Source organism: Candidatus Colwellia aromaticivorans (assembly GCF_003333305.1).
GTDB classification, from domain to species: Bacteria; Pseudomonadota; Gammaproteobacteria; order Enterobacterales; family Alteromonadaceae; genus Colwellia; species Colwellia aromaticivorans.
The window spans coordinates 1-57,671 of sequence record NZ_QOLD01000028.1 but is presented as its reverse complement, the minus strand read 5'-3'; the positions used below and the strand labels follow the sequence as shown (position 1 = coordinate 57,671).

The window sequence follows — 57,671 nt, the reverse complement described above, 5'->3', positions numbered from 1 at the left end:
CTTGGCTACCTGCTGCATAAGCTTCTTGAAAATGTAAAACATTGCCGAGTAACGAAGTTGATTTTATTTGACAACGTTTCCAACGTAAATCTTCACTACTAATCAACGCATAACCTTTGCCTACTGTGGCTAAATCTGGTGTTTTAGGGACAGGAATTTCAAAAGCCATTGCAAATACCGTCGGAGTAATATTTTTTGGAAAAGCATGAAAACGTTTAGTATCTGTACCGCGACTCACATGTAAATAAATGCCTAATGGGCCAGCACCATTTTTTTTACTTAAGGTGTCACACAATTCTTGCCATTGTGCATCACTCCAATTTAACTCAATTCCAATCGCATTAAGTCCATCATTAATACGGTTTATATGACCTTGAAAACCAACCATTTTACCAAAATATGACGGGATCAATTCATATATGCCGTCGCCAAATAAAAAACCACGATCTAGGGGGGAAATTTTGGCTTCTTCAATAGGCATATAGTTGCCATTTAAAAACACTGTGCTCATTCTAAGTTTCCTATAATTCTACTATAACCGTTCCACTTGAAGATGCTCGTGCATCTTCAAGTGGAACGGGTATACATATATTAACATGCCTATGTAGTTAACTCAGGAGCTTGCAGTAAACGTCAGGACAATATGCTCCTGCATTGTCTAATAAACTACATCCATGTAGCGTATCTTCGAAGTCTTTGATCGAAGATCCATCACTTTTTAGAAACTGGAACCCCGATTCAGCTTTGTGGTTCCAGACCAAAGCTAAGTACCTACGTCCTGTAGGCAAAAACACCACGGGGATGACGTCCTGAGCCATGTACATAGGCAAGTATATTAATAACCAATTAATGTTCTAATTCGCTTAATCAAAGCAATACCTTCCGCTACAGGTAGGCTATCTTCTGTTAATTCATTTTTACGGGTAACACCATCTACGCTGCCTAAATTTGAAATATATTTTAATATTTTCTCTGGGCTAGTCTCATTTAATAAATCATGATTAGACCAAATACTTAAGAACGCTAAAATGCCATAAACGCCCCAATTTGAAACGTCACTAATGATCAATTCATCACACTCAGTTACCGCAGGAATGATATCTAGCTCAGCTAAAAACGCTTTAACATTACCCATACCAATTTCATTACCACCATCACCAATTGCAATGGTTGGACAATTTGCTTCATCCATAAAAAAATCAAAGCAGGCAGCTCGGGCACTAATATCTTCAGCCCGCATATTATGATAACAACCATTTTCAGCTAAACCAGGGCACTCTATTGAAATAATAGCTTGTGGTTGAAAATGTGCTAAGGCACGTTTTGCTTCCAATAAGCCAATATCTTTATTACCCACACTGATCATACAAGTTCGGTAATCATGCTGAAAAGCCGTTGCCATCTGAGTGCCGCAAACCAGTACAGGCGTTGCTCCTAAAAATTCCAGCGCGCGATATAAAATTAATGCGCCAACCGGCCCATCCGTTTCAAACGTGTCTTCTACAGGAAAACCCGTACCAATAAGTACCGTACCTTTGATGTCACGCATTACTTGAGCGGCACGTAAGCAATAACCTGCACTAAGCTGAGTTTGTAAGTTTTTCATACCTCGTAAATTACGCTCAACAAGCATATTTTCTATTTGTTCGCTAAGCGATTGTTCATGTAAAGCTTGTTTATTCATTAAAATAGTCTCAATTTATTCCAGACTTAATCACAAACAACTAATTCTGTACGATTAAAACGACTTAAATTTAAATGAAATAGGTTGTGAGCCTGTTCCATACTAATGGGTTCAAAGCGTACTTTTCCACCTTGGTTTAATTGCCCTAATTTAGCCGTATCGATCGAAGAAACTGCGCCAATTTTGGGATAACCGCCAATGGTTTGTCTATCATTTAGCAAAACAATGGGTTGACCATCAGCGGGAATTTGGACTGCACCATGGCAAATACCTTCCGATAAAATACCATCAATATCACACGCTATTGCCTGCCCTTCTAATCTATATCCCATACGATCAAAGCTTTTACTCACGGTATATTCATTAGAAAAGAACAACCGTTGTTGGTGTGAGCTAAAGTATTTTTGTTGATAGCTTGGTATTGTGTGTAATATTACTTCATCAGTATAAGTAGGGATTAATTTATCTTCTAATGACAAGTTTTTCTTTAGGTTATTATGTATGTTACGTCTAGCACAAACTAACACATCTCCTGCCTCTAGCTTGCCGCCATGTAAACCGCCAATACCTTCACGACAAACGGTAGCTGTGCTACCAAAACTTGGCGCAAGACTAAAGCCACCTGCAACCGCTAAATAGCAACGCACACCTTGAGCTGCAAAACCTAAAGCAATTACATCACCCGCTTTTACGTGATAACTACGCCATAACGATTTCTTTTCCCCATTAATGGTTAGCGGCATGTTAGCCCCCGTAACCGCAAGGGTGGTATCAATTTGTGCCGTTAAGGTTAAACCGCCTATATTTATTTCAATTGCTGTTGAGTTTAACTTGTTGCCACATAGACGATTTGCCCATTTAAATGCTGGTAAATCTACAGGGCCGCCATTTGTTAAACCAATATTAAAAGCACCAAAACGACCGGCATCTTGAATAAGACTTAACACACCTGCTTGTTCAACTAAAAAACCCTGTGTTAATGATGGCTTACTCATAACTCACCTCTAACACTCCGCCTAAAGTTAGAAATTCATCTTTAGAAATAGCTTTAAATTTCACCCTGTCACCAACTTTGACTGGCATAGTTGGGCTTGCTTTCGCATCAAACATATTAATAGGACAAAGACCGATAATATTCCAACCACCGGGAGAAACACTCGGATAAACTGCCGTTTGTCTATCGGCAATAGCAACAGCCCCTTTAGGTACTTTCATTCTAGGTGTGCTCAACCTTGGCGCCGCAATACGTTCATCTACTTCACCTAAGTAAGCAAAACCGGGGGCAAAACCTATGGCATAAACGCGATACTCTTGCACTTGATGAATTTCGATAACCTGTTCAACGGTTAATTGAGCACGCTGAGCAATAACAGATAAATCAGGACCAGATTCATGACTATAATAAACGGGCAATTCAACTATAGTAGCTTCATCCGCAGCACATTGATCTTTCGAGTTATCATTAAGGCTTTGTAACAGTGTACGTAGTTTATTTCGTATTTGATGGTGATCTGTACTCATCATATTAAACATCACCATCAAGGATGCGTATGATGCTACTAAATCAATAATATCATGGGCTAATTCTTGTTCCATAGCTTTACGTATAAGCTGTTCTGCTTGCTGAACTTTAGCTGAAACATTTGCATTAACTTCGCCACCACCTTGCTCACTAAAATAGACAATTAAGGCGTTTTCACCGGCGATATGAATATTAATATTTTCGAGCATTAACCTATCAGCTCCCTAATTGCCTCAATAGCCTGAACACCTTCAATATTATCACCATGAACACATAAACTATCAGCATTTAACACTAAAACATTACCATTAACCGTCGTAACGCAACCTTGCTCTTTTAACTGTTTAACTTGGGCAAGCATCATGTCTTTATTATGCACTGCTCCTACTTTGCTACGTGATAATAACTTGCCATCATCGGCATAACATCGGTCTGCAAACGCTTCACTTAAAATATCAATACCAAAGGTTTTAGCTTCTGTTTTATGCTGTTCAATTTGTGGCGTTGCTTGTAACATTAACTTAAGCGGTTTGTGGTACTTTGATAGTGCGTTAAGTATCGCCTCACGCACATTTTTATTTACCATCATGTCATTGTATAAAGCGCCATGAGGTTTAACATATTCAAGCTCAAGTCCTAACGATTTAGCAACACCGTCAATAGCGGCAACTTGATAAGTAACGAGCGCAATAATTTCATCGGTAGAGCAATTCATAGAACGGCGACCAAAACCAACAAGATCAGGATAACCCGGATGAGCACCAACAGTTACATGGTGAGCTTTCGCTAATTCGAGGGTTTTTTGCATCACTAAGGGATCGCCAGCATGAAATCCACAGGCAATATTGGCTTGATCTATGTGAGGCATTACCTGTTCGTCTAATCCCATAGACCAACTACCAAAGCTTTCACCTAAATCACAATTTAATTTCATCTTCTTTCCTATATATACTCATGATACTTCAAAATGTCTGTTTCAGGTCGCCTGAGCAATTCATGATCAAGGCGCTTATTTTTATTAATGGTTGTTCCCTTAAAAAAAGGAGCAACGACGAGCATGATTTACTCAGGCGTCCCCGAAGGGCGAGTTTTAAAGGCTTATATACGGCGTTATTGATTTTAACAAGGAATAACCATTATCTTCAATCAATGCCTTGCCTATAAGCCTTTAAATTCTCGCTGAAACGAGTATTTCGAGGTAACATGAGTATAAAGTCTTACAGTACCGCTAGTGTTGAGTTTACAATATCAGTCACTAACATTTTTCCCGGACTATGGGTAATACAAAATGGCGGTTTAGTTTGCTCTAATGCCAGTTGAGGTGTAACCCCACAAGCCCAAAAAACAGGTACTTCATGTTCGTTAATCGTTACCGCATCACCATAGTCGGGGGTATTGATATCATCAATACCAATCAATTTAGGATCACCAAAATGTATTGGTGCGCCATGCACTGACGGAAAACGACTACAAATTTGTATCGCACGTATCGCATCTTTGGCCAACATAGGGCGCATGCTTACGACTGTTTCACCACTAAAGCGCCCTGCCGATTTACAGGCTATATTAGTACGATACATGGGCACATTTTTACTTTCGCTAATGTTACGAATTTCAAGTCCGTCAGCAATAAGCGCTTCTTCAAAAGAAAAGGAACACCCTAAAACAAAAGTCACTAAATCATCACGCCACAGGTGTTTTATATCGGTTAACTCTTGCTTTAACACTCCATTATCAAACAAACGATAACCAGGTACATCACTACGAATATCAATATCTTGACCAAGCTCAGGTAATAGAAAATCACCCGCATTGGTTGACATGCCAATTAACGGGCAAGGTTTTGGATTAAATTGACAAAATTGTAAAAAATCGCCAGCCCAATCTTTAGGTAAGATAACGATATTACCCTGCACGCAACCTTGGGCAAATCCAGAGGTATTACGGGTAAAGTCTCCCATACGGATCAGCTGTCGTAATGCATAGGCGCTAAGTGGTGAAGCTACATTATTGGTATCACTGGTTATCATGAAAACTCCACTTTATAAATAGATAGTTGTTGATAATATCGAGAGCACTAAAACAAATAATATTGCGAAAAATATTTCAACAACCAATGAAAAACCGTTGAAAAACAACAAATAACCGGCATTAGAAATAAAATCGATTAAGTATACAAAAACAAAGAATAAAATAACAATACAATTATTAATGTTAACGTTTTTTTGAACGTGTTTTTCATGTTGAAATCAAAAATACGAGCGATTAGATTAAGTATAAAAATTAATGGGGTGTACCTGTAGTTATAATTATAGTTGTCGTAATAAAAAAGGCGAATCATTTCTGATTCGCCTTAAATAACATATGCTTTCCAACTCACTATTTAAAAATACTTACTAATCTATTTCATTCGCTTCGGCTATACGTTGTAGGCGATCTTGCTCTTCCATAAAGGCGGCTTTGATTTCTTCAATCACGTTATCAACATCTGCAGAAATAGTGTTTTCTTTAAATAACCCTGTCAGTTGTGTTTCGAAAGTTAATTCGCCACTTTCATACAAGGCCCACATTTCTTGAGCATATTTACTTAATAGCAACTCAGGTGCAAATTGGCCATAGTAATGAGTGATATTCTCTACATCACGCATTAGCATCGCTTTAGCATTATTATTTGCTGAGGCATCTACGGCTTGAGGTAAATCAATGATAACAGGGCCATATTCATCAACGAGTACATTAAACTCTGATAAATCACCATGAACAATACCGGCACATAGCATACGCAAAACATAGTTCATCACTAATTGGTGATCTTCAATGGCTTGCTCTTTTGACATAACCACGTCATTTAATCGCGGCGCAACATCTCCGGCTTCGTCGGTGATTAGCTCCATTAGCAAAACGCCTTCAAAACAGCCAAAAGGGTGAGGCACTCGAACGCCAGCTTCTGCCACTGTATACAGCGCATCCACTTCAGCATTTTGCCATGCTTCCTCTTGTTGATTACGACCATACTTAGAGCCTTTTTCCATGGCTCGAGCACGTCGGCTATTTCGACTTTTTCTACCTTCTTGGTATTGAGCCGCTTTTTTAAAGCTACGCTTATTGGCTTCTTTATAAACTTTGGCACAGCGAATTTCTCCGCCACAGCGAACCATAAAAACAGTGGCTTCTTTGCCACTCATTAGTTGACTAATGACTTCATCAACTAAGCCGTCATCGACGAGTGGTTGGATACGTTTTGGTATTTTCATAACAACGTTATACTGTAAAATTGATAAATAATAAGCTCTCTATTTCTCATTTTATTAAAAGAGTTAAGCAACTTTCTGCGTATTAATTTGACTCGCAAGATACTCATCTAACGAACCTTCAAAGCTAACTAATTTTTTATCTTTAATATCGATAATACGAGTTGCCAAACTTGAAACGAACTCACGGTCATGGCTAACAAAAATTAAGGTACCTTCAAAGTCTTTTAACGCATTATTTAGTGCATCAATCGCTTCGATATCCATGTGGTTAGTTGGTTCATCCATAATCAAAACATTGATATCAGCCATCATCAACTTACCAAATAACAAACGGTTTTTCTCTCCACCAGAACAATTACGTGCTTTTTTATTAGCGTCGTCATCGGTAAACAATAAACGGCCTAACATACCACGAACACTTAAATCGTTATGACACGGTCTACGCCATTGTGACATCCAATCCATTAGTGTTAAGTCATTATCAAAAAATATGCCGCTGTCTTGTGGGCAATAACCAACTGATGCATTTTCTGACCATTTTATCACGCCTTCATTGTGCGATAACTCGCTCATTAAACAGCGTAATAACGTCGTTTTTCCTACACCGTTTTCGCCGATAATAGCTAATTTGGCACCAGCTTTTAGCAATAAGTCACCCTTTTCAAATAACACTCTGCCATCAAAGCCATGACCAAGTTTTTCAAGTTCTAATGCTTGACGGTGCATTTTTTTACCCGGTGCAAAAGCAATTTTAGGGGTGATACGACTTGATGATTTCACATCATCAAGTTTAATTTTATCCATTTTTTTAGCACGAGAACTTGCTTGTTTTGCTTTTGAAGCATTCGCTCCAAAACGGTTAACAAAGTCTTGTAGCTCTGCAATTTCTTCAGCTTTTTTAACATTACCCGATAATAACTGCTCACGTAATAAACCTGACTGTTCTAGGAAGAATTCATAATTACCTGGGTAAACACGTAATTCACCGTAATCAATATCGGCCATATGGGTACAAACAGAATTAAGAAAATGTCTATCATGCGAAATGATAATCATGGTGCATTTACGTTTGTTTAGCTCACCTTCTAACCAACTGATGGTATGAATATCCAAGTTATTGGTTGGCTCATCAAGTAATAAAATATCAGGATTAGCAAACAGCGCTTGGGCAAGAAGAACACGTAATTTCCAACCCGGAGCTACTTGTTGCATTGAACCATAATGAAATGATTCGTCAATACCCGCTTCCAATAATATTTCACCCGCACGACTTTCAGCAGTGTAACCGTCCATTTCAGCAAACTCGCTTTCTAGTTCACCTGCGCGCATACCATCAGCTTCACTCATTTCAGCTTGTGCATATATTGCGTCACGTTCTTGTTTAACTTTCCATAACGGCATATCACCCATGATCACAGTATCAATAACACTGTATTCTTCAAACGCGAACTGATCTTGGCCTAAAGTACTTACCTTGTTACCCGTACTAACCGATACATTGCCTGAGCTAGGTGTTAACTCGCCACTGAGTATCTTCATAAATGTAGACTTACCACAGCCATTTGCGCCGATTAAACCATAGCGGTGACCGTTGCCAAATTTAGCAGAGATGTTTTCAAATAACGGTTCAGCGCCAAATTGCATTGTAATGTTCGATGTAGTGATCAAAGGGTATTCCTAAATTTTTGCTAACAAATACTGAATAATTGATTATTAAATGGTGCTGATTATCATTTTTAACAGATAAAATATCCCAGCAATCCACAAAAAATACTCAAAATAATAAGGTCGCGCATTATACAGTAAGAGTGAGGAGAACAATATCAAATATTTATTATAATGGCTGTTTTTTTCATCAATACCCTTTTTGGTTTGGCTTGGTTTAGCTTCATAGGGCTAACGATATTAAAGGAGTTTAGTCTCAGCTAGGGTTTATGGCTTAGAGTTAGTATAATTAGCAGGTTCAATTCCATTGACTTTCCCTCCTTCACATAACCCCAAAATGCAGTGCGCAGACAGCTATTTTTCTGGAATTTAACTGAGTAGTAAAACCGTAACAGCAGTGTAACTCCATGCGTAACAGGGATCATTTTATTGTGTGATATTAAGCTTATTCACGACGTTTAAAGTAACTACTCCATATTTACCATCATTATCCATATTTTTCCATTTCAGCATAATAAGCAATGATAACCTCAAAACTATAAGGTATATTTTGATCAGCAAAAGATAACATGGGCATTTAAAAAGTAAACTATAGCTCGTGTAAACCTCAAGCAGAGCCCTAAACAGTATGAAAGATACGCAAGAAAATACCACTTGGCTAACCAGTAAAGAAACACAGAAATTTCTGGGAGTTTCTAGGAGTTTCTGGCTGTGAATTAATGCATCTTAGAGCCAACGCTATTGTCTGAATGGAGTATTTCTACATCGTCCCCCTCTTTGCACCCGATACCTGATATATGACTATCAATTAACATCTCAGTAGCCAAAAGAGTAACCACATAATCTTGAAAGTAGAAGCCTTTTTTGCAGCTACACCACCTCTGTTGCTTTCATTCATTTGATACTCATAACCTACTGATTTAGTTTCCGCAGTGGTTTTATTAACATGAGTTTTTTAAGTACCCATAAAATCCTCTTTCAAATACATAGAGCCGATCAAAATTTAACATTCACCACTCCCTCAACTGCTGCATTTCTTTCAATCGCCCACGTTGCATAATCAAAGCTTCAAATAAATCATCTACTGACGAGTTATCAGAACTTAACCCCGGTAATGCCAAATTTGCCTCAGCGAAAAACCGTTGACTTTGGCTCTGCTCATTTTTGACGATAGCTGAGGGATCTTTTATAAGTGAGGATGATGGTTCTAAGACTGAAGGAGCAAGCCAAGCAGTTTGCCACCAATGTTGAATTCTTTCTTTTGCCTGTTTCAGTTTCTGCTCTGTTGGTAGTCGATCACTTTTTTGATTATTTATTTGGCTATCGGTTGGTAGTAAGTTCCATAAATCATTATTAGGCCAACGAGCAAAAGGCAAGCTGTGATCAATATCGTACTTGTGTTTTAATGATTTTGCCGACCATACACATTGCATGTGTTCTTGCTGCTCTTTTTGCGACAAGTTCTCCCTGATCTGCTCAAAACGTTTACGCACTTCGGTTGTTGTGCGTTTAGGCTCTTCCCAATTTAAGGATTGGTACAAATGGTATTGATTTTCAGGCGATTTATATTGAGCATTGCCTGAATAACTCGCCATAGTTTTTACCCATTCGCTTACTAATACAGGTTCAATCCAGCAAGCGTAACGATTGAACGCTAACCAAGTAGACTCTGGCAATGAAAATTCGCCCCACTGCTCAAGGGTTTGTAAATCAAGAAAAATGCTGTCTTTAGCTTTTACTGTTTTGCTCGACACTTCAAATACGGTGTTATCACTATTGGGCAATTTGATATAACGACATGGCATTGTTTTGATATTGCTTACTGCCGCTGAAATTGTTTTATGTAGCGCAACTGCAGCATCGCCCTTAAATAAATTACCAATACGATAATCAGCAGATTTAAACTTGGTTAATTTATGCCAGCCGTCAGCTTTCATAAAACCCATATTGGGGTTTTTATTCGGTGTTTGAAAAATTTTGCGGTCATCAATTAAGTCTTTATATTGGTGACACCAATAAAGCGCAACTAAGCCGACCGGTAAAATAACCCGCTCACCAAATGGTGATGACTCTCTGCGTAAAACTGCACCGGGATGTCCATCCGCAATGCGTAATAATACTCTTAACAAGGCCAGTTTATGAGTGGCAGATTTACCATCATTAATTGCTACATGGCGTATAAATGGGAAAGCACCGGTGCCATCATCGGGTAGCTGTAATACCACTGTTTGCCAAGAAACGTGTTCTCTACCCAGTTTATCGTCTTCTTTTTGGGTTTCTAATATAGTGAATAGACCTACATCGGTTGCTAAGCGTTTTAATTCATCAGCGCATACCGTATGCATTTTACGTTCTTTACGCTCTTCATCTGTTTGTCCATGACGAAGCGTAATAACCAATTTACCGCCGGGTTTAAGTAGGTTAGCTAATTTACGAATTGAACGAGCACGCTCGCTTACAGGAATATGCATCCAAACTGCGCTTAATAGGATTAAATCAAAGCTCACTTCTTGCTTGGTTATAGTGTTTAATACGGGTAAAGAATCAGACAGCCACTTTACTTTAAGGCCTGTGGTTTGGCCTGCGCCAAGCTCTGCAAGTATGCTTGCTGGTTCAACTGCATATATTTGAGTGTTGTTTTTATCACCGTGAGTTTGCGCGGCAAGTTGCGCTATATGTTTAGCATCACGGCCGGCTCCTGCACCTATATCGAGAATACGTGTATTAGGGTTCTCGATAATAGCAGGCAGAAGTTGACACCAGCTTTGATGTACCTCTTTAAATGATTTTGACAGGTATTGCTGGGCTAGTTCATTAGCATTGTCGTTATAAAACTGTCGTGTCAATTAACCCATCCTTGTGTTTTACTTTATAGAATCAAAATATTACTCATAAATAGATACATTCTGAAACACCAAGATTGCTTTAGGTGTAATAGATTGTCAACGAATTTCTATATAAGTGATTAACTTATTTAACATTAATTAGTACAGTTTATCACCCTCAATAATGGTGTAAATACAGGTCAATACAAGGAAGTTCATTGGCACAGCTGCTATAGGAGTGATTGCTTTAGCTTTAGCCGACTCTAGTGCCCATGTAATTCCAATATATTCATCTAATTATATGTCCCCAGTAAGCTAACTATTGGATTGACTGATAGTGAAGTTACTATAATGAGCAGACAAAAAACATTAGAGTTGAGTTGATTAAATTATGGTTGGCAATGTTGAAAAGTATGGCTTAATATACAATGACTTGAGGTCAAACATCTTCGGTACTGCTTTAAATAAAGGGTTATTTGAATTCATGACTAAAAAATCAGATGATTATAGCTTCGCTTACAGAGATAAATACAATATTCATTACCATGTAAAAGCAGGCTATTTTGCTGGAAAAGCTTGCGCTCTAAAAGACTCTTTATTTAACAATGACATTAACAACCATACATTTTAATACTGAGTTTGTTGTTATTTTTTATAATCACCAAACCTTATAACATTGTCAGGTAAAGTTACCGCTGAATTGGGCTCAGGCACTTCATTACCCGTTAATGCAGTAATTTGTTGGCAATACTCAAAAAGCCTAGATAAAGGTACAAACTTTTCTTTGCGCTGTTTAATACGCTTAACCTGACCATTAAGGTATATGGCTAAATCTTCTGCGAGTGCTAATGGCATCGTATCTAGTCTTTGCTCTGCTAACGTTTGTGTTACCCATAAGGCGGCGTCGGTTATATGGCCATTAATGCTTAAGTCGGTATTTTTAGTCCAACGAATATCAAATTTCAGCTCATCTAACTGACTTAATAATAAAACAGCATCACTATTGGCTAATAGTTGTTGGGCTCTGATCATCTCGATGAACATCGCTTGCCATTGCATTGTTAGTTGTTGATGTAATTCAGCTAACGTAAGTGGCATGAGTACCGGCAAAAAGCAGGTAAAGCGACTATACGCTTCGGTTGCTATAATCGTTTTCTCAGCGGATCTATAGCGGTTGTCAATAATATGTAGCTGCCAACTAAAGGTATTGGCATCAGATGTAATAGTATTTCTGCCCTTCTGGATCCCCGCTAAAGTCGGTAATTCAGTTTTTAACCATTTGTCTAGCGCTTTGCTTGTTGAGTAAAGTAATTGCATTAATCATCTCTAATATTTATCGTTATTTATTCAACCAATGCTGGCCAATTCATTTTTGATTCATCAATACCATTTTTACAGCTCATTGGTTCATTGCCTTTATAGTTTCTACATCCCCAAAATTCGCCATTTTTACTTGATCGCAATACCATTTCTGCATTACATTTTTCACAAGTCGGTATCAAGTTTTGACATGAATCATTTAAATAAAGCTTAAAGCCTAGATGGCGCTTTCGTGTCATTGGGCTTTCACACTTGGTACAAGGCTTTTCTTTATGCTCGCAGCGGGGAAAATGAGAACATGAATAAAAAGCACCAAATTGGCCAGTGCGTTTTTTTAGTACACCTGTTTCACAAATTAAACAGTTTATGTCGTCTATAAATAATTGACTGGCTGTACTACCAAACTCATCAAGTTCAATTTGATGTTCATCCACAAGCTCTTTAACAAAGCTACTTGCATCGGTCATATCGGCAATAATGTAGGCTCTATCTTTAGCTCTTGTTAACGCAACATAAAATAATCGTCGTTCTTCGGCATGAGAAAAAGCTTCTTTTTTCGCGAGTAATGCATCAAGTAGTGCGGGGGTTACTTTTTCGGAAGGAAAACCATGAACGCCTTTTTTCATGCCAACAATAATAACAAAGTCGGCCTCTTTTCCTTTTGATGCATGAAATGATTGAGCCTCAATACTGAGTAACGGGTATTGATTATTTAATCTATTAATGTCAGTTTTATTGGGTAAAAGAAACCAAAAACGCGCTAATAAATAGACGGTAACAGGTTTACAAACTTTAGCTGAAATAGCGGCTAAAACATCATCAATAGCGCCATTGGCCATTTCATCAATAATATTTTTGTTTGAAGAGTTGAAAGGAGCATTTTCTCGTTTTAGCAGTGACACCGCAGGCGCGTTAACTTGCTTTAATGATTTAATTGTTTTATTAATTTGTGCTGGGTTTTTACTGATAAAATCGCTAGCGACTTTGCCAATTTGGTTATTAAATCGAAAGGTTAAGTCTAATTCTGCATGAGTAGTTGCGCCAAAATATTTTGCAAACTCAGTCGTTAAGGTAAAATCAGCACCACTAAATCGATAAATAGCCTGCCAATCATCACCCACGGCAAAAACAGAGCATGCTTTATTATTATCGCGTAACGCTTTCACTAACCGTGCCCTTGGCTCTGATATATCTTGAAACTCATCTACCATGATATAACGCCATGGCGATTGAAACTTACCTGCTTGAACATAGGCTATTGCTTTATTGATCATATCTTCAAAATCAATTTCATCGCGTGATGTTAAGTATTGTTCATAGAGCGTTAAAATGGGTTTAAGTAACGCCAATGCTTTTGCTGTCTGCTTTGGATCAGCAGAATTAGCGATGATCTTATCTTTTAAAGTGCTCTCTAGCGTTGAATCTAAACAAGCTGCTTTATATAACCCTACTAACTGACAAAACATTTCAGCAAGTACTGTTATTCGTCCTGTTTCTTTTAAGCTTGCCAGTATTACGTCATCTGGTAGTAATTCAACTTCAACTTGTTGGGTGTTGAAAAACGTTTCTAAATTGCTAAGTAACTCTCCTTTTTTATGCTGTGCATAAGTAACTTCAAGACAATGAGTTCCATATTCATTATGAATATTTCGTTTCCATTGAATTCCTGCATGGTATTCGTTTTTATCGATAAAAGGCGCTGTATCTCCATTCTCATCTACCCCATAATATTCAATATAAACATTTAACTCAGAAAGGAAAAAGTCTGGTTGGTATTGTCTACGCTCTATTGTTTTCACATCATGAATATAACTAGCCTCATATTGGTATTCTATACCATGGTTAAATAGCCAATTGGCAATATAAAGCTCGCCAAAGCTTTTAACCTTATCCCCTTTTAAGCTACGAATATCATTGTCGGTTAAATACTGGTAATACTCGCCAAGGCTATTAAAGTCAAAATCGTTTCGTTCAACATAATAATACTTGCTGAAATATTCGATGATAAGATGACGATATTGCTTATGCTCATTAATCAGCTTTTCAAAGCATGTTTGGATCCACTTAGATTTTGCTTTTGCATCTTCTGCCAATACCGATAAGCTAGGTTTACCGCCCTCAACTTGGGCAATAATATTTAGCCCTAAACTATGAAAGGTGCTGGCGCTAATTTTATCCGTTGATAACTTATCTTTGATTCGTTCATCCATTTCATCAGCCGCTTTACGGCCATAAGCTAATAGTAAAATCTCGTTACTCTTAGCTTGTAAGCTAGTTAGTAAATAACCTGCTCGGCCAACCATAACACTGGTTTTTCCTGTGCCTGCCCCCGCTAGCAATAAGTTATTATCATTATCGATAATACAGGCTCTGCGCTGATGTTGTGTTAAAGGGTTAGACTCGACCTTATCAAAAAACACTTTATACGCTTGAAGTTGTCTGTTGATATAGTTTTCACGACAATTCGCTATTTCCTGCGTTTGCCAACGTTGGTAATTCGATAACAGTTGTAGCTGTTCAGTAACCTTTGGTAGTGTTTTACCTATGTCGCTTGATTTAATCCATGGGAGCCAACGTTTAATCTCTTGATTCGCGCCCAATTTAATATGGTCAATGGTTGATTGTCGTAAATAGCGGTTAGTGGTGTTATTTTTTATCGTTGTTAAAAAAGTTTCAACACGTTTAATGTTGGCCAATGCCCAAAGTCGCTCGCAATTATTTTTATGCAGTCGCTTAGCGTTATAAGCAAGCATGGTAATAGTATAGGTATGCTTTACTGTTTTAAATGAAATTATTTGTCCAAAAAAACTCAGATGAAATGTAGGCGGAACAATAAGTTCTTCCCATTTTATGTTGATCAAACGACTTTCAATTACAATAGCTACACCATTATCACTGATTTTTATTTCTGTTGGGATACCAATAAACCGGCAAAAAAAACTTGAAGATATACATTCCATTTACAACACAAACCTAGAGATTAAAAAGCAAAAAACACGAGAATGAATATTCTATCATTAGTGCTGTATGAAGGTAAAAATGATAATACACGTGCGATACCAATATCACTCACTATGTGATGGTTTTTACTTGTTAAAATGAGCAACTACTTCGTTATTTATTTAGTAATTCAAAATGTCAGGACTTAATTAACATCAGACAGGTAGCTCCAAATTAACATCAGACAGGTATCTCCAAGCTCATAACTGTACGTGGCGACTCACCTTAATTACCTTGAGTAAATGATATTATTTACTTTAGGTGTGCTTAAGTACGTACCGTGCTACACTTTACCTATAGTAAACGAAAAGGTGTACTCAATATGAATCCTTTCAGAATAGATAAAATCGTCTCACCTGATGACTTTTGTGGCCGCGTAGGAGAAATCAAGAGACTATCCACCTTAATCGAAGGCAAAGCGAACGTCATCATTTATGGCGACCGGAGATACGGCAAAACCAGCTTAATTCAAAAGGTATTCGCTGAGATGCCCAGTACAATCTTACCCATTTACCTTGATATCTATTCAGCAGTTGATGAGATGGACTTCGCTGCCCTGCTGTATAAAGCCGTAGAAGAAGCCACACCGACTACCTTACGCAAGCAATCAGGAAAGCTAATGAAGCTTTTCACGAGTATTGATGGTGTATCCTTCTCACCGACCAAATCGGGTGAGTCTTTTGCCATGAAGCCAAGCTTTCAAACGCAGGATTTTAAGCAGTTGCTCGCCTCTGCATTTAATTTAATCGATCAATACTGTCAGTTCAGCAAATGCACCCATGCGGTTATTGCCTTTGATGAATTCCAGCAAGTGGCTGATATCAAAAACGTTAAGATAGACGCTATGCTTCGCGCTATCTCGCAGTCAAACCAAAACGTCAGCTTCATCTTCTCAGGTTCTAAGAAGAGCATGCTTAAATCGCTGCTCAATGCGCCAAAGCAGCCTTGGTATGGAATGACAACACCGATTTCAGTAGAGGGCATTGACCCTACATTGCTGCAAGCGTATTGCGAAGAAAAACTCAATGGCAAGTTTGGTGACTATGCTTTCACTTGGCTGTATGAAACCCTTAGAGGCCAAACCCGACTAATACTACAAACCTGTTTTGATTTCTATGCAAACAAAGTCTTCAGCCCCTCTATGGACGATGCCATTGACGTAATTAATCGCATGGTAAATGAGCATAAAGCCGACTTTACAGAAAAGTTTCTCATGTTCAGAGGGCAACAAAAGAAAGGGCTTAGAGCGATTGCTAGCGCAGTAGAAGGCAAAGTGTATGCGCAAGAAAATCTTGATAAACATCATGTCACTAAGCAAAGGCTTAATCAGGCAATATCATCTTTAATGAAATCGGATGAAATACAGAAGTTGGATGAAGGAACCTACCAATTTAACAATGTCCTGTTCGGGTTATGGATGATAAAAGAGCAGAATTAGACCACTTACTCGTTACTGTGGTGATTTTGGCGTTAAATTTCTATCAATGACCGGCTGGTAATTCTAATAAGGAGATTAAAATATGAAGCATGATAAATGGTCTTGCCCTAAATGTAATAATAGGGAGTTAGTTGCTCCTCAATGTTCGGTGACGTTATGGTGCTATGATGTTGTTATTGAATCAATGGGCTATTACCATGAGTAACTTATCTAAACGTTCGACTGTTTATTTTGAACCTGACATACATCAAGCTTTAAAAATGCGCGCAGCCTCTGCACACTTATCTATTTCTGAGCTGATCGATGAAGCTGTTCGATTATTAATGCGTGAAGACCAAGAAGATTTAGCTGCGGTATCACAAAGAGCTAACGAGCCTGAGATATCTTATGAGGATCTGCTAAACGATTTGAAGTCACATGGCAAAATATAAAATCACCTTTAAAAAGTCTGTAACTAAAGATTTACGAGTTATACCGAAAAGCGATATACAAAAAATTTTAAGTAAAATTGATTCTTTAGCTGAGAATCCGCGCGGTGAAGGGTGTATAAGGTTATCAAGCAAAGAAAGCTATAGAGTTCGACAAGGTTTATATCGCATAATATATGAGATTAAAGATAGTCTGCTTGTTGTAAATGTCGTTAAAGTAGCTAACAGAACACATGTTTATAAGAGCAGCTAACACCTTTTATGGCTGCTTGTTTACTTTAATTATAGAGTGATTTGTATAATAGTTTGCTAATGAAATTATTTCTTTCACTTACGTATGTTCATTAAGAATTTTTTTAACGGTACCCAAAATTGAGGATGAACACCATCACTACCAACGTGTTTCTCAGCTTTTAATGGGATGAAATTTTTCAAACTATTTCGCCCATTAAAATTTATTGGTGTAATGTGATGGATATGTGTACTTTTACCCCATCTTTCTTTCCATTTTTGTTCCAGTTCATCTTTAATAGACTTGTCTTTAATTGAATTAATTAGCCTAATCATATTTTCTTTATTAACAGTCTCATTAAAATTAACTTTATATTTGTCATCTAATTTTGAATGAATGTACTTCCACTTATATGCTCCCCTAGTAAGACTGTCGTCTGTATCAAGTAACCCCTTGTCTTTTAAAGTTTGAATTCTAGGTGCATCTCTAAGGGGTTGATCGGTCCACCAACTTTGCATATTTTTAGGAAAAGCAGATCGACGTTTAGCGTATTTTTCATCTTCATCTGGCTCTTTTCTGTCGAGCGCTTTAAATTTTGATGGCGCACCATATAAGTCGTTAGCCGCAGCGATGGTGTAATTTAAATTCACTTTATTTGCACCTAAATCATCTTTCTTCTCGCCTGAAGTTGTTGACGTATAATGCAGCTGGGCAAGTGTTGATTGCCCTGAGAATATTGCTCGCTCAAATGTGCCTTTTCGGCTTTTTCTCGAGTAATTGGTTATTAATATTTCTCCAGAAGGTGACGCTATATTTACCTTATTCGGCATATTAGTCACCATTACCGCTAAACTCGGATTTATTTTTCCTTCAATCCACCATACTCCCTCTTTTTTATAGGCTTTAAGCTGCTGAAAACCATATCGTATTTTTATTGCTTTTAATGCTAACAAAATTACATTTTCACTTAACGAGTTGGTTGGCAATTTCCCCGCTATTTTTTGAGCATGTTTCATACCGAGTTTAAGCCTTGTGTTTGCATCTTTCGGCACACCTTTTTGAGCAACAAAACGCCCTAGTTTTCTTGCCTTATCTACCACCCAATCGGCAAGTTTTTCCATTGTTGCTTCTATGGGTTTCCGTATACTTTCAATAATTTCTTTCACTTTATCAGCAACATCGCCTAACCCAGCAAATCGAGCGAGAAAACTTATCACTAACGTCAACATACCCGCCATTGTATTTTCAATGCGTTTGGCCGCTGGTTTGATTTTACCAATAGCAATAGATGCAATAGAGTTTACAAACGAACGCACAACCAGAATAATAGCTTTTAAGCGTTTAATCAAAAACATAATCGTATTGTAAATAGCCAATATGGCTTGTATAAAAGCGCCTGCAGGCGTCAACAGTGACGCAATTTTTCCAATAGCAACTTGTACAACCTTGGTTTTAATGTAGCGTTGAATTTGCGCCATAATTGATTCTTTAAGATTGCCAACGCTTTCGACGATTTTTTGCCATAAAGCACCCGGTCCTTCTTTAATTAATGTGTGTACTAATTCAAATCCTTTTTCCATTGCAGACACGGCGGCAGGCCCAACACGTTTTACTAATTTTGTTTTTATGTTTTCCCAAGTAATACCTAAAACACTTAGGATAAATTTAACAATTTCTTTTAAGTTAAATGCTTTAGGAATATAAATATTCGCACCTGACATCGCGCCAGTAAGCCATTGTATTAAGGAACTACTTAAATGTTTGACAAAGTTTTTTGCAAAAAGCCAAAAACCTCTTTTACCTGCTTTAATAAGATTCATTAAAAATCTAATTGGATTTTTTACAATAGACAGAAATGACTTACCTGCTTTTTTCAGAAATGGCATAATCCCCGGAGCAACGGTAGAAATAATAATTAGCAATAGTTCTTTTACTTGCTTACCCGCCCACATAATGAAGTTAATAGCGAAGCGACCAAATACACCAATGACTCGTTTGATAACTGCAGGAATATTCAATATATCTTTAAATTCAAGTGACGATAGTACTTTAAAGAAGGTTACTGGAATGAGCGTAACGAAACGTACAACACCAGACAATGTGCCTTTGAACCATGTCCATGCGCGTGGAACGGCTTTAGCCTTTTTCAAGTTTTCCCATACTGCTTGCTGACCGATGAATTTCATAAATCCACCAATGAGTATGTCAGCCGTACCAATGACACTTTTACCTGTAACAGGATTCTTCCCAAGGACAGCTGTTAATAGTGACCAACCTTTTATTTTAGACAATACTTTGGAAACCGGATTTAAAATAGCGGCTTTAACAATTCTGATAATACCTGCGACTAAAGCTCTTATAAAAGCTTTGACTCTAGCGATAGGATCAGTCACAAGTTTCTTCGCCCTTCGCCATACATTGCCCGGCCTTGCAATATCTGTAACACCTAAACTATTTAAAAAGTCTTTAATACTTTGTTTTATCGATTCATATATTGATACTAAGCCACTCACTTGTTTTACTACCCAGTTTGCTATTTTTGACAGTAATCCGTGACTTTGTAATGCTTCAGTTATAAAGCCACCACCGGGCATAAGTTCAATCGCTGCTTTTAACATATTAGTGGGAGTTCGATTAACCGTTTTCCCATTGATAGGATTTCTTTTTAAGATCAATGTTAATAATGTAAAGCCCATTATGTGTTTGGCTTTTTTAGCAAAGTAATTTCGGGCACTACTAATGCCTAACCGTTGTACTGACGGCTCTGCTCGTCCTTTTATTTCTACATTACTTTTGCGTTGAATTGCACCACCTTGCTGAATAGTATGTGTTAATTCATGTGCAATCAGTTCTTTACCATCATCTGAATCAGGCTTAAATTGATCTTTACCGAAAAACACATGATTCTTAATGGCAAAGGCTTTAGCATTAACTTGACGATTTAAATTGGCAGAATTTGTATCGGTATGTATTCTTACTTTGCTAAAGTCGGCTTTAAATCGTGGTTCCATAAAATGACGAACGTCTGAGGGTAATGGTTGGCCACCCGACATACTTGCGTTGATGTTACTCATCGTATCGTTTTTTATTTCTGAAGAACCATCACTTGATTCCGACGATTGTCTCGCGACAACATCTTCTTCTTTGCTTTTACCTTCTTTGTCAGACGATCTTTTTAGAATATCTTTTTCTTCTGTTTCTTTTTCTCGATTTAATTCCTTTCTAGTGATTGAGCTTGCATCGTTTTCTTTTTCATTGTCAGCTTCACCTACACTCTCTGTTCTTAAGCTGTCTTTTCTTAATAACGCATAACTTTTAAAACACGCAATTGATGGCGGTAGCGACTTTCTTTTTATAGTCGGTGTTTCATCCTGCCTCGCTTCATTTTTCAATTCTTGCTTGTGAATATCTGCAGTTAAGGAGTGATTTAAACTTACGTTTGCGTATGGCGCCGACATTCGCATCACTTTTTGTGCCGTGCTGTCTGCCTCTTTTTCTTCAGAGTCGTTTGGTGAAGATGTTTTAGCTGTTTGTACTTTGGTAGGCGAGTTGATTCTGACAGCAGCTGAGCGAAATACATTGGCTGTAGATGGCTGCTGTGATTTGGTAATTGTCTTTTGTTTCCTAACAACATTCTTAGACATTAATACCTCTAATCAAATTGAATAAACTATTACTCTGATTCTCACTCTTAAATTTTACAAATGACGCCCAAGTTTAGAAAACTCACGACGTACACCTTCAACAAGATCCTCCAAAAAAATAGTATTACGATCATTTGACAGTGCTTTTAACGAAGCAAAACGAACGATATTTACGATGGTACCACCGGTAATTTCATATTTTTCTGAGATTTCCATTAGATCAATATCATCCGCTAATATTGCTTTACTAGACACTGCCTTTTTCCAAATGTCATAACGTTCTTTTACTGAAGGTATTGAAAACTCGATTACCGCTTGGAAGCGTCTTAAAAATGCTTCGTCGATATTGCTTTTAAAATTTGAAGCTAATATAACAATGCCAGAGTAAGTTTCAATGCGTTGTAACAAGTAACTAACTTCTTGATTTGCATACCTGTCGTGAGCGTCACTTACGGTAGTCCTTTTACCAAATAAGGCATCCGCTTCATCAAAAAACAACATCCAATTTCTATTTTCTGCAGAATCAAATATTCGAGAAAGATTTTTTTCTGTCTCTCCTATGTATTTTGAGACGATCATACTCAGGTCAATTTTGTAACATGTTTTATCACAATGCCCTGCTAGCAGAGTTGCCGCAAGTGTTTTACCTGTTCCTGACGGTCCATAAAACAAGCCCGTAAAACCTGATGATATTTTCCCTGACATCCCCCACTCGTCAAGCAATACTTTGCCGTATTTAGACCACGCGACAACCTCATCCAACTGATTTTTCACATGTAAAGGTAAAATTAAATCATCCCACGTTAACGAAGTAGTGATTAGCCTTGCTGGGAAGTTACTATTGAAATCAGGTTGAAAGTCATTACCTATGGTTAGTTGATTTAATGTCTCGCGATTTACTTGTAATAAGCTTGTCGTCCAAGGTTCATTGGCATTTTGTAAATGTAATGTCATTAATCCACTGGTAAACAAAAGGCCATCATTTTCAAATAAAGCCATTAATTCAAACCGTTTTTCTAATTCTTGCCCTGATAAAATAAACAATGCCGTTTCTATTGTCGGTAAAAAACCATTGTGTCCCTGTGCTTGAAGCCCTCCAAATTCGGTATATCCGCTTTCAATAAGGTTGTTTTTTGTAAGAAAAATATCAAACAACTCCGGCTTTATAAAAGGTACTAAGGCAAGTATTAAAATTAAACGTTCTTCATCAGATAGTCCTAAACGATTAATCATCAAAGCATAACTCGACTTACCTTTAGTTAACTTCGGCGCCTTAACTGGAATATCACCTGTTTTTTTGTTTTGCGGATCAGATGAAAAATAGATACGCATTCGTACATCAACAAATTGAATAAACCAATTTATTTCTGCTTGTAACTCAGCAGCATTATTAAAAATACTACCTACCAAGTGACGATTATCGGTTGCTTTATCCATGCCAGCCTAATTATTGAAAGTGAAAATGGAATTTGGTCAATTAATACATCAATGCCTTTACGCTCGATATGTAAATGACATTGCTCGTCATCGAGCTTCATCATGCCTGACCGTTGTAAAAATGATTCTCGAATAGTGCTAATTGACGTATTTTTCAATACTGACCAATGTGATTTAAGCGATAGCAATACAGTATCTGCCAATGCTTTTTCATTTTCAGTCAATGAGTTTTCTTCAATAGATATTAATGCACCAATTGGAATACCCAGTAGCCATTTAATGAAATGCAATTGATAATCAAAAGCCTGTTCTTTGCCCGTTAACAAATAAACCATCAATGTCACAGCACTATTTTGTTTGTTATTTTTAATCGTTTTATCTTCAGATAAATAATCTAAGTCTTTAAAAAATATGGTTAAATAGGGATACAATATAATACTACCGGCAAATAGAACCTGTGTAGCATTTTTAAATAAATCATCGTCTGAAGAGTTCTCTAACGCTTTAACCTTGTCGGTTTTTAGGACTTGAGTTATACCTTGATTTGTCCGGTGAATTTTTGCACTTTTATAATCGTTAGATTTAGGTAGGATTGCTGACGATAACGTAGACAGCACATTTTCAGAGGTATTAAACTGTTTGGCTGCTTTGGGTATTAAAGTTTCTAAAATAGAGTCTTGAATAATTATACTATTTACGGTGTTTGTTTCAGAGTTGCCACTTAGTAAGCTAGTAAACAACGCGCTTGTTAAATCAATTGGATTAGTGGATTTATTGATTATCTCTTCACAAATAGAGACCAATGCTTGACTATTTTGTCGCGCTTCGCCGACTTCTTCATTCTTCAATAGATTAGATTTGGATAAAGCGTGATCTACTAAATAATCAAAAATACTTTTACGTAAAATATCATCACACAACTGAACCAACCTATTGATAGTTTGTGGTGAATGCTCTTCATATAAACCAGTAATACAGGCATTAATATTCTGTTTTATTAACGATTGTATTGATGAATGTAGCGATTGAGAATTATCTCTCTTCACCAAATTTTTTACAGACTCTTCTTGCATAATATGCCAAGGTAATTGCCCGTTATTTAAATAAGATTTAACATCTTGCCAAGTTAACAAGCCATTACTCATTTTATTTGTGTTTGTCTGATTTTTAAGCCTCTCTATATGTTCATTATTAACATTACTATTATTATCAAAACATTCACCATAAAAAACAGTTTCATTCTGCCTGCCATTATATGCCGCTTTAAATTCCTGAACCTGTTGCATTACTTGTGTTTTAATTTGGTCTTTTAAGTATTCGTTGTCTGTGATGGGCATATCTGACACTAGAGAATGCATTGAATCTACTTCAAGCGATATGGCTATTTTTGGTAAATGAATAACTTCATCATCAGCACAAAATTCATCAAAAGACTCTGTTAAATCAGGCAGTAGTTGTTGCCAATTTTCTTTGAGTAGACGTCTTAATGCAAAACCTTCCGATTCGGAGGCCGTTGTCGTTGTGATAATCAATTTACTCAAATGATGATTTTGCATTTATCACGCTCATTAAAAATAGTGCTTATGTACTTGGCTCAGGAGTTTACTGATAGTCGTCATCCTCGAAGCATCTTATCGAGGATCCAGTTGTTTTTGGTTTGGATTCAGGACGATGTGCTTCATGCATAGTCTAATAAGTGGCATCCATGCCACGTCAGCCTAAAACACCGCTGGAATGACGTTTTAAATCTATTTTTACTGGCTCCTGAGTTATCTACATAGCCATGTTAAAAATTATTAAAGTACCTTTCTAAGCTGCCGGGTATAAGCTTCCATTTTTAAGCTTTTATATGAATAATTAACAGCTGAAATAAACCTACCTTGTTAAGTGAATCTGGCATCTACTATTTTTCTTGCTGACGTTAACTCGCTATCATTCAATTTAGTAGCTGCACCGACAGTCTTATTACTCAATTCAACTGTATTTAATGCTTCTGCGATATCCGTGGATGATATAGTGTTATCTGCAGTCGAAATCTTAATTAAAATAGCTTTCATGTCTGCAGACATTTCGTCTTCTACTTTCTTAATTTCGGGGGCTAATCTTTGTTTTTCAGCTGGACTAGCAGATACTTCACTTAGTTTTAACAATTCAAGTTCTCTTGTTTTACTAATCAAAATTTCTCGATCTTTTACCAAGCCTGGTAATAGGATATTCGGACCAGTACCAATAACATTGCCGGGCGCAAGAACGCCTAAATCGGGTCGGATAAATGATGTTGATAACACATTGATTGAATCTCGCATTGCACTCGCATATGCTGTCCCAACATTGAATTTTGACTGAATTTCTTCCGTAAACCGACTGGAAAAGTCATTGATTTTTCCATTAACAAAATTTCTAGGACTTTTATAAATATTAATTCCGTTATTAATGAACGGCCCTGTAATTGGACGTGGTAATACAGGTTCAGATTCAACTTCTATTTTTTCTTCAATACATTTTGATAAACTTAAATCACTAACGACGTGACCTTTATCGTCATAAACGATGACAAACGTTCCCCCTCTTCTAACACCTCCTGTCGATTCAAGTCCAGGGTGATTATTAACAAAGGTTTCGAACATTTTTTTTGTATCCGCTTTATCGTCTTTGTCTTTAATAATCACATCTAACCAAGGTAACCATCGTGGTTTTGAATCGACAATTAAACCGTCTACCGGTGTCGAGAATTCTGTTTTAGCGACTTTACCAAAGTCAGATTTAAATTGGGTTGATTTAGTCATCAACTGATTAAAACTTCCAATCCACGCAGTATTTTTCTTATACGCTTGATAACCTAAATCTAGGCCTACTTTTACTTCTTTAACACCCACTTCAACATCAGCCATCCGACTAGTCGCTAATGTTTTTACCCCAATACTGTCGTTACAATCATCATCGGTAACATCACCATTGTCGACAGAGGTAAATAGTTTGTTTTTAAAACCTAAACTAAAGTCTTTAACTTCGTCTAATCGAAACACGAGATCTTTTCGATAAAGCGCATGCAAACGATGTAAATCACTATAGCCCGTACCTGTCTTACCGATTAGCCGCCTAGAATCTTTATCTAAAAGAATAGATACAATAGAAAATGGTAAATTAAATTCCAAACGTGTTTTTTCTAATTCTGCCTGAACTTCTGTCGCTTTCTTACCTATATGCCCTTCTATTCGAAAGAAATCTTTATCTTCTATATTAAAAGCAAGTGGCTGTGCAGCAGCACCTTTAGCACCTGTTTCATCACTATGGTATGAGCTTAAGGAAGGTAAATCGTTCGTTTGGTAAGTTGAAAAGTTCCAAAATTTTAATGTACGAGAATTAACAGAAAGCCTAAAGTACCAAGGTATTGCTCGTTTAGATTGAGGATGCGTTCTGCACAAACTTGGGGTGATTTTAATATCTCCGGTTTTAGGGACAGTAAACTCACTAATTAACGCATTAAGTTTATGAATTAAGAATTGAATTCTAGCTCGTTGAGAATCTTGTTGCTGTGCACCAGATGGATAAAATCCATGGCGAATAACAGATTTAGCAAGGCTAGAACGTTCAATAATAAAATTATCTAAATCAAATGGATTAAGATCAATACCTGTATCTAATCTTATCGTGTCTCTTGTGCCCAAATTTATATTTGGCGTTATTCTTGAATTTCTTATGCCTAAAATTTGTCCTAGCAAAATATGTTTTTCAAACGCGTTCGTCGCTGGGCTGCATAACGACTTATCAGACAACATTACTTCTTTTAATTCATTCCAAACTTCACAAAGATCTTGTAGAAAACTATAAAAATACTGAACATTGCCATCGGTATTTGAAAAGCTTTGGTTAATACTTTTCATTGTCTGTATCCAAGAACTACTTAAATCTGACCGCATTGAAGTCGACATTAAAAACCCAGCATGTTTCCATAATAATGGTAAAGTTTTACCTAATTGATTAATGGCTAAATTATTTTGCTTTTTATACTCTGCTATTACTTTTTTAACGGTAGATCGACTTTTATTAAAAATAACTCTTGGCATATCAATGCGGGGAAAAAGCTTAGCCACATTGTGTGCTGTTTGTATTTTTGGTGCTAAAAGTTTAACTTCTGATTGTGGTACCAGTAGAACTTTAGTTTTAGTAATGTAGTTTTGGCTGTGGTTGTCACAATCAGTACCTGTGCATAAATCATGATCTTTGATATAGGTTTGCTGAAACAGAAGCGCAACCATATCACTTAGTTGAAAGCCTGAACTTGTTGAAAAGTTTTTTATTGGCTTTGTTAAGCTGTCTCCCACTTCATTTTGCACAAGTTCAAACAAGGTGAGCATTTTAGTTTTATTAATATAGAAGCGATTGTACTTGGGTTGATCTATACCAAAGGGTTTAAATGCTGAATATGATGTCGCTTTTTCTATATTAATAAGGTCGCCATCTGTTGTGATCGCTAAGCCTTTACTCATGACAATTGAATTGCCCTGCATTTCAATATTACAACCACAAACCAAACCAACACCAATTAAATTAACGCGTGTTAATCGGTCTTGATCATCAAAATATTTGGATAAACTATTGAGCTGTTCATCCGACAGTACTTGGTCTTTATTAAAGACCGTATAATCATTCGCTAATTTTGCGAGACTACTTAAAATAATTGCCATAACGATCACCTTGAATATTCATTGTTACTCTTTAGGATCAATACTGCCCAATGTGCTTCGCCCTAATACAAATAATGAGTTATCTTCACCTTCACAATCGTGGAGGCGTTCTTTGTAATACACATTTTTAGTGTTAAATAATGCGTTAATAAATTTTGATAAAATTTCACTTTGTTCCTGTAAATCAACCGCTAAAGTGGTATCTACTGGCTCGCTATCTGATATACCACTAGTTGTTGTGTTACTAGTGGTATTACTATCAAATGTTTGAGCAAACTGAGTCGCTTTAAGGGACAACCATTTTTTATAATGAATTTGAAATTCAGACATCGATTTTTTACTTATCCAACAAATTTTTGCCATAATATGTGCTGGAATTTCATTTCGAATAAGATCTTCAGAAAACTCCCTAAAATCAATATCCTCAAAGCGTTCGCCATATGCGGGCAAAATAATCTGTAGTCTGTATGAATAAGGATCAAGATCAGCACATCCCTCACAGTTATCGTCTACACAAATGGGTAATAAAGGATCTTCTTTTGACGTAGGTCGTAATAATATATTTTCAATTACGTGCATGCCTTCTAAACTATAGATCTGTCGAATAGTCGTTTTAACCTTTGTGATTTCAGCATTCATTTCATCTTTTGAAGTGAAGTACTCGATACGTCTTGCAATTACTTCTCCAGTGGCATCAACAACATTAAAATAATGCCTAGGGGGATTTTCTTCGGTTAATAATCGTTCATAACTATTAGCGTCAGCACCAACTTCAAGCACGTGATCAAGTTCTTTTTGTGCGTCCTCTTTGTTTTGATAATTGGTACTACTACTCAATAAAATACTATCGTCAATCGTACTTCTGAACCTGAACCTAAATGTGTTAATTTCTTCACCTTCAGTTGCTTCTACGATTTGGCTATGGCTTTCAAATGTAATATTTGCCAAATCTCTTCGGTTCCAATTATCTATACCTAGCAAAGCTGAAATACGTTTTTCAAATCCCGAAATATTATCAGTATTCCAAATTTTGTCTTCATCGAGTAATGTATAGTTGTACGCGAGTCCTCTGTCTTTACTGATCACATCGTAGCGATTCAAAAATTGACACTTCTGTTCTATAAGCTGTTGTTCACTTAAAGAAAAGTTGCTATATAACACATCTGCTATATCGGTAAAATCTTCTGCAAAACGTGATATCAAATGGTCTAAAAACAGATTTTTTCTAACAGTTTGTTTGTCTTTATCCGCTAAAGTATTGTCTAGTAATTCTTGAGGTTCATCAGTAGCATAAAGCTTGTCGTAGCCTTTAATTGATTGAGAAAAATACGTTTGCGAAATATTCTCATCACTAGAAAAAAGTTGAGGTAATTGCGATAATTGAGACAGATAATTCCCCAATATTTGCTCTATAAAAAGTAAGTAACCTTCAAGCTGCAAAGCTTGTGATTTTCTTTCTTCATTAGCGCTTGAAGGTAAACCATTTTCTGAAATACCATAAACTTCAGGGAAATGATATTTAAATGGATAGTAATTAGAACTATTTCTATTCTCTCCCAAGGGAATTTTTATATCTTCATCAATAGGTAATACTGACTTAGTTTGTAAACTAATCGCCAGCTCCTTTGAACGTTTTATTGTCGCGGCTTTATCAGCTTTTACTGGATAGCCTTTTTTGTAAAATAACAATGACGATTTTTCATAATTTAATACGGCTCGATGCTTGTCTTTTATTTGTACTATCCATTTATTTTCTAAAGATTTCTTCAATGCAGTAGGATTAACAATAATGTCTCGTACTGACACTACTCCCATAATATCCATAATAATGCTAATAACGTCGGACAAATAAAGTTGTTCTTTTAAGTTAGTTTCAGTGAGATGCTCATCCAAAATGAATCCACATCGTAAAGCCGGTCCTGAAAATAATTCGTCTGTTGTATATTTCTCACCAAATTCATTTGTTAAATCTAAGGCTTCATTCAAGGTATAGTTTTTAATATTCGGGGATAGATAATTAGTTATTTGGCTATTTATTTGAGCATTAATTTCTACAACATCTGCATTAGGAGATATTTCAATTTCACCGCAGATTAAAAAGCTTTGTGTTTTAACTTCTCCAATATCGAGAAAATCTTCACATAGGTTTCTATTTTCATGTAACAATTGTCGAACTTGCTCAATTACCTTTTGCTTCTCAGCTTTTTTAAGTCTACTTTCTAACTCTAGCTTTATGTTATAAAGCCCTTTAAGTAGCACTGGTTCAACATTTTGATGAAAGGTATTTTCAAATAACAGTTTTTTGTTTATTTTATCTGCGTAGAACTGAGTTTGAGCGGGATATATCCACGCATTTCTAATGCCTGGTAGATCTATAATAAGTTTTCGATAATCGAGTTCTGTTAACGGTCTATTAGGTAGAATCCTACGCGCTGATAAGAACTGACTAGCCATATATTCATTATTAGTTTTAGAGGCGTTTTCCTCTGATTCATTTAACGCGAGTAAATCTTGAATGGGTAATTCTGCACGCAAGCTCAGATCGGTTAACGCATAGCTTAATACTTCTAACACCGTTACACCGGGATCATGAGCGTTATAGTCAGTCCAAATGTCGCTAGCAAGATGTCGAACATGTGCAATGCCCTCAGAAAATAACGCACGATAATCCAGCGCAACTTTACGCTTATCGTTTTTAGTTATCTTAAGCTCTTTATCCATACCAATTCCTATTTGAATTAACAGTAAAACGTACGGTGTTAATTACGTATTATTCCACTTGGTAAATATCATGCTCTTTTGCTGAAACCATTATCATATCTGGCTCTGTAACACTTATATTGCTTGCATCTTTCAGATTGTTATTCAGTAATGTTTGATCATTTTCGTAGCCCATTAACGTAAAATCAGTGAGGTAATCAACAAACGATAATTCTTCAATGAAATCTAATATTTCTGATTTATAGACAATACCGCCAAAATATATATCTTTATCGGTTTCTCTCATCCATGGCGTTAAAAATTCAATTATTTTTTGATTGAGTAGTTGTGAATAATAATTAAATTCAAACCCCAATTTTAACTTGACGCCAAAACCAATTTTTATTTGATAATATCGAGGGTTAGTAACGTGATATTGAACTTGCATAGTCCCAATAGAAGCCAATAAATTCTCAGCGACTGATAATGTTTGACTGCTAACTTTAGGTCGAAAAGGATCGACAGCATTTTGATTATATAAATTGGGGATTATAATTGCTGTGACATGCCCTGGAGAACTCCAATTATTAGGCGTTGAATGCGGTAAACATTTCACCTTATAAACGAAGGGAAACTCTTCGAGTAGAATTCGTTCAATGTCCCAAATGGTTAATGCTCGATTTTTATGACGTAATCTTTCAGACGTTCTCGTCCTAAAAGTCGTGTCTGTTTCTTTTGGCTTTCCGCCGAAGGAGGCAATTGGTTGGCTTACCGATTTAACGCTAGCTATTGGTGTTTTAAGTTTAGCAATTGTACCTGCCTGTAAAGGGATTTTTAGATGTTCTTCACTATTTTGTTGTTCACAAAAGACAACTTCAACACCGTTCGCTTGAATATCAATAATATCGCAAACAGCTTTAACGCTTCCAATTAGTCCCGCTTTCAACCAAATATTTGGGCTAGGAAGAATTGAATTTTCAACGGTTGCTAGTGAAGGAATTACAAGGTTAATAATGCCAGTTGTTAAGAAGTTGTTAGTCTTGTCTTCAACTAATTCTTGCTCATTTAATGGTTTCCAATAGTTGTTGGATAATACTGACCACTCTATTACTGCTCTTTCTACTTCAGGGTCTGCGCTTCCTTCTGCAAGTGTCACCAATAAATTAATGCTGTCACTAGGGCTCAAATTACTCACTCCAATGAGTAACTCGCCGTTATATTTAGACTCAGGTACAAGTGATACGCTTTTATCTGTTAAAAATTCAAATTGGTTTCGAATAAAACTATGTTCACGATGTTGACCCGCATAACTAAGATGAAAGAACATCGTCTCATCGCTTGCAAAAGCGGTAATATCTTCATCATCCATCTCAATTACATCGGTATAAGCACTGTAATCTAACGATATATTGGCAATTGACGGTGTATAAGGCTCATTTAAAATGATAGGTGTTTTATGGTTATTCTTACTAAAAGCTAATGCATTTTTAATTGTTTGTTGTCTATATTCTTCATGCAAAAAATCTCGCTCTAGTGATAACGTGATAAACCCCTCAGTAAAATCAGTTACTGTTCTAGTATTACTATTTGTTTTCACCGGACGTTTTGAAACGACGATAGTATTTCGACGTGCATTATCTTTCAAAACGGAGGCTTTAATAAATCGTGATAACGTCGGTTGCTTTAATAACAATTTAACGGCAGTAGATTTTACCCATTGTTGATTTGAATGTGCCAATGCGACAGCAATCTTTTGATTTTGAGACGCTAAATCCACCTTTTCTCTTATGCCTCGACCAAAGGATATTGTCATTATCTCGCTAGCATCTCGAGTGTCGAACAAAGGTCGATTAACAACGGACTCTTGCCAACTACCCGCATCGGTAAAAGTAATCGAAACTTTAAAAATGGAATTTTTCACAGGTGTTTTGTAATGGCGATAATGCTTAGTAAAACTAGTTGGTGCATCTTGCCACTGAATGTTGAGAGCAATAAATGAGAGCTTTTTGTCCAATGCTTCGTCACAGCCGACATACAACCTCATGTCTTTGTATGGTTGAGCGCCAAAGGGCATAAACGATTTGTTGGCATTGAGTTTTCCTAAATCATTTTCTACTTTAAGCTGCTTTGCCCCTTTTACTTTAGTGAATATTTGAATAGTTTCTATTTGTAATTTTGCCAATTCTGAATATGAAATAGCGCTACTTTCTTGGTTTACCCATATTTGCATCACAGGGTCTGATGTTTCGAAATTGAAGTCATGAATACTGTCTAAATAGGGTGAAATTGGATCATCTTCTTTGGCGACGACAACAACTAGCTCCAGCATGCTTCCAGATAGTTCTGGCGTAATAATGATGGGTTCTGACCAGCCTTTATCGCCCGAAAATGAGACCAGAAAAGTATTTGCCAATTGACTGGCTAATTGATTGATTAAGAAGCTAGCAACCGTTAATTCAGATAATTTTATTTTTACTGTTATTGTTCGTTCGCCTTCAGATAACAGTAATACATTGGATGATAAGGCAAACCCACTGGCACCTAACGGCAATTCACTTTGTCCAAAGCCATGCCAACTTCCATTTTCTGTTGTTAGTTTTTTTCCTAATCCATCTTGAGAGTTTGCTATGGGTGCATGCTTAATTTTATTATCAAAAGGATCAATAAAAACGCTTCTTATTGATGAAACCAAGGCATGATTAACAATATGACTTTTAGTCGGTTTATAGAGCCTTTCTACCCCTAAATTATCTTTACCCGCACTAAAACTATGTGAAGGTTCAATCAGTGTTATCGGGCTATTTTTCTTTAAGCCTAAAACAAGATAAACTTTGTCATTTATTGCAGACTTTGGCGTCATTCTTAAGACGGTTTTGTAATAAAAATCTAAATGAGTATCGGTTAGTTGATTAATTTGTTGTTGAGGGTATTTATAGAGTTCAACAAAAGCTTGAAGTAAAGCCATATGAGGCGTTACGTTTGGTGCTTGTTGTTCAATAAATTGTTGAGAATTTGTTAATGGGAAAGGGAAGAATGATTGCCAGTCACCCGAAGGAATTTCACTATCGTCTTGATAAAAATTTATATGCTTGGCAAATGCTTGCATATAGTCCATCAATTCAGATTTTGTCCATGCGTCAATAGCGACGTAATCTGAAGACAAAGCAACAGCTGTGCGCTCAGATTGACTCTGCCCACTTGCCCTTAATACTGATTTAACAATACTTTGTTTTGTCATCATTAATCGACTTTATTGATGACTTTAACGAGTTTTTTCGCCTTAACCTTCAACATGAGATTACTTTTCCTTTTTCTTTTAACTAAAAAACTTTTTCAACGGCATTTCCGTCATGTAGGTAGTAGGGATAAACTAAGTTAAAACGTGAATTAGTTGCCTGTATGACGTACTCAATTTCGATAACCATTTTCCCTTCTATCATTTGCTCAAGACCAATATTTACACTAAGCACATTAATTCTCGCTTCGTGAACAAGTAAAACTATCTCTATTCGCTCTTCTAGCAATGTTTTTGCTGTTGTACTTATAGGTTCAAACAGCATGTTTCGTAAATTCAAGCCGTACTTAGGATATAAAATACGCTCGCCAACGGTAGTACCAAGTAAAATATTAAGGCTAGCGACAATGTCCTCTTCATCAGCCGTCATTAACACTTCACCAGATTGTGCTAAAAATTGAGGTGGAAAACTCCAACCTCTACCTAAAAATGATGATTTACCTTGATTCATATCGTCTATCTCATTTTGATTAATTCATACTTTACAAAGCTGTTCTATTTAACCAATGATTACCGTTGGTTCACCTACAACTGGCATTGCACCGCAAATACAGCTGTCAGATGTTCTTACTGCTGGCATATTTCCAATTAGCACTGAAGGGCTTCCTAAAATAAAAGGACTCGCCGTTGGTTGATGTCCATTCGGCGGCAAGCTGCAAATATGTATATCTCCTAATACGGCTGCTGGTTTTCCTCCAATAAGTACCGTAGCGTTACCGGGCCCAATTACGGTTCCACCATGATTTGTTGTATCTCCAACCCGTGCTGCAAACGCCATAAAATATCCTTACTCATGAATATGTATTACTGTTCATTCATTACTGATTTTTAATTCAATACTAATTAATTTTTACTAATTAATTTTTACTAATGAACCTTTAACTTCAGTGATGCCTGAGCTTTCTAGTGCACAGCCAGCATTTCCCGATATTTTAGTTTCACTTGATGCCATTATTTCAGTATTTACGCCTGATTCAATTTTAATATCTTGAGCTGCTTTTAATGTTAAATTTCCTGCACTTTCAATGGTGACATCACTATCGATTAATTTAATGACACTGCCATTTTGATCTTCAATGACAATACCTCCTTCTTGTTCGGTAAGTCTTATGTTGTTACCCGCAGGTGTTGAAAATGTCATATCAATATTTTCATCATCAAACGTCATTTTCATTTCTTCACGACTGACATAGCCTTTTTCATGGTTGTCATCATTCGGTGTTATCGGTGCTGTTTTCGCACTACTGTGCAACATTCCCAACACCACAGCTTGTCTAGGATCATTGGCAAAAAAACCAATTACGACTTCATCTCCTATTTCGGGGTAAAAATAAAAACCACGTTCTTCGCCAGCATCTAATGTAGCAAGCCGTGCCCAAGTACCATTTTCGTCCGCACTTATTAAAGGCATTCTCACTTGTACTCGACATTCCCCATTAGGGTCATCATTACTGACAACAATGCCAATTTGTAAGCCATTAACGCCTGGAATTAACCCTGCAGCATTTGGTTGGTCTACTACTTTCTGAGTTACGTTTAACCACTCAACACCACCAAACTGAAGATAGGTTTGCCAACCTTGTGTCGCTCCAAAGTCGTGGCGTACACCTGTTACAAAGGCATCACCGTTAAAGCGTTCTCCTAGACCAACTAATTTAACGCTATCGCCTGTTTTTACTGCAGACATGCCTTGACACTTTACAAGCCCCGAAACTCGATTTATTTGCGAATATAGCCAACTTGCATCCGCCCATTGCTGTGCTTCATCTTCACTTATCGTTGGATGTTTTTGTTGTAAAAATGAGAGGTTCAAGGTGTCAGATAAGCTTGATGCATCTAAATTACCGGGAGATGTAAAACGAGGATCACTCGCCTCTTTTTCAATAACTTCTTGACTAGATTGGCTCCAACTAGACGATTTAATACCTCTGTACTGATTACGACCATCTATGCTTAAATCAGCCTCTATAATGGTTGCACCAAATTCAAGTTCGCAAATAACATCATTTGATATTTTTGCAGGTCTTACTTCGCTTTTATCGGCATTAAGTATGATTAGTAGCCCGCTCACTTGGGCTCGTAATAAACAAAAATCCCAATCTGTTGCGTTATATTGCACTATCTCTGGGTGGGTAATAATTGAAGAAGAAACTTCAATATTCTGCAGTGCTGCATTTGCTAGAAGTTGCTCAATGATGTCACTATCAGATTGTTCATAAAAATAATGATTTGTTCTATCCGCAGCTAATCTACAGACTTTATTTTTACACTCTACAACGAGTGTTGAACCTTTATTTTGCTTAACTTTTATTGTGTGTTTAACGACAATACCTAAAAAAACGACTGTAGTTTCGTTGACATTGCCAGCGCTAATTTCTATGTCATTACCAGGAATAAACAAATCTTGTTCAGAAAGAGAAAATGTTCCCTTATTCGCTGAGCCGTCTTGGTAAACCAGTCGAGCACTAGGAATTTTATTCGCAGCAGAATTCACGGCAACTGATAACAAGTTCAGCTTACGTGAAACAATACTTCCATTAACCTTAACGATAAACTCACGATGCGCGGTATCGACAGGTATTCTACGTTGAATGTTAATAATTCTCTCCTATTGAACACACGCTTTTATTTCATGTTTATGCGTGTTTATACCAATACAAACAAATATCGTCAGGTTAAAATTAAAGTACTTTACCGCTTTTTTTATGGCTATTCCTATTTGGCTAATGGCGGAAAGACAAGTTGTTTTCCCGTTTCAAGTTTTCTGAAATTACTGATTTGATTTATACGCGCAATATCGATGTAGTATTTTGAATCGCCATAAATTTCATAACACATTCGCGTTAATGTATCACTTGCCTTAACCGTTCTGACATGTGTTAAATCTGGAGACTTATCCCGACTTAACGCAATACGCGTTTCATCATCAGAATTATCTGTAAAATTTGCTGTGACTAAGGCACGTAACGGCTCACCATTTGGCTTAAACATTTTATAAGCAATAGATAACGATTTAAGTATGCATCGTTTCACTTGCATTGTTCCCCACGCCACTTTCAGATAGTTTGACCGATGAATAACACCGTTGTACCCCGTGACTAATTGAAGTTCTTTGATTTTTGCTTGAACATCAATTTTTGTTCCGTTTGCGCCTGTGCCATCTATGAAAAACGTCAGTGCTAAATCGCCTGGCTTTGCTTTACTAAACTCCATGCGACTGTTTGTTGTTCCTGCTCCTTGTTTTTCGTCATATTCAATTTCATATCCCAATGTTATTTCTTTAGGATTAATATAAGCGTTGAATACAATAGGAGGCGGGTCATCTTGGTAATCCTCTGTTTCATATGCTTCTATACGCAACTTTTCTAATTCACCAGACATATAACACCCTACTTATCGTTCTTCTTTTTCCTTTAATATTTCTAAAACTTTTTCGACACATTCTTCGATGAGATCTTGTGTCATTTCTTTATTTAAATTTTGTGTAGGTTTATTTCCAGCGCCATTTACTTCGACAGAAATAACCACCTCATCAATAATTAATGGCATGATTTTTATCCCCTATCCACTTTAAAATATTGATAATAAAGTTGGAGAGTTTCAACCACAATTGCATTGTTTCTTGCAGAAAAATCACTCACTGTCCACTTTACTGGATAGGCGTTAACTAAATGCCAAGCCATTAGGGGCGTATGATCTTCATCAAGTAACATAATATCGATATTTTTTGGGGTAATATTTAATTGCTGAATACATTCTTCAATCCATTCAGTTACTTTAGAGCTTTTCAATAGACCACGTTTTAACACTAAATCGGTATACTTTGTTTGAACAGGGTATTTTTGTAGAAACCTATTTTCTCCCCCCTCAGCAACTTCTTCCGTTGACAATTCAGTAGACAGACCACTTACATCTGAAAAGCGAATATCACTATCATTAGGACTAAGTCCTAATACTTCTACTCTGAAATGAAAGCCAACAGGCGGCACATAATTTGCCACATATACCTCTATCTATATTAGTTTACATGTTCAATTTGGTAACCAAACTTTGTATCAAGTCCTAATCGTTTTGAACGGTTAGTCCTTCATGCGCCAATTCTATAGACTCTGTTGCTACCTCATTTCCTGATGCCTTCAAGCTTGGCCCCTCAACTTTAACCGGAAAGGCGCTGTTAATTTTCCAAACCATCACAGGAACATGTTCTTCATCCAGCAAACTGACCACAATATCGCGCCTTTCTACTTTGTTTAACTTCACCGTAGATAACCATTGTGCAAAATCGTTGTCGTGTTTAATAATGCCTCTTTTCAATGTTACATTTGAAAACTTTTTAAGACCTGGCATTTTAATTGTTGAAAATGTTGGCGACATACCATCTCGATATTCTATGGGCTGTACTTCTTGTGTTAAGCCCGACACCTCTGAAAAACCAACTCTAATTCCGCCCCATTCCACGATGAAATGAAACGCCGGCAATGGATAAAGTTCTGGCATAATAATTACTCCGATTTTTGTAAATTAACTAGCGTTTACGACGTTTGTAATTTGTGCGAGAATTTAAGAATGATAAATTCTGCAGGCCTTGCAACAGCCATCCCTATTTCTACGTTCAAACGGCCTTCTAATATATCTTGTGAGTCCATTGTTATGCCGAGTCCACAACGAACGAAAAATGCATCATCTGGCGTTGCTCCTACTAAGGCACCGTCACGCCATTTTTGCGTCAAATAGGCTTCAATCATGCCGCGAATTTTAGTCCACGTATTGGCGTCGTTTGGCTCAAAAACAGCCCAATAAGTTGATTTTCTTATAGACTCCTCAACCATATTAAAAAAGCGTCTTACAGGAATGTATCGCCATTCATTATCGTTACCCGCTAATGTTCTAGCACCCCAAACCAGGGTACCTTTGCCCATAAATGAGCGAATTGCATTAATAGATTTACCTGTAGTTGCATCAACATTCAGACCATCTTGAATTGCATTATCTATTTTCACAACAGGTTCAATTACATTCGCTAGACTCACATTGGCAGGCGCTTTCCATACTCCCCTGTTAGAGTCAACAGAGGCATAAACACCAACAACCGCCGGAGACGCAGGAAGCACGACAAAGCGTTCTTTCAATTTACCTAAAACAAAATTGTATAAAGCAGTGTTAACACCATTAAGTGTTTTGAGATCGTCAGTTTTAGTGGTTGCGGGAGGCTCTGCATCAGAAGGATAAGTGATTTTAACGTTTGTTTCGCCTTCATTTACAGCGTAATTAAGTGACGTTTTTAAAAATGGATAGTAGGTTGCGCCATATTTTAGATGATTGTTTCCATAAAAGGCTCTATTAGCTAATTGGGCAGCAGGGTCAAGCAATTCACCACCTTTGTAAATGTCAAAGACAGCAAAACGGTCTTGCAAGGTGTTGCATTGCAATAATACCGCTTGTGTTAACGCTTCATAACTTGCCGTTGTCGATAACTTGATTGATTCTGGTATAACAATCAAGGTAGGTTCGTCTTCATTTTTAAGCGCATCAAGACCGTTTTTTAGACCCACTTTGGTATTAGTACCTATTTCAATTCCCGTTCCGGTATAGTCGCCAACGGAAATGATGTAGCACTGCCCACCACCATTATTAAAAAACATTTTCAGACTAAAATACATAATATATTTTAATGTTGGCTCTACGAAGGACTCTACATTAAAACTACCATCATCCTTTTCGCTGACGGTTAAAGCTATTTCGTCATCTTTAGGGCCACCAAAGTATTGCTCGTATTCTCTTAAAGAAAATATTTTTGTCGGTTTTAATGTTAAACCATCGCCGTTCTTATCCGCCTTTTCTGTATAGCCTATAAAAGCAGGTACTGCTGTCTCCACTTCTGCCACTGAAGGCGGAAATGTCGAAATCTCTTTTATGTATACACCTGGCGTTTTGTATGTCGACATTCGAATGTCTCCTATGGGTTAGCAAGATGAATAATGAAATTCGCTTGAGTTTTTTCTTGCCCTGGTGCGGGCAAATTTGAAATTAGCATTTGCCCATTTAAACTGAGCTGTATATTTTTTCTTGATTTATGTTGTCGGTTAACTTTGTTTAATGATCTAAATAACGTGACTTTACTATCAGGCTTACCAAGTAAATTCTCTTTAAACTCTGTGGGTCCAAAGTTATCAGTTTCTACGCGTTCAAATGTGACTTCACTTCGACTATCTTTAACAAAACCTGTATCGGTTATCTGTAAATTCAAAAAATCAGTCGGGGAATATTTATCAGCAATAATGTAGTAATTTAGCTTTTCTTTTTTTGCGTCAAATTGAATAGTGAACTCTGGGGGAGACGTGTAAAAACTACTGTCAATTTTGATTTCTATTAATGAAAAAATGGGTTGAACGAAAATTTCTTGATGATAATAATAGTTTATAACTTCATTCGTCTCTGGGTAGGTCTCTTTAACTCGATAAGCCCCAAATAAAGCATTTTCAAACTCAAATGAACAATGATTTCTTGTGTGTTCACTTGTAATTGTTTCTGTTGATATAACATTACCCTTTATACTTTCCAACGATAGCGTTACAGGCCTATCTTCATGACTAATGAAATGTGTTAAAAAACGTCCCGTAGGTATAACGCTAGCGGCTATGTTTAATGAAGATGTTAGAGAAGAATTGTTGTATAGTGACACAGCTTTGTCATGTGCAATATCTGTAAAATTAAAGAAATATGGATTAGATAATTTTAAACCAAACTGTAATGACTGATTCAACAGTTCGATTACAGGTATGTTGTTTTCTTGAAATTCACACAAAAAATGATAAACACCATCCAACTCTCTAACGAGTATTTTGCCATTTTTTAAAACTATTGCCGTTGCTTCAGGCACTACAAGAATTAAATCTGCAAATATGTCTGCGTAATATTCATGTAATAACTTTACACTAAATAAGGTTTTAAATTGAACAGACATTTTGCCTCCTTGACTAAATAAAGCCAGTTAAACCACATTAACCGTTGAATCAATAACGGTAATGGGTTGTTGAATGTCGTTTTGTATTTGATCTTGTATGGCTATCATCCTAACTTTATAAATAACAGACGGCAGCTGTTTACCGCCGATAAAGGCCCAAACTTGATTCAACTCATCAAAGCTAAGCCTTTGTAATTCAATATTTAATTTCTTTACTGTTTGATCGAGAGCTGGATAAGTATTAGAAGAAAAACTATTGTTATTTTGAAAGAAAGTTAATACATGACTTATATATTTAAGCGCTTGATCATAAACAGCGAATTTGGCCGAAAACATCACCATTAGATTTAAATTCAATCTCGGATTTAATACCTTATGTTGCCCAGATTGATAAACATGCTGTCGCTGATGATCTTTGATGATAGTTTCTTCTTCGATATTTAAAATGGTAATAGCAATAGACTCAGCATCCATCACATATTTTCCATCTTCATTAACAATTGCGCTAACTTTTACTTTTGTACCAAGCAAACCCGTACGAGCCTGAAGATAGGAATTTAATTCATCCGCGAAAAAAAACAATGCTTTATCTAACATAAAAGACTAATCCATTTGCCAAGTGAGCAACGAAGACTGCGATTATAAGTTTTTGATTAACTCAAAATATCAGAATTGATATTCATCAATTGAATTAGGGAAATTAACGACAAGTGACTACTAATATTTACAACACTCATTCCATCGAACATCACATCAATTGTTATTCATCTCATTCTAGATAGGAACCGCAGTACAACTATTTAAAGGTTAGACGTGTATGACCATTTTGCAAATTTAATATAAAAAAATTTCAAGAAAACAAAATAAAAAACTCAAATTTACAACTATTAATTTGTAAGCTTTTTCATATAATGTGAAAAACTCTTAATTTTTAAACTTCTTTTCTGTGTTTTGAAGTCATTCGCTATCAGTTGATCTTTAGTTGTTCTGCTCGCTAAAAGCGGACGTTGTTATATTAATTTTGTTTGTTTGAACGAAGCTTAACAACATGTCGTTCTAAAAATGAATGTACGCAATCGTCAAGTGTTGCACCTGTTGGTGCAGCTATTCTCTTTAGCTCTACAATGGGATCTTTACCATTTTTTAACAACTGCCGTAATTATGGGATTTTATCCCTTGCCTGTGCTAAAGTCAGATCAGGAAATCGACCTAGTGTTAACCGCTTAGGAATAGCCTGAAATCTGTAACGATATTGAAAGGAAATAGAACCTATTTATATCACACAAACAAGGTAAAACACTGGCGAACAATAAAAGATGAAAAGATACATTAGCTCACAAAATAAAAACTAATCAATTGTTTTACATGGATAAAATGAAACAAAACACTTCAAATCAAAACATAACAAACCAGCCGAGCATTCTCTGGCACGATTATGAAACTTGGGGCATTTCACCCAAAGTAGATAAGCCTTCTCAGTTTGCGGGGATCAGGACAGATTTAGATCTCAATATCATTGGCGAGCCTGAAATGTTTTATTGCCAACCACCGCAAGATTACCTGCCTCATCCAGAGGCTTGTTTAGTAACGGGTATTACGCCTCAAAAAGCGCAGCGTGAAGGGTTAACCGAAGCTGAATTTGCTAGTCGAATTAATGCGTTATTTAGTGTGCCTGATACGTGTGTGGCTGGTTATAACAATATACGCTTTGATGATGAGGTGTCGCGCTACCTTTTCTACCGTAATTTTTTCGACCCTTATGCCCGTGAATGGCAAAATGGTAATAGTCGTTGGGATATTATTGATATGGTTCGCGCCTGTTATGCACTTCGCCCTGAAGGCATAAATTGGCCTACTATTGACCGTGATGGTGAACAGGTGGTGAGTTTTCGTTTAGAGTTACTCACTAAAGCGAATGGTATTAGCCATGAATCAGCGCATGATGCTATGTCTGATGTTTATGCTACTATTGCGATGGCCAAATTAATAAAAGAAAAGCAGCCAAAACTTTATGATTTTATTTTTAACTTAAAAAGTAAAAAACAAGTGGCTGAATTACTTAACGTGGCAGACATGACACCGGTCGTTCATACCTCAAGTAAAATATCATCGCTGCATGGTTGTACCAGTTGGTTTGCGCCTATTAGTTATCATCCGGTGAATAAAAATGCGGTGATCTGTATCGACTTGGCACAAGATATTGAACCCTTATTAACGCTAACCAGCGAAGAAATTAAAGCACGTTTATATACTCGCTACGATGATTTAGCACCCGATGAAAAACCTATACCCGTTAAGTTAATCCATATTAATAAGTGCCCTGTCATTGCCCCTGCGAAAACACTATTACCAGAAAACGCTGAGCGTTTAGCAATTCCACGTGATTACTGTTTAGAAAATTTAGCAATATTAAAACAACATGCGGAGCTAAGAGATAAACTGAGTGATGTTTTTGCTATTAGTGATTTCGATAATAGAGATGTTGATGCTGAGCAAGCGTTATATGGTGGCAACTTCTTTAGTCACAGTGATAAAACTCAAATGGATATTTTACGCGGCTTATCTCCTGAGCAACTTGGTAGCCATCCGTTTAAATTCCAAGATGAACGATTATCTGTGCTGTTAACTCGATACCGAGCACGTAACTACCCTCATACCTTAACGACTGAAGAACAAGAACATTGGCAACAATATTGCCAAAACAAGTTGCAGTATGGTGGCAAAGGTATTTTAAATCTGGATGAGTTTATGATAAAAATTGAAAATTTAGCGCACGAGCATGAAGAAGACAAAAGTAAAATGTCTGTGTTAAAAGCGTTGTATGAATATGTGCAAGGAGGATAAGTAATACCCCCGCCAGACCAATTTTCCTAACGGGTAATTACAATGTAATTACCCGGTTATCTCCCCCCTATTCACACTATAACCTCCCGCCTTTCAATCGTTCGTGATACCATATCGTTAACATGTAATGTAAATAGATACATAAACAATTCAGTATGAAAGAGCTCAAAAATATAATCTTAATTTCACTTGGTTCTTATTTACTGGCCTTTGGTGTTACCTTTTTTCTGATACCTGTCAATATCGCCACAGGCGGCACCCCTGGTATATCGATTATATTTCATTATTTAACCGGTATTCCAACGTCACTCACCATGGTGTTAATCAATATTCCACTGGTTCTTGCAGGTCTTAAATTTACATGCCTATGCACTTGGCTCAGGTCGATTTTACAGGCGAATGAATTATCGCCAAATTTAACAATCGGTTAGGTATCTGTTTTTCGATAAATCGACGATTGAACCGATAACAGAACTCATCTAAGTATTCTTGTAGGTATTTTCCTGATACGCCATGGAATGTGCCTAACAAAAACGTTTTTAAATTACCGATAGCTATGTGTACCCACGGTAGCCATTCATCCACCAAATAACTTGGTGTCACCCTTGCTTCATAGTTTTGTGTTTGGTCAATAATATTCAATGCGGGTAATGCATCAGAATGAACTTTCTGACCTCGTTTCAAGTTCTTTTTAACAAACTCATTAACACTAAGATGGCAAATACTATCGACCACTTCCATTGCGATAAATCCTGCTTTTTTCTTCTTGCTTTCACAGGCTATTATCACATTCTTTTTTCCTGCTGCACCACGACCTCGTTTGCCTTTCTTTCGACCACCAATTAGGGCGTCATCTAGCTCTATTGTGCCACTTAATTGATATAAACTATCTCTGTGTCCCATAGCACGTCGAAGTTTCTTCAAAATCAGTCTCGCGGTTCGCCAATGAACTTCTATTAATTTACTTAGTCTCAGTGCCGATATACTTCCTTTATCTGAACCAATAAAATATATAGCCCAAAACCATTGAATTAAACTGAGCCGACTACCATGAAAAAGTGTCCCTGCCGTGACTGAAGTTTGCTTCCTACATTGTGTACATTCGTATAAATGACGACTTACAATCTCATAGCTATGATCATTGCCACAGCTCGGACAAATAAAACCATTTGGCCACTTCATTTGTTGTAAATATCTCAAACAATCATCTTCTGTACTAAACTGCTGTTGCCAATCTAAAAAGCTTGCTTCTGGCATGTTCATGATTATGTCTACCTATACAGTGTGTTTATATATACAGTATAGCTCAGTCCAGTCCTGAGTTATCTGCATAGGCATGTAAATTTATTGATTTTCTTTTCGCCGTACGCACCGTTATTGCCATTATTTTAACAGCTACCTTTGTTGAACTATTGCCAAGAATAATTTCTTTCCCACCCATTGATAGTATATTGCTATCTACCATCTATGGCGGTGTGTGTATTGGTGCAGGAATAGGCATAGTGATGAAAGGCCAAGCATCAGCGGGCGGTACTACAATCGTCGCAAAAATTGTTGCCCGTTATTCCTCATTTAGATCTGCGCAAGTCATTATGTTTTTCGATATGATTATCATTATCGCTGTTGGCATAGTATTCAAAGATATGGAGTTAGCATTGTGGAGTTTAATTGGTATTTATGTCACAACAAAAGTTATCGATAAAATTCTAACCGGTGCGGTAGCTGAAAAAGTAGTCCATATAATTTCAAACCAAACCGACAATATTGGGCTAGCAATTTCAGAAGAGTTAGGCCGAGACGGCACTATTTTAACGGGTGAAAACTTAATTGAACAAAACGATCAAAAAGTTCTTTTGGCGGTAGTCGGTGCTCGTCAAATTCCTAAATTGCAAACAATCGTGTTAAGCCGCGATGAAAATGCCGTTGTACTTGTTATGGATGCATCAGAAATGATTGGCTCAACCGCACACGCCACAACGTAAGCGGTGAGCTGGACTGTTTACATCGTTAAGGTGACGTGTCACCTTTTCACCCATGAGCTAGTGAAATAAGCTAAAAATAGCATTATAATGTACTTTATAAAATTACATGGCTATGCAGTTAACTCAGGATGTAACTGTATACGTCAGGACAATATGCTCCTGCATTGTCTAATAAACTACATCCATGTAGCGTATCTTCGAAGTATCTTATCGAAGATCTATTGCGCTTAATACACTAGATCCCCGATTAAGAAATCACGGGGATGACGATCCTGAACCATCTACATAGGCACGTAAAATTATGACTTTGTAAACCTTGGATCCTTGAAGCGGCTAATTAAGCTAGAAGTATCCCAACGGTTACCACCATTTTCTTGAATTTCTTGATAATACCCATCGAGTTGTTTAGTAACGGTTAAATCAGCACCTAATTTTTCAGCTTCTTCAAAGGCAATGGCAAGATCTTTTCTTACCCAATCAACAGCAAAACCAAAATCAAATTCACGCGCGCACATAGTTTTACCACGGTTATCCATTTGCCAAGAGCCTGCAGCTCCCTTCCCAATAGTATCAAGTAGTTTATCAGTATCTAACCCTGCTTTTTGTGCAAAATTTAATCCCTCAGCTAAACCTTGTACAGTGTTAACAAAACAAATTTGATTCACCATTTTGGCTATTTGCCCACTACCCACATCACCCATCAGCTGACTAAAACGGGCATACGCATCCATAATGGGCTGTACTTTACCAAAAATAGCTTCGTTACCGCCAACCATTACGGTTAATAAACCGTTTTCTGCGCCGGCTTGACCACCAGAAACGGGTGCATCAAGAAAATGTTGCTCTTGCTTCGTGGCAATTTCAGCTAACTCACGCGCAATATTGGCAGACGCTGTCGTGTGATCAACTAGAATACTGCCCTTAGGCATACCAGCCAATATACCTTGTTCACCTAATACCACTTGACGAACATCATCATCATTACCGACACAACAAAAAACTATTTCACATTCTTTAGCCGCCAATGCTGGCGTTTTAGCTGTTTTACCTGAAAATTCAGCCTGCCACTTTTCTGCTTTTGCTTGGTTACGATTATATACACAAACGTCATGACCGGCTTTTTGTAAGTGCCCAGCCATAGGATAACCCATTACGCCTAAACCTATAAATGCTACTTTCATTGAACTGATCCTTATATAAACGATTTGAAGTTGCTTGAATATAATTTCCGCTAAATTAACTTATTCAGCAGGTACTTATTCTATCGGTAATAAGGCAACTGATTTAAATTCAATGCCCTGCCAACCAGTTTGCATAAAATTTCGAATATTTCCGTGATCATTACCATTTGGATTAGCTAAAACATCCTCGCGATAATAACGACCAAAACAAGCAAGCGTTTGTTGTGGGCTCAATTGATTTAACTGAGCAAAGTAAAAAATTTTACAAGAACCTTCGTTAGTTCCCATTTCATTAACAAGCTCACCATTAGTGAAAAGTGCTGGCTGATATTGATAATTATCAGTAATAACCTGCATGACTTGCTCAAACTCTATAGTAGGCTCTTGTTGCTTAACTTGCACAAGAAAAGACTCTAAACTGCTGCTATTAGTATCATTCATGACGAGTTATAAACCTTCTTTTAATTTTTCTTTCGCAGCTTCAACTTTAGAGAAATCTAAGCCTAATTCTTCTACTGCTTCTTGAATTAAATTAGGTTGGGTCATTACTATGCCCATTATTTCTTGTAATTTTTCACTTGGAATACCTAACTGCCCAATAACAGCCATTGCCATTAATGGGTTCTCAGTTAATGCTTGAAAAAGTTCATTGATTTTTTCTTCACTAACATTTAACTCTTTTAACATTTGAATAATTGGGTTCATTAACGTTATTTCCGATGTGTTGTATTTAATGTCGCCTATGGTAATCAAATTAGTCTTGTTATGAAAGATGCTATAGGTAAAGTTATCTTAATATATATTTTGTATTTACAAAAAAAAGAGACTAAATTGAGTAAAGTTAAATTGTGCACAACCAAAGTTACTGTAGGAGCCACCATGGATAACAACATTTATCAGTTTTCAGCTAAAAGTAATCTTGGAGAGTCGGTTGAATTAGCAAGCTATCAAGGTAAAGTCATGTTGATTGTCAATACCGCGAGTGATTGTGGTTTTACCCCCCAATACCAAGGCTTACAAACACTTTATCAAGATCATCAAGCACAAGGGTTAGAGATTCTAGCCTTCCCTTGCAATCAATTTAAACAACAAGAAAGTGGTAGTGATGAAGAGATAAAACAGTTTTGCGATTTACGCTTTAACATTAAATTCCCACTGTTTAGCAAAATTGACGTTAATGGCGACAATGCTCACCCTTTGTTTAATTATTTGAAAACACAAGCACCTGGGCTTCTAGGCTCTGAAGGCATAAAGTGGAACTTTACCAAGTTTCTTATCAACCGTGAAGGCTTGGTAATTAAGCGCTATGCGCCATCGACAAAGCCTGAAGATATTGAATCCGATATTAAAAAGCTATTATAAATTTTTATGAACTTTGAGCTATTGGAAATGAGAATGAGAAATTAGGAAATAAATGATGTTTTCGACTTTTAATAGCCTAAAAGATTAATGAGTCGTCATTATAGTGAGATGGATGGTGTGTTGAAGTAAAGCTAACAAACACCGGTCAGTTAAAGAAGCAAGCTCAAGACATTCCTGCACAAATGTTATCTGTTACAGGAATGTCTCTAGATTATTAGTTAAAAAGGCTCATTAAAAAGAGAATAACTCGTTATGCAGTTTTTCTACCACATGATTTGCATCTTTTTCATTGACTAAAAAGCATAAATTATTCGCGCTAGCACCGTGACAAATCAATCGTATATTGATGTCATTAATCGTTTGAAAGATACTTTGCCCTATCCCTTTAGCACAATTTAAACCATTACCAATAACCGCCACTAATGATAAGCCGTGTTCTACCGTTACTTCACAAAGTTGCTCTAACTCTTCTACTACAGTAGAGGTGATTAATGCTTGTGTTGAGCCACTTGGGTTATCAAACGTTAGCGCGACACTAATTTCACTGGTGGTAATTAAATCAACACTGAGTTCATGCTTAGCTAAAATACCAAATACTTGCGCTAAGAAACCACTGGCATGTAACATTGCAGGGCTTTTTACTGTCACCAATGTTTGCTCGCGTCTAAGCGCGATTGAACGATAAACAGGATTAGAATCCACTTTTTGTTTTATTTGTGTGCCGCCTTTTTCAGGCTCTTTACTTGAGCCAACAAATACCGGAATGTTATGACGCATCGCAGGTATAAGTGTTGCGGGGTGCAATATTTTCGCCCCAAAAGTAGCCATTTCAGCAGCTTCACCAAAGCTAATTTCTTTAATAGCTCTTGCTTGTTCGGTGATGCGAGGATCTGTAGTAAAGATACCTACCACATCAGTCCAGATAGATAAGTTACTAGCATTTAAAGCTTCGGCCAGTAATGCTGCACTGTAATCTGAACCACCACGCCCTAAAGTAGTTGTTTCACCTAAACCGTCTTGTCCAATAAAGCCTTGGGTTACCAACACTTGTTGTGGCAACTTTACCGCTAATATGTCGTTACAAGCAGTTCTTAATTGCTCTATATCAACCACAGCCTTGCCATATAAGCTGTTGGTTTTCATCACTTGTTGAACATTAAAATAGGCGCCATCGATACCAACAGATTGTAAAACTTGCGCAAAAATGCGAGAACTAAATTGCTCACCAAACGATAAAATAGCATCTGCTTGTTTAACACTATGGTGCACAGATTGATTTAATGCCTGTTCAGCAAGCTGATTAAGTAAGGTATCTATTTCATCATTTAAGTGTTGTTCTACATCGTTAGCTAAATGCTGAGTTATATTGACTTGAATCGCACGAATATTAGCAATAATGTCTACTTGCTCATCACTTGGCACACTTTCTTGACTTAAGCGTACTAAATAGTTGGTAACGCCAGCACTTGCAGAAACAACGACTAAACGGTTACTAGTATCATTTTTAATGATATGTGCGCAACGTAGCATTGCTTGATAATCAGCAACACTGGTGCCGCCAAATTTGGCTACGGTAAGGGGTAGGTTTTGACTAGATACTTGCTGAGATGATTCATTTTGTAACATGGTTAATTCTTCCTAAGTGCGATGATTTATAAGTTGAAGGCAATCATTCGCTATTTAATACAGGAAGAGCATGACTGAGAAGTTTTTAGGTTGACGCATAGTATGTTGATGCGGGCAATGTTAACTTTTTCAGCCAGAAGCTCTCCACCTTGTTTAAGGCTTACTTTTATACATCCGAAAAGTAAGCGCTACCGGTGACAGCCCTAAGGATTCAGCCTTAGTGACCGGACATTAACATTCACTCGATTAATATCCTCGGCGATAATCTCCCTCAATAACGCTTAATGGAGTGTGATTCCAAACGTTATTTACCTAGTTATCGCTCCTCTTCTGGTGTTATTTGCAATAACAGATAACTGTGCCTGTAAATAACCTGCGTATTAAACCCGATTTAGTCATTAATTGCAATAGACTCTTAGACGTCTATTGCAATTAACAAAGTATTTTATTGATCCACTTCCTAACGTAAATAATCATTTAAAATGAGAATATCGCTAAGTGTATTATAACATCAGATGTTGATTGTTACTGAGCTAATTATTCGCTTACAGATACAACGCTATAACACAACCTATAAGGTTAAGCACAGAAGACTGATTTCAAATGGTAAATTTGCTATACGGCTGACCAAAATCAGTCCATTTAAACTGCTTCTATTGGCATCAGTATTTGGTTCCATTATTGGTGCAGCAGTTACTTATTTTATTATTGTACTTTACCTTGAATATGAACTTGAATATGGCGGATTTTAAATATCCCTTGATTTATAAATGGGTAGCTCGCCGCTTATTGTTTATTTAAATAAGTTAGACAATAGCGCAAAAAGCTCTTATGCTATCGTTTTGTTTTCAATAGTTATTGCCGATATATCACGCAGCTATCACTATCGAATAAGTTGTTGTAAAACTGAGATAAAATTTGAATTCCAAACTACCTGAAGAAACAATAGATACGCTTCCATCACCTAGCCCAGAACAACAGGCATATATTCAGCACCAAAGCTTAATGTTGCTAGTCTCGAGCTTAAATAAAGTAATCTATGTTTTTCCTCTGACCGCCAGCATCTTAACTGTACTTTTTTGGCCACATACCAACCACGTAATATTAGGGAGCTGGCTTGTTGCCATCTATGTATTAAGTTTGGTTCGAAATACGGTTCATAAAACAATTCGCCAGCAAAAGAGTACCACCCTAAACTACTCTCGCTGGCTTAAGTACATGCTGATGCTCGACGTAATTACCGGTGCGTTAGCAGGCTTCAGTAGCGTGTTTTTAGCCAGCCTGCCACAGGACTTTCAATGGTTGTTAATCATAGTAATAATCGCGATAAGCATGGAAAGTGTTGCAGGCCAATCGGCAATAAAATCATCCTTTATTGCATTTTCGCTGCCATTATTTAGCGGCTTTTCTTTAGGCTTAATACTAGTTGGCAGCAACATCTTCTACATATTAAGTATATTAGTCTTACTGCACGCTTTTTTCTTATATGGCAACTTTACCGCCATGCATCATCATATAAAAACAAACTTAACGTTAACCTTTTCCAATCAGCAGTTAGCAAAACAACTCAAACAAAAAAATCAAGCTTTAGTTACTTCAAATAAGCAAGTGAATGCCACAAGCCAGGCAAAGTCAAAATTTATTATTTCTATGAGTCAGGAGTTAAGAGTCCCTTTACAGGGCATGCTCAAACTGTTGGAAAGTGTCCAAAAAAACACCTATGATCCTGAGCATTTACGTTCACTTTCTATCGTCCGCTCATCAGGTGTCAGGTTACTTAACTTGCTCAATGACCTGGTGGATGTTTATCGACTAGAAAAAGGCAAGCTACAACCAAAAGTTGAAGTGTTTGAAGTGAGACAACATTTTGAAGATCTCGTCCATCTGCTGGCAATTAATGCCCATATCAAAGGACTGAAGATTTTTTGTACCATAGATAGCAAAGTTCCTGCAAAAATCGAGACGGATCCCGTTCGGCTCAGCCAAATCACCTTAAATTTATTAACTAATGCGCTTAAGTTTAGCGATCAAGGGCAGGTTGAGTTGAAAATTTCTAGCCAAATGCATGGTGAGCAGGCATTTCTTAATATTTCGGTTTCTGATACCGGCATTGGTATCGACCAAGATGATATGAAAATGATCTTTCAACCCTTTATTCAAGGTAAATCAGATGCTGAAAGTTTAGGTAACGGCCTTGGATTAGCCATCAGCCGTGAGCTATGTCAGTTACTTGATGGTGAGATGTCAGCCCACTCCGTTGCTGGAAAAGGCTCTGTTTTTAGCTTTGAAATACCGGTAAAAGTCATTAAGCAAAGCGAGTTACCCGTGCTTTATAATGAAAAGAGTATCTTGCTTGTGGAAGGCGATAATCAACACCAAATATCGATTGAACATCAATTACGCTTTCTTAACTTACCCTATAAAACTGCAATTAATGCAAAAGAAGCAATGGCGACCTGTGCAGAAAATAGAAACAAAATTGCGGCGGTTATTATTGGTCATCAATCTAAACTACAACAAAAGTTATTAATCAACCTGTGTCAAAGGTTAAAACTACAAACCATTGAGCTCCTTGAATTTGGCAAGGATAATAATAGTGAGGGGTTAACCTTGAACTATCCTATAAAATTAGAACAATTAAAGATAGCGATCAACCGCTTTTTACATAACGATTAAAAATACTCAGCCTTATTTTGATAGCCTTGTTTAATATGATCTATCAATAAACGAATTTTTGCTGGCAAATGTCGCGTGTAAGAATACACAGCATATACGCCTAAATATCGTGGCTTATAATCGGCCAAAAGCGCAATCAATTTTCCACTTTGTAAATCTTCATAAACACCGCATCGTGGCACATAAGCGATGCCATACCCTGCAAGCGCTGCTTTTCTAAGTGCTTGCGCATTATTGGTAGCAAAGTTGCCTGATATACGAATACTTTGCTCCTGACCGTCTTGCTCAAAACGCCAATCGTGAGAACCTTTTGCTTGGCCTGTATAAGCAAGACAGTTATGGGTCAATAAGTCATCAATAGTATTTGGTTTACCATGTTGTTCAATATATTCTGGTGAACAGCAAACTATCCAATGAGAAATAATGAGTGGTTTGGCGATTAATGTAGAGTTTTCTAAATATCCTGTTCGAATAGCTAGGTCTAATCCTTCTTTAACCAAATCAGCAAATTCATTTTCAAGGCGTATATTCACACTAATATCAGGGTGTTGATGACAAAAACCAGCAACAATTTCAGCTAAGAGTAACTCCCCCGAAATAGTAGGGACACTAAGTTTTATTTCTCCTGAAATTTTTTCACTGAAATTACTTACCGCACCAATAGCCTCATTAACTTGTTGATTAATATTTTTTGCATGTTGATAAAGAGTTTCTCCTGCTTCACTTAAACTAAGCTTACGGGTAGTTCTGTACAAAAGCTGCACTGATAAATCTTTTTCTAACTTAGATATTTTTTTACTTAATGCGGGTGTCGATATACCAGCAATGGCTGCGGCTTTATTAAAAGAGCCAGCTTCAACCACTAACACAAATAAAAATAATTCATTTACACCGACCATATTTTCCCCCGAGCTTACCTTAAAAACAATTACGACGTTTTTGGAAACAATAAATTAATAAATGACGTATATATTAACAATAAGATTAACGGTATGTTAGTTATCTTGTAAAAATTATTATTAAATAGATCAAGTATGTGGTTTATTTTCATATACTAAGAGGGTCTGTTGAACTTTCGCGGTTAATTTTTGTTCGAGATAAAAGCGCTTTAATCGCGGCGAGTAGTGTGTAGTCTAGTCACTCTAAGCAAATACTACTCAACAAAGAGTAAAGCGCTTTTAGCCGAATCCTTCGGACAGCATTTGTTGGTCATTTTTACGGCGTTATCGCCTTTTTATGTGGAACAACCACATGACAAAGGCTCTGCCTTGTATAAATACCCAACAAATAGCTGCAAAAACAATCTCGAAAGATCAACAGACCCTAAAGTCAACTTCGTTTATAAGGGCGGGTAAATGTCTCAAAAAATTACTAATGCTGGTAGAACTCAACCAAATACGATTGAGTGTCTAAATATCTCTGAAAAGAAAGTAGGTCTTTTTGTTACCTGCTTGGTTAATACCATGCGCCCTTCTATAGGCTTTGCTTCAATAACACTACTTGAGCAGGCTGGTTGTACTGTTGAGGTTCCAGAGCTACAGTCTTGTTGCGGACAGCCGGCATTCAATTCAGGAGATGATGAAGGAACACGTCAGATTGCCTATCAAACGATTAAACAATTTGAAAATTTTGATTACGTTGTTCTTCCTTCTGGCTCATGTGCAGCAATGATCAAAAAGAATTTTATAGAAGTATTTAAAGATCAGCCTGAATGGCTTGCAAGGGCTAAGCATTTGGCAAGTATAACCCATGAACTGCTTTCATTTTTGGTTGATGTTTGTAACTTCGAACCCCGTGGTATTGAGCTTGATGGTTCATTTACTTATCACGATAGTTGTTCTGGGTATCGTTCTCTTCATGTATATGAACAGCCCCGAAAGATGTTGTCAAAGGTGAAGGGGTTAGATCATAAGCCACTAAATAGTCATTCTGAATGCTGCGGTTTTGGTGGCACATTTTGTGTGAAATACTCGGATATTTCAAATGAGATCGTCGCTGAAAAAGTCAAAAACATTCTAGCTACTGAGGCCGATTATCTGCTCGGTGGTGATATGGGCTGCTTAATGAATATAGCAGGTAAGCTCAATCGAGAAGGTCACAAAGAGATAAAGGCATTACATACCGCTGAGGTTTTGGCTGGTTTAGCTCCACAGATTTTAGGAGGCAAAGATGCAAGTTAATAAACCTGAAGATTTCACCAAGAACGTTAGCAAGGCTTTAGCACAGCCTGATTTAAAAAAGATTATTCGGCGAACCACGGATAAAGCCGAAACAAAGCGCACTGAAGCAGTTGCTAATTTCCCCGAGTTTGAGAATGCACGGTCGCAAGGACAAAAAGTCAAAGATCATACCATTAAGTATATGGACCATTACTTGGCTGAGTTCGAGAAGAATGCTTTGGCTCAAGGTACTATTGTTCATTGGGCGAGTACGGGTGAAGAAGCGTCGAAGATTGTTTTAGATATCTGTCGTCAGCACAAGGCTAAAAAAGTTACCCGAAGTAAGTCTATGCTAGGTGAAGAAATTGGCTTAACACATGCTTTCGATAATTCAGAAATGGAACGAATTGAAACGGATTTAGCCGAACATATCATTCAGCTTGCCGGTGATCCACCTTCTCATATTGTTTGGCCAGCGATGCACCGCAGTAGAGAAGATGTGGTAAAACTCTTTAGAGAGTTTCATGAAGATCCAACCTATTCCGAAGAGATTACTGATCTAGTGAGAAGTGCCCGTCGCGACCTTCGTAATAAATTCTTAACATCAGATATCGGTATTAGTGGCTCTAATTTCTTACTGGCTGATAGTGGTTCATCTTGTACTGTCACCAATGAAGGTAATGCTGAGCTCACAATAACGCCGCCTAAAGTCCATATAGTGACAGCAGGCATTGAAAAGCTAGTCCCTTCAATGGCCCACGCCGTACCTTTGTTGCGATTGTTAACTCGCTCGGCTACGGGGGCAGAAATAACACAATACATCACCTTCCATAACGGATCTAAAAGGCCTAATGATGCTGATGGGCCACAAGAATGCCATATAGTTTTGGTAGATAATGGCCGTACAAAAATGCTTGCTGAGGGCATGGAAGAAATGTTGCGTTGTATCCGTTGTGGAGCATGTATGAATCATTGTGTGGTATATAAGCATATTGGTGGTCATGCATATGGCTCAGTTTATCCAGGGCCAATGGGCTCTGTTCTAACACCTCATTTAGACAGCCTTGAAGTAGCAAACAAACAGACGCATGCCTGTACGATGAATGGTCGCTGTGAAGAAGTTTGTCCGGTTAATATTCCACTGCCTAAATTATTGCGCTCGCTGCGTGCACAGTCGTGGCAGAAAAAATATGAACCGTTAACAAACCGTTTTGTTGTACAGTCTTTCGCCGAGTTGGCTAAAAGGCCAAGGTTATTTCAATTACTTTCTTCTTGCGGGGTTATCTTCATGAAGGTGTTTAGCCGTAAAGGGTGGATTAAGTATATGCCCTTTACTTCAGGCTGGACTCGTAATCGTGATTTGATTGAACCAGGATCTACCACGTTTATGCATCAATATAAAAAAATGAAAAAAGCCAAAAGTGGCGGAGCGTAAAGAATGAATAAACAAAAAAGTGAACTAAGTAGAACAAAGATATTTAGTGCGATTAAAAATGCTAAGCCAACCGTCACAATGGACGTGAAGACCATTCAGCAAGAGGCGTTTGAACTCCTAAAAGAAAGTGAATTCGCACGTCCAAAACTTTTATCTGAAGATGCAACGCAAGCTTTAGTGCTTCGAATTGAAGCTGGGTTAGTTATCGGCACTAGCTGTGAAAAAATTTCGACGCTGGATGATTTACCTAATTCAGTGAATCAATTTTTTGACAAACACTCACTACCTCAAGAGATTAAAGTACAGGGTATCGATAAATTAGAAAAACTGGATTGGGAAGGTATCTCTACGGATAGTGATATTGAAAACGATAACACGGTTGGCTTATGCTGGGCAGAATATGGTGTTGCAGAAACGGGATCGTTTGTTGTTCATTCAAGTCCCAAAATGCCCATCTTGCTCAATTTTTTACCCTTGTACCTTATTGCTGTTATTCCGAAATCGAAAATACTTCACTATATGGATGACTATGCCCTTATCGCCAATGAGATTGCTAAAAAGGGTGAGACTCCGCGAAATATGTGTCTAATATCCGGTGTTAGTGGCACAACCGATATAGAAGGAGTGTTAGTTCAGGGTGCTCATGGACCTGAAGTTTTACATATTATTATTGTCGAAGATCAATAAAAGCAAGGTAGATATTATAGGAAATCATCTCAAGCAAAAAGCACTTTCCAGTTTGGTTGATGCTTTTTTGGATCATAAAACTGCGATAATCGATGGCTGTAAGTAGTATATACCCGTGATAATTCAAAATGTGAGTTTCAGGATGCCTGAGCGATTCATGATCAAGGCGCATCTTTTTATTAAGGGCTATTCAGGAGAATGTGCTCCTGCATTCTCTAATAAGCTACATCCATGTAGCGTCCTTAAAAATAGATGCAACAAATAGCATGATTTGCTCAGACATCCCCGTAAGGCTGGTTTAGAAACGTTTTATGCTGCGTTATTGATTTTGACAATGGCGCTACATGGATGTAGCTTATATGGACAATGCAGGAGCATATTGTCCTGAACAACCATTCTCTTCAATCAATGTCTTGCTTAAAGACGTTTCTAATTCCAGCTGAATTCCGCATTTTGAGGTAACACGGGTATACAAACGAGATGTTTACTTCTACCAAATATTTTTCTTTATACAAGAGACGTTAACTAATATCTCCTGAAATCAGAGTTCCTACTATAACCCCTAGCTCCATATCATCCATATGACCAAAATGTTGCAGTTTTAGCTCACCGTTTTTATCATATATTAGTAAACTAGGTGTGCCTTGCATTGAATACTTTTCCATGGTTTGTGGGATAATCCCCTTTGTTCTGATACTTGCTTTATCTATTCCAACAGGGAATTTCACTCTAAATTCATGCATAAAAGCACGTAAACTTTTTTCTTCCATTGCATCATGGTGTTCAAATACGCTATGTAAGCCGAGTACTTGTAAGTTTTCTAGAGCAAACATCTGATGTACTTTTTTTGCCTGTGGGATTGAGTGAAGAATGCAAGCGGGACATAACATTTGAAAAACATAAACTAAGACTACATTGCCTCGTAAGTTATCCAATGATATTTCACCTTTAGTGTTAAGCCATTTTGAAACCAATAATTCAGACATAATGTATTTTTCCTATTCCAATTAAAATTTTTCATTACAAAACTAAGTACAAACACGTAGAAAAAATACGTGCATTCGCCGATTCCGCCGATTCCATTATTTTAATATCTTAGTTAAGGCAATAAGTAAGATGATTTTTGAAACATTGAAATCATCTAATTTTCAACAAAATACACTCTTTAACTTTTCATCATACTCGTTTTATTAATTAGGTCAGCTATTTTATACGCAGGTAAATAGTCAGATATAAGGTATTTATTTAATAACTAATTGCTTTAATTATTAAATAAATAACAAACTAATTGGTTATTTTAACCAGTAGAAATGAACACATAGTCATAGAAAGTGGTATTAAACATTTCTGGAGAAAAAACAATGAAAAAATTTCCTTTATTATTATTAAGTACGTTAATTGTAGGCAGTTTCTCAAGTGCTGCCATGGCTGAAAAGAAAATGCTTCTAAAGACGCCTATTTATTATAATTCGGTTTTACCAAGCTTAGGTTCAACCTGACCTGGTCAAGTAAATTCAGTCACCCTAGTTAAGACGCTTTTTCTAACTCATTAATATTCAATTCAAAATCATTAGGGCTTTGATACCCTAAGTAAGAGTGTAGTCGGTTACTGTTATACCACAT

Annotated in this window: 47 protein-coding genes and 1 riboswitch (1 of these 48 running past the window's edge); of the genes, 12 read left to right on the top strand and 35 right to left on the bottom strand. The window is 37.0% G+C overall.

Annotated features, from left to right (window positions below; genetic code table 11):
• The 11 genes from DWA31_RS04540 to DWA31_RS04485 all read right to left on the bottom strand — a co-directional run.
• On the bottom strand, window positions 1–511 hold the 5' portion of the coding sequence (locus tag DWA31_RS04540) for an aminotransferase class IV (protein ID WP_114325469.1). The gene continues 350 nt to the left of window position 1, outside the view; 511 of the gene's 861 nt are visible here — the first part of the coding sequence; the start codon lies at window positions 509–511; its stop codon lies beyond the left edge, outside the window.
• Window positions 512–835: 324 nt separating this feature from the next.
• The gene (locus DWA31_RS04535; protein ID WP_114325468.1) at window positions 836–1,684 is read right to left on the bottom strand and encodes a glutamate cyclase domain-containing protein; all 849 of its coding nucleotides are present in this window, start codon (window positions 1,682–1,684) and stop codon (window positions 836–838) included.
• 26 nt (window positions 1,685–1,710) lie between these two features.
• Window positions 1,711–2,679 carry a 5-oxoprolinase subunit C family protein gene (locus DWA31_RS04530; protein ID WP_114325467.1) on the bottom strand — a complete coding sequence of 323 codons (969 nt, stop codon included), beginning with the start codon at window positions 2,677–2,679 and terminating at the stop codon, window positions 1,711–1,713.
• Entirely contained in the window at window positions 2,672–3,415 is a 744-nt protein-coding gene (gene pxpB / locus DWA31_RS04525) for a 5-oxoprolinase subunit PxpB (RefSeq protein ID WP_210725542.1), read from the bottom strand. The genes DWA31_RS04530 and pxpB overlap by 8 nt, the downstream gene beginning before the upstream one ends.
• Window positions 3,415–4,140: a 5-oxoprolinase subunit PxpA gene (locus DWA31_RS04520; protein WP_114325466.1), complete on the bottom strand. Its 726-nt coding sequence runs from the start codon at window positions 4,138–4,140 to the stop codon at window positions 3,415–3,417. Before DWA31_RS04520 ends, pxpB begins: the two co-directional genes overlap by 1 nt.
• A 283-nt stretch (window positions 4,141–4,423) precedes the next feature.
• A complete protein-coding gene (locus tag DWA31_RS04515) occupies window positions 4,424–5,236 on the bottom strand; it encodes a putative hydro-lyase (RefSeq protein ID WP_114325465.1) in 813 nt (270 codons plus the stop codon).
• 366 nt (window positions 5,237–5,602) lie between these two features.
• A complete protein-coding gene (locus DWA31_RS04510) occupies window positions 5,603–6,460 on the bottom strand; it encodes a PA4780 family RIO1-like protein kinase (RefSeq protein ID WP_114325464.1) in 858 nt (285 codons plus the stop codon).
• 63 nt (window positions 6,461–6,523) lie between these two features.
• Window positions 6,524–8,128, bottom strand: coding sequence for an ABC-F family ATPase (locus tag DWA31_RS04505; protein ID WP_114325463.1), 1,605 nt, complete (start codon window positions 8,126–8,128; stop codon window positions 6,524–6,526).
• A gap of 1,007 nt (window positions 8,129–9,135) precedes the next feature.
• Entirely contained in the window at window positions 9,136–10,971 is a 1,836-nt protein-coding gene (locus DWA31_RS04500) for a class I SAM-dependent methyltransferase (protein WP_114325462.1), read from the bottom strand.
• 624 nt (window positions 10,972–11,595) lie between these two features.
• Window positions 11,596–12,267 (bottom strand): amino acid adenylation, encoded by a 672-nt coding sequence (locus DWA31_RS04490; RefSeq protein ID WP_210725541.1) that lies wholly within the window; start codon window positions 12,265–12,267, stop codon window positions 11,596–11,598.
• Window positions 12,268–12,293: 26 nt separating this feature from the next.
• Window positions 12,294–15,230, bottom strand: coding sequence for a UvrD-helicase domain-containing protein (locus tag DWA31_RS04485; protein WP_114325460.1), 2,937 nt, complete (start codon window positions 15,228–15,230; stop codon window positions 12,294–12,296).
• Between the two features lie 362 nt (window positions 15,231–15,592).
• Between DWA31_RS04485 and DWA31_RS04480 the strand changes: the two genes are divergently transcribed.
• From DWA31_RS04480 to DWA31_RS04470, 3 genes are all read left to right on the top strand, one after another.
• Window positions 15,593–16,708: an AAA family ATPase gene (locus tag DWA31_RS04480; RefSeq protein ID WP_114325459.1), complete on the top strand. Its 1,116-nt coding sequence runs from the start codon at window positions 15,593–15,595 to the stop codon at window positions 16,706–16,708.
• 167 nt (window positions 16,709–16,875) lie between these two features.
• Window positions 16,876–17,139, top strand: a complete 264-nt coding sequence (locus tag DWA31_RS04475) for a CopG family transcriptional regulator (protein WP_245942479.1) — start codon at window positions 16,876–16,878, stop codon at window positions 17,137–17,139.
• Complete coding sequence (locus DWA31_RS04470; RefSeq protein ID WP_114325458.1) at window positions 17,126–17,389, top strand: type II toxin-antitoxin system RelE family toxin; 264 nt, start codon at window positions 17,126–17,128, stop codon at window positions 17,387–17,389. The genes DWA31_RS04475 and DWA31_RS04470 overlap by 14 nt, the downstream gene beginning before the upstream one ends.
• Window positions 17,390–17,463: 74 nt before the next feature.
• Here the strand turns inward: DWA31_RS04470 and DWA31_RS04465 are convergent, their stop codons facing one another.
• The 17 genes from DWA31_RS04465 to DWA31_RS04390 all read right to left on the bottom strand — a co-directional run bounded on the left by DWA31_RS04465 (window position 17,464) and on the right by DWA31_RS04390 (window position 41,360).
• Window positions 17,464–21,012: an eCIS core domain-containing protein gene (locus DWA31_RS04465; protein ID WP_114325457.1), complete on the bottom strand. Its 3,549-nt coding sequence runs from the start codon at window positions 21,010–21,012 to the stop codon at window positions 17,464–17,466.
• 54 nt (window positions 21,013–21,066) lie between these two features.
• Window positions 21,067–22,449: an ATP-binding protein gene (locus DWA31_RS17440; protein ID WP_245942478.1), complete on the bottom strand. Its 1,383-nt coding sequence runs from the start codon at window positions 22,447–22,449 to the stop codon at window positions 21,067–21,069.
• Window positions 22,416–24,005 (bottom strand): contractile injection system tape measure protein, encoded by a 1,590-nt coding sequence (locus DWA31_RS04455; RefSeq protein WP_114325456.1) that lies wholly within the window; start codon window positions 24,003–24,005, stop codon window positions 22,416–22,418. The genes DWA31_RS17440 and DWA31_RS04455 overlap by 34 nt, the downstream gene beginning before the upstream one ends.
• A 327-nt stretch (window positions 24,006–24,332) precedes the next feature.
• Window positions 24,333–27,137 carry a hypothetical protein gene (locus DWA31_RS04450; protein WP_114325455.1) on the bottom strand — a complete coding sequence of 935 codons (2,805 nt, stop codon included), beginning with the start codon at window positions 27,135–27,137 and terminating at the stop codon, window positions 24,333–24,335.
• A gap of 24 nt (window positions 27,138–27,161) precedes the next feature.
• A complete protein-coding gene (locus tag DWA31_RS04445) occupies window positions 27,162–29,858 on the bottom strand; it encodes a diguanylate cyclase (protein WP_114325454.1) in 2,697 nt (898 codons plus the stop codon).
• Window positions 29,859–29,907: 49 nt separating this feature from the next.
• Window positions 29,908–33,078, bottom strand: coding sequence for a baseplate J/gp47 family protein (locus DWA31_RS04440; protein ID WP_114325453.1), 3,171 nt, complete (start codon window positions 33,076–33,078; stop codon window positions 29,908–29,910).
• Between the two features lie 79 nt (window positions 33,079–33,157).
• A complete protein-coding gene (locus tag DWA31_RS04435; protein ID WP_114325452.1) occupies window positions 33,158–33,583 on the bottom strand; it encodes a GPW/gp25 family protein in 426 nt (141 codons plus the stop codon).
• A gap of 48 nt (window positions 33,584–33,631) precedes the next feature.
• Complete coding sequence (locus DWA31_RS04430) at window positions 33,632–33,910, bottom strand: PAAR domain-containing protein (protein WP_114325451.1); 279 nt, start codon at window positions 33,908–33,910, stop codon at window positions 33,632–33,634.
• Between the two features lie 75 nt (window positions 33,911–33,985).
• Entirely contained in the window at window positions 33,986–35,641 is a 1,656-nt protein-coding gene (vgrG, locus tag DWA31_RS04425) for a type VI secretion system tip protein VgrG (RefSeq protein ID WP_168427284.1), read from the bottom strand.
• Between the two features lie 206 nt (window positions 35,642–35,847).
• Window positions 35,848–36,513 carry a CIS tube protein gene (locus tag DWA31_RS04420; RefSeq protein WP_114325449.1) on the bottom strand — a complete coding sequence of 222 codons (666 nt, stop codon included), beginning with the start codon at window positions 36,511–36,513 and terminating at the stop codon, window positions 35,848–35,850.
• A 12-nt stretch (window positions 36,514–36,525) separates the two neighbouring features.
• Window positions 36,526–36,681: a DUF5908 family protein gene (locus DWA31_RS17125; RefSeq protein WP_168427283.1), complete on the bottom strand. Its 156-nt coding sequence runs from the start codon at window positions 36,679–36,681 to the stop codon at window positions 36,526–36,528.
• A gap of 5 nt (window positions 36,682–36,686) precedes the next feature.
• The gene (locus DWA31_RS04415; RefSeq protein WP_114325448.1) at window positions 36,687–37,133 is read right to left on the bottom strand and encodes a phage tail protein; all 447 of its coding nucleotides are present in this window, start codon (window positions 37,131–37,133) and stop codon (window positions 36,687–36,689) included.
• Window positions 37,134–37,194: 61 nt separating this feature from the next.
• On the bottom strand, window positions 37,195–37,629 hold the full coding sequence (locus tag DWA31_RS04410; RefSeq protein WP_114325447.1) for a phage tail protein: 435 nt from the start codon (window positions 37,627–37,629) through the stop codon (window positions 37,195–37,197).
• Between the two features lie 35 nt (window positions 37,630–37,664).
• Window positions 37,665–39,077, bottom strand: coding sequence for a phage tail sheath family protein (locus DWA31_RS04405; RefSeq protein WP_114325446.1), 1,413 nt, complete (start codon window positions 39,075–39,077; stop codon window positions 37,665–37,667).
• An 11-nt stretch (window positions 39,078–39,088) separates the two neighbouring features.
• Complete coding sequence (locus tag DWA31_RS04400; protein WP_114325445.1) at window positions 39,089–40,096, bottom strand: hypothetical protein; 1,008 nt, start codon at window positions 40,094–40,096, stop codon at window positions 39,089–39,091.
• Window positions 40,097–40,123: 27 nt separating this feature from the next.
• Entirely contained in the window at window positions 40,124–40,693 is a 570-nt protein-coding gene (locus tag DWA31_RS04395) for a Pvc16 family protein (RefSeq protein WP_114325444.1), read from the bottom strand.
• 562 nt (window positions 40,694–41,255) lie between these two features.
• Window positions 41,256–41,360 carry an Arm DNA-binding domain-containing protein gene (locus DWA31_RS04390; RefSeq protein WP_245942486.1) on the bottom strand — a complete coding sequence of 35 codons (105 nt, stop codon included), beginning with the start codon at window positions 41,358–41,360 and terminating at the stop codon, window positions 41,256–41,258.
• A 101-nt stretch (window positions 41,361–41,461) separates the two neighbouring features.
• On the opposite strand from DWA31_RS04390, the gene sbcB reads away from it, so the two are divergent.
• Together sbcB and DWA31_RS17825 are read left to right on the top strand one after the other, a co-directional pair.
• Window positions 41,462–42,940 (top strand): exodeoxyribonuclease I, encoded by a 1,479-nt coding sequence (gene sbcB, locus DWA31_RS04385; protein ID WP_425451857.1) that lies wholly within the window; start codon window positions 41,462–41,464, stop codon window positions 42,938–42,940.
• A gap of 155 nt (window positions 42,941–43,095) precedes the next feature.
• Complete coding sequence (locus tag DWA31_RS17825) at window positions 43,096–43,371, top strand: YitT family protein (RefSeq protein ID WP_114325442.1); 276 nt, start codon at window positions 43,096–43,098, stop codon at window positions 43,369–43,371.
• Here the strand turns inward: DWA31_RS17825 and DWA31_RS04375 are convergent.
• Window positions 43,319–44,203: an IS1595 family transposase gene (locus DWA31_RS04375; RefSeq protein ID WP_114325441.1), complete on the bottom strand. Its 885-nt coding sequence runs from the start codon at window positions 44,201–44,203 to the stop codon at window positions 43,319–43,321. The genes DWA31_RS17825 and DWA31_RS04375 overlap by 53 nt on opposite strands.
• Before the next feature lie 83 nt (window positions 44,204–44,286).
• Between DWA31_RS04375 and DWA31_RS04370 the strand changes: the two genes are divergently transcribed.
• Window positions 44,287–44,922, top strand: coding sequence for a YitT family protein (locus DWA31_RS04370; RefSeq protein WP_281268618.1), 636 nt, complete (start codon window positions 44,287–44,289; stop codon window positions 44,920–44,922).
• A gap of 299 nt (window positions 44,923–45,221) precedes the next feature.
• Here DWA31_RS04370 and DWA31_RS04365 read toward each other — a convergent pair whose 3' ends face one another.
• Genes DWA31_RS04365 through DWA31_RS04355 form a run of 3 tightly spaced genes read right to left on the bottom strand, consistent with a single transcriptional unit; the run spans window position 45,222 to window position 46,808 of the window.
• Entirely contained in the window at window positions 45,222–46,127 is a 906-nt protein-coding gene (locus DWA31_RS04365) for an NAD(P)-dependent oxidoreductase (protein WP_342766946.1), read from the bottom strand.
• A 51-nt stretch (window positions 46,128–46,178) separates the two neighbouring features.
• Entirely contained in the window at window positions 46,179–46,544 is a 366-nt protein-coding gene (locus tag DWA31_RS04360; RefSeq protein WP_114325438.1) for a HopJ type III effector protein, read from the bottom strand.
• 6 nt (window positions 46,545–46,550) lie between these two features.
• The gene (locus tag DWA31_RS04355) at window positions 46,551–46,808 is read right to left on the bottom strand and encodes a DUF2999 family protein (protein ID WP_114325437.1); all 258 of its coding nucleotides are present in this window, start codon (window positions 46,806–46,808) and stop codon (window positions 46,551–46,553) included.
• Between the two features lie 174 nt (window positions 46,809–46,982).
• On the opposite strand from DWA31_RS04355, the gene DWA31_RS04350 reads away from it, so the two are divergent.
• The gene (locus DWA31_RS04350) at window positions 46,983–47,465 is read left to right on the top strand and encodes a glutathione peroxidase (RefSeq protein ID WP_114325537.1); all 483 of its coding nucleotides are present in this window, start codon (window positions 46,983–46,985) and stop codon (window positions 47,463–47,465) included.
• A 231-nt stretch (window positions 47,466–47,696) separates the two neighbouring features.
• Here DWA31_RS04350 and lysC read toward each other — a convergent pair whose 3' ends face one another.
• Complete coding sequence (lysC, locus tag DWA31_RS04345) at window positions 47,697–49,091, bottom strand: lysine-sensitive aspartokinase 3 (protein ID WP_114325436.1); 1,395 nt, start codon at window positions 49,089–49,091, stop codon at window positions 47,697–47,699.
• A gap of 129 nt (window positions 49,092–49,220) precedes the next feature.
• A riboswitch (Lysine riboswitch) is annotated at window positions 49,221–49,429 on the bottom strand.
• Between the two features lie 580 nt (window positions 49,430–50,009).
• On the opposite strand from lysC, the gene DWA31_RS04335 reads away from it, so the two are divergent.
• Complete coding sequence (locus DWA31_RS04335; protein WP_114325434.1) at window positions 50,010–51,767, top strand: sensor histidine kinase; 1,758 nt, start codon at window positions 50,010–50,012, stop codon at window positions 51,765–51,767.
• Here the strand turns inward: DWA31_RS04335 and DWA31_RS04330 are convergent.
• Window positions 51,764–52,666 (bottom strand): LysR family transcriptional regulator, encoded by a 903-nt coding sequence (locus DWA31_RS04330; RefSeq protein ID WP_114325433.1) that lies wholly within the window; start codon window positions 52,664–52,666, stop codon window positions 51,764–51,766. The genes DWA31_RS04335 and DWA31_RS04330 overlap by 4 nt on opposite strands.
• Window positions 52,667–52,891: 225 nt before the next feature.
• On the opposite strand from DWA31_RS04330, the gene DWA31_RS17435 reads away from it, so the two are divergent.
• The 4 genes from DWA31_RS17435 to DWA31_RS04315 are packed head-to-tail and all read left to right on the top strand — an operon-like array spanning window position 52,892 to window position 56,048.
• Window positions 52,892–53,122: a hypothetical protein gene (locus tag DWA31_RS17435; protein ID WP_245942477.1), complete on the top strand. Its 231-nt coding sequence runs from the start codon at window positions 52,892–52,894 to the stop codon at window positions 53,120–53,122.
• The gene (locus DWA31_RS04325) at window positions 53,123–53,947 is read left to right on the top strand and encodes a (Fe-S)-binding protein (protein ID WP_210725540.1); all 825 of its coding nucleotides are present in this window, start codon (window positions 53,123–53,125) and stop codon (window positions 53,945–53,947) included.
• Window positions 53,937–55,361: a lactate utilization protein B gene (locus DWA31_RS04320; RefSeq protein ID WP_114325432.1), complete on the top strand. Its 1,425-nt coding sequence runs from the start codon at window positions 53,937–53,939 to the stop codon at window positions 55,359–55,361. Before DWA31_RS04325 ends, DWA31_RS04320 begins: the two co-directional genes overlap by 11 nt.
• A 3-nt stretch (window positions 55,362–55,364) precedes the next feature.
• Window positions 55,365–56,048 carry a LutC/YkgG family protein gene (locus DWA31_RS04315; protein WP_114325431.1) on the top strand — a complete coding sequence of 228 codons (684 nt, stop codon included), beginning with the start codon at window positions 55,365–55,367 and terminating at the stop codon, window positions 56,046–56,048.
• Window positions 56,049–56,569: 521 nt separating this feature from the next.
• Here the strand turns inward: DWA31_RS04315 and DWA31_RS04305 are convergent.
• The gene (locus DWA31_RS04305) at window positions 56,570–57,034 is read right to left on the bottom strand and encodes a peroxiredoxin family protein (RefSeq protein WP_114325430.1); all 465 of its coding nucleotides are present in this window, start codon (window positions 57,032–57,034) and stop codon (window positions 56,570–56,572) included.
• Between the last annotated feature and the right edge of the window lie 637 nt (window positions 57,035–57,671).

Bases quoted from the DNA above. Each gene is read 5' to 3' on its own strand.
- DWA31_RS04535 (WP_114325468.1), bottom strand. From the start codon at position 1,684: ATGAATAAACAAGCTTTACATGAACAATCGCTTAGCGAACAAATAGAA.
- DWA31_RS04530 (WP_114325467.1), bottom strand. From the start codon at position 2,679: ATGAGTAAGCCATCATTAACACAGGGTTTTTTAGTTGAACAAGCAGGT.
- pxpB (WP_210725542.1), bottom strand. From the start codon at position 3,415: ATGCTCGAAAATATTAATATTCATATCGCCGGTGAAAACGCCTTAATT.
- DWA31_RS04520 (WP_114325466.1), bottom strand. From the start codon at position 4,140: ATGAAATTAAATTGTGATTTAGGTGAAAGCTTTGGTAGTTGGTCTATG.
- DWA31_RS04515 (WP_114325465.1), bottom strand. From the start codon at position 5,236: ATGATAACCAGTGATACCAATAATGTAGCTTCACCACTTAGCGCCTAT.
- DWA31_RS04510 (WP_114325464.1), bottom strand. From the start codon at position 6,460: ATGAAAATACCAAAACGTATCCAACCACTCGTCGATGACGGCTTAGTT.
- DWA31_RS04490 (WP_210725541.1), bottom strand. From the start codon at position 12,267: ATGCAATTACTTTACTCAACAAGCAAAGCGCTAGACAAATGGTTAAAA.
- DWA31_RS04485 (WP_114325460.1), bottom strand. From the start codon at position 15,230: ATGGAATGTATATCTTCAAGTTTTTTTTGCCGGTTTATTGGTATCCCA.
- DWA31_RS04480 (WP_114325459.1), top strand. From the start codon at position 15,593: ATGAATCCTTTCAGAATAGATAAAATCGTCTCACCTGATGACTTTTGT.
- DWA31_RS04475 (WP_245942479.1), top strand. From the start codon at position 16,876: ATGTTGTTATTGAATCAATGGGCTATTACCATGAGTAACTTATCTAAA.
- DWA31_RS04470 (WP_114325458.1), top strand. From the start codon at position 17,126: ATGGCAAAATATAAAATCACCTTTAAAAAGTCTGTAACTAAAGATTTA.
- DWA31_RS04465 (WP_114325457.1), bottom strand. From the start codon at position 21,012: ATGTCTAAGAATGTTGTTAGGAAACAAAAGACAATTACCAAATCACAG.
- DWA31_RS17440 (WP_245942478.1), bottom strand. From the start codon at position 22,449: ATGGATAAAGCAACCGATAATCGTCACTTGGTAGGTAGTATTTTTAAT.
- DWA31_RS04455 (WP_114325456.1), bottom strand. From the start codon at position 24,005: ATGCAAAATCATCATTTGAGTAAATTGATTATCACAACGACAACGGCC.
- DWA31_RS04450 (WP_114325455.1), bottom strand. From the start codon at position 27,137: ATGGCAATTATTTTAAGTAGTCTCGCAAAATTAGCGAATGATTATACG.
- DWA31_RS04445 (WP_114325454.1), bottom strand. From the start codon at position 29,858: ATGGATAAAGAGCTTAAGATAACTAAAAACGATAAGCGTAAAGTTGCG.
- DWA31_RS04440 (WP_114325453.1), bottom strand. From the start codon at position 33,078: ATGATGACAAAACAAAGTATTGTTAAATCAGTATTAAGGGCAAGTGGG.
- DWA31_RS04435 (WP_114325452.1), bottom strand. From the start codon at position 33,583: ATGAATCAAGGTAAATCATCATTTTTAGGTAGAGGTTGGAGTTTTCCA.
- DWA31_RS04430 (WP_114325451.1), bottom strand. From the start codon at position 33,910: ATGGCGTTTGCAGCACGGGTTGGAGATACAACAAATCATGGTGGAACC.
- DWA31_RS04420 (WP_114325449.1), bottom strand. From the start codon at position 36,513: ATGTCTGGTGAATTAGAAAAGTTGCGTATAGAAGCATATGAAACAGAG.
- DWA31_RS17125 (WP_168427283.1), bottom strand. From the start codon at position 36,681: ATGCCATTAATTATTGATGAGGTGGTTATTTCTGTCGAAGTAAATGGC.
- DWA31_RS04410 (WP_114325447.1), bottom strand. From the start codon at position 37,629: ATGCCAGAACTTTATCCATTGCCGGCGTTTCATTTCATCGTGGAATGG.
- DWA31_RS04405 (WP_114325446.1), bottom strand. From the start codon at position 39,077: ATGTCGACATACAAAACGCCAGGTGTATACATAAAAGAGATTTCGACA.
- DWA31_RS04400 (WP_114325445.1), bottom strand. From the start codon at position 40,096: ATGTCTGTTCAATTTAAAACCTTATTTAGTGTAAAGTTATTACATGAA.
- DWA31_RS04395 (WP_114325444.1), bottom strand. From the start codon at position 40,693: ATGTTAGATAAAGCATTGTTTTTTTTCGCGGATGAATTAAATTCCTAT.
- sbcB (WP_425451857.1), top strand. From the start codon at position 41,462: ATGGATAAAATGAAACAAAACACTTCAAATCAAAACATAACAAACCAG.
- DWA31_RS17825 (WP_114325442.1), top strand. From the start codon at position 43,096: ATGAAAGAGCTCAAAAATATAATCTTAATTTCACTTGGTTCTTATTTA.
- DWA31_RS04375 (WP_114325441.1), bottom strand. From the start codon at position 44,203: ATGAACATGCCAGAAGCAAGCTTTTTAGATTGGCAACAGCAGTTTAGT.
- DWA31_RS04360 (WP_114325438.1), bottom strand. From the start codon at position 46,544: ATGAATGATACTAATAGCAGCAGTTTAGAGTCTTTTCTTGTGCAAGTT.
- DWA31_RS04355 (WP_114325437.1), bottom strand. From the start codon at position 46,808: ATGAACCCAATTATTCAAATGTTAAAAGAGTTAAATGTTAGTGAAGAA.
- DWA31_RS04350 (WP_114325537.1), top strand. From the start codon at position 46,983: ATGGATAACAACATTTATCAGTTTTCAGCTAAAAGTAATCTTGGAGAG.
- lysC (WP_114325436.1), bottom strand. From the start codon at position 49,091: ATGTTACAAAATGAATCATCTCAGCAAGTATCTAGTCAAAACCTACCC.
- DWA31_RS04330 (WP_114325433.1), bottom strand. From the start codon at position 52,666: ATGGTCGGTGTAAATGAATTATTTTTATTTGTGTTAGTGGTTGAAGCT.
- DWA31_RS04325 (WP_210725540.1), top strand. From the start codon at position 53,123: ATGTCTCAAAAAATTACTAATGCTGGTAGAACTCAACCAAATACGATT.
- DWA31_RS04320 (WP_114325432.1), top strand. From the start codon at position 53,937: ATGCAAGTTAATAAACCTGAAGATTTCACCAAGAACGTTAGCAAGGCT.
- DWA31_RS04315 (WP_114325431.1), top strand. From the start codon at position 55,365: ATGAATAAACAAAAAAGTGAACTAAGTAGAACAAAGATATTTAGTGCG.
- DWA31_RS04305 (WP_114325430.1), bottom strand. From the start codon at position 57,034: ATGTCTGAATTATTGGTTTCAAAATGGCTTAACACTAAAGGTGAAATA.